This is a genomic window from Bacillus sp. MUM 116 (genome assembly GCF_001866655.1).
In the GTDB taxonomy this organism is placed as follows: domain Bacteria; phylum Bacillota; class Bacilli; order Bacillales; family Cytobacillaceae; genus Neobacillus.
Genome location: NZ_MLYR01000033.1, coordinates 1 through 48945, shown reverse-complemented (window position 1 = coordinate 48945; position 48945 = coordinate 1). Strand labels below are relative to the sequence as shown.

Genomic DNA, 48945 nt, shown 5'->3' with positions numbered 1-48945 from the left:
TCGAGGTCACAAGCCAATCCGTCCAAAAGGTTAAAAAACAGCCTTTCGGCCGGCTCGTCTTGTGCTTGGCTACAAAAAGCTAACGCTTTTTATTCGCATTAAGGGCGGCTAATCTATGACTTCGCTCAGCTCAGCCATAGAAGTCGCCCTATATCGGGGCTGACCAAGGCGCTTGCGCTTTTCTTATTCCTCTGTAACAGGACCAATATTATCTTTCTTATTTATATAGAGTTTATACGCTAAAAATCCTGCAATTAGTAGATATCCCCAAACGAAAGGCATAGCAGTTGATTGTGCAATTCCGATAGTATTTGTATGAATTGCACCAACAAAAGTTAAAACGGCCCCTATCACTGCAGCAACTATGCCCCCAATAGGTGTATTACGGATAGTAAATATAGCTATACAACCCCAAAGAACACTCGTAATAGGAGCACCATTACCTAGGGCAACCAAGCCATCGTAGAAAACTCCGGCATTGTGCAAGGCATGTGAAGATACTTGATTGGCAGCAGTCCCCACCGTCATACCTGTAGCTGAAATTGCATTATTAACAGCAGTAAGTGCCCAAGTAGCAACCCATGGGAAGAAACATACAAAGATTACTGGAACTTCAAATTTCGGACTGTTTTTGACAGCTTGATGCCCTGTAACAATCGCAATAAACACAAGCATCGGAACAATAGCCGCAATTGGGATCACAGCTAGCAATAGACCCATAAGACTTAAAATCGATAGTAAGAATATGGCAACAGAGCTAGCGATAGAATAGCCTATACCTGCACCAACTTCTTTCCAACCAGCATGACCTACATATACAGTTACTGGGAATGGGTTTCCACAAAGGCCGCCTATTGCAGAACAAATACCGTTTGTAAGCATAACATCTCTAGTTTTGTATTCATCCCCACAAACAGCAGCAGCTTCAACGTTTTCCAGATTAAAAATGTAGTTTGATAACCCCAGTGGTACAGCAGTTAATAAATATGGCAAAGCAGCGTCAATATGGTCGAAAAGGCCATTTAAATGCAACATAGGAGGATTAAAGCCAAATGATTTTAGAGCTTCAGTAACCGCAGCAGGACTTTGATATCCAAATATCCAAGCAATTGCAGTTCCAATTACGATCAATAATAAACCCGTAGGTATTTTCTTCAATATTGGATGTTTACTTAACCAGTTCATGAAAATGATTATAATTGCAACAAATGCCACTACAGGCATTTCAAAAGATTGCAGCATTGGGTTCATACCCAAGAATACAAATGCCAAACCTGCCAAGGCTGCTAACAATACAGTTCTTGGAACAAACTTTCTAAGGGTTTCACCTAGGAATGCACCTACTATTAGCATGATAGCCTCAAAGAAGCACCAAAGCACACCGACTGTTGTTGTGAAAGCAGCATCCTTTGTTTGATGATATAGAGGAAGCATAATAACAAATACGATAAGAAAAATACCAGGTGAACTAGAACCGGATGGTAGTGCGGTAATATCTTTTCTACCTGTTTTCTTAGCTAATTTATATGCAAAATAAGCAAAAACAAGGCCAGATAGAAGTACAGCAAGTCCAAAGCCAGGAACAATTTGTTTAAAAACAAACTCTTTTGGCATACCAACTACAGTAATTAATAATGAGATCATAACCAAAAAGTCTGTCAAAACATTAACGAACAAACCGAAGGAAGCAGCAAAGTCTCCTTTTTTCCATAAAGCTATATTTCCCATGTAAAATTCTCCTTAAAGCTGTATTATTTTTTATTACAGCTAAAATGTAATAAGCATTAATATTTGGAATTTAAACAGCATGGTTGTATTATAGCCATCCATTATTTCATGTTGACAATATGAGTACCTGCATTTCCAACAATTGCATCTTTTAGACTTTCAGGATCGGTGATGATAACCCTAGACCCATTTTTTTCTAAGAAGCTTAAGCTCGCTTCCACTTTTGGAAGCATGCTACCTTGAGGGAAGTGACCCTCAGCAGTATATTGTTTCAATTCCTCAACCGTAATGTTTTCTAACGCTTGTTGATTAGGTTTGCCAAAATTGATGCACACTCTTGAAACACCAGTTGTAATAATTAATGTTTCAGCTTGAACTTGTTCTGCTAAAAGGCTTGTTGCAAAATCTTTATCAATTACCGCATCAATGCCTTCATAGATATTGCTATCTGTTTTCACGACAGGGATTCCGCCGCCGCCGACAGCGATCACAACAAAACCAGCTTCAATCAACTTTTTAATTGCATCTTTTTCGACAATATCGATAGGTCTTGGAGATGGAACTACTCTTCTGTAACCACGGCCAGAATCTTCAATGAAAATCCAATCGGGATGTTCCTTCTTCATTTCCTCCGCTTGCTCCAAGGTAAAGAATGAACCTACTGGCTTAGTTGGGTTTTTAAAGTTAGGGTCATTTTTGCTTACTTCAACCTGAGTAATCACGGTGGCAACTTTCTTGTTGATGCCTCTTCTTGCAAATTCATTTGTCAAAGCTTGTTGAATTTGATAGCCGATGCCGCCTTGTGTGTCTGCACCGCAATTTACAAGTGGTACTACTGGCATGCCCTTCACTTCATGTGCAATTTCAGATCTTCTTAGACCAAAACCTACTTGAGGGCCATTACCGTGTGTTACAACAACTTGGAAGCCTTCCTCTGCCATATCAGCAATATTCACGGCAGTTTCACGTACAGCTTCATATTGTTCTTGTACAGAACCGGTTCCATCTTCTCTAACTAGGGAGTTTCCACCTATAGCAACTATAACTAGTTTTTCCATTAATTTTTCTCCTGTCCTTCTGTTAATTCTGTTGTTTTTTCAATAATTCGAGCGATTGTTCTTTATGCAAATGATATAATGGATTTTCCGGGTCATTTGCAATCGCATTTTCGATTGCTACAATCGCTTCCTGATGTTTACCTAGAGAACGAAGGCTATTTGCCTTATGGAACGAAAAATCATATCGATTCGGTTGCATGGAAAGCAGAATATCCATTTCCTTAACAGCTTCTTCGTGTCTTCCTAATTCTCTTAAGTAATTTGATTTATGATAGCGATAGAACGTCTCGTTAGGCGCTAATTTACTTGCCTTATCATATTCCAAAAGCGCTTCCTCTGGCTTGTTCATTAATCGCAAACAATTGGCAGTATAAAAGTAGAAATCTAGGTCGTTAGGATTCATCTCCAACGCTATCTTATACTGCACGAGTGCCTCCTCGAACCTTTTTAATTCCTGCAGGCAATATCCTTTATAATAGTAGAAATCAAGATTCTCAGATTCAGTTTCAAGAGCTTTATTAAGCTCTGTAATCGCTTCCTCAAACTTATTTTCCTTATAAAGCTTTTTCACTTCTTGAATGACTTGGTTTTTTTCGCTATACTCTTTTGTTAAGATTTTGACTACCTTTTCTTGCTTTAGTTCTGTAGCATGCTGAAAGGACGATTTTCCATCACGATCCGGCAAATGAACATCAGCAAAAGCTTCAACAAGGTTTTCTATAATATTGGAGTACAGACGGCCGCCATTTCCCAAAATGACTGATTCTAAGAGTGCGGACCACCCCAGATTATTCACATGGTTAACCGGCACACCCGCATCTAAGCAAATTTGAACTGTTTTCAAATAACCCTTTTCGCTGGAAGGTAATAACGCGGTGCCGCCAAAACGATTGACACTTTTTAGATCTGCACCATATTTCAACATCACACTTAAAATTTCGTGAAACCCATTTGCTCCTGAACAAATAAATGGGGTAAGTTGGGTAATATCTCTAGTGTTTACGTCGCTCTCAGCTTCCAATAACAGTTTTACCGCTTCAAGTTGGTTTTTTTGTGTTGCTGCCATTAAGGCTGTCCGGCCATTTTCATCTTTAAAATCGACGCTTGCGCCTTCTTTTAAGAGCTTTTGTACACCCTCTATATCTCCCTGCTCACTTGCGAAGATTAGCTCCATATTTAAGGATTTGCTTTCCATCTATATTCTCTCCTATCCTCATGCCCTACTGTGATATTCGGATTGAAATCATAAGTAGGGGAGAGTCTAAAAACCAATATGAACTGCATATTCAGTTTTTTTCAATCTCCCCTAAACAATTATTTATTAAGGCTCTTTTCGTAAACTTTGTTGCTTATGGACCTTAATAAGGGTCAAATACTTAAGTTTCTAGGCAATTTTCGCAAATGTTCTTACGAAAAGATGCCACGAAGAATCTAGTTATACGGGTTGAAGAACTTATACGAAAAACAACAATCTATGCGAAATTAGCCTTTATTAATGAATGTTTTCACTTAAAGCTAACATCGCTTTTTCAAAAGCTTCAACAGGAGGATGGGTAATTCCGGCACCAATCATTCCGATTCCTGCATCTTTGTGGGCAATGGCCGTATTAATGATCGGCATAATTCCAGTTTGAACAACTTTACGAACATCAATTCCAGATGGAACTCCCATGAAATCAAGTAACGGAACCGTTACGTTAGGGTTTTCAGTTGTCGTGATTTCTTTCATTTTTGTTGTGTAGCCGATTGCTTCTTCAACTGTTCCACCTACTAATGCTACAATCGCGGGAGCAGCCGCCATCGCGAATCCACCGATACCATATGTTTCAGTGATCGCACTGTCACCAATATCAAGACCTGAATCTTCTGGCTTGTAACCAGCAAACATTGGGCCAATAACTTTTTGAGCTGGACCTGTAAACCATGTGTTTTCTGGCATACCGCTAACGCGAATACCGAATTCCACACCATTACGGGCCATTGTTGTAACAATCGTACTGTTTTCAATGCCATGTGCCGCATCAAGTGCACATTTAGCCATTGCCATCCAAGTAGGACCTGAAAAATAGTCACTGCTTGCAACGAATTCAAATACTTCTTTCTTCTGCTCGGTCGTATAATCAGTTTGAACGAGGTATGGAGTCAACGCTTGAATTAAAAGGGTCGTACCTGCAACATTTCGGTTGTGACACTCATCACCCATATGAAGCGCTTGTGCAAGCATTAAACGCAAGTCAATGCCATTGGGATTAAGTTTCATCGCATCCCTTAACATTGGACCGAATACATCGCGCATCCAGATTAAGCGGTCAATAACACTCTGGTCATTAGCTCCCATACGAAGGATTTTTGATAATTGCTCACTCAAGTTTGTATAAGCAATGTTGCCATATGTTTTGTTCTCAACAATATGCATAAACATGGAGGCAGATGTAACCCCAGCCATGGAACCAACACAATTATGTTCGTGACATGGTGAGAAAGTAATTTCACCGGATGCAGCAAGCTCAGCAGCTTCTTCAACATTCTTTGCTAATCCTTCAAATACGATTGCTCCTGTTACAGCCCCTTTCATTGGGCCGTTCATTTTATCCCAAGTGATTGGAGGGCCGGCATGAAGGATCGTCGTTTTGGTCATGCCAGGAACACAATTAATTGCTTGATCATAGCCAATTAATACTGGCTGTGAATTAATAATTCGTTCTACCGCCAGCTTATTCGCTTCCTCGATTTTTTCCATAATTGCTGGATTTTCAAGCTGATCAAGTGCTGCAATTAGTTCAGGATTCCCCCGGCCTGGCGGTGTCCATTCTAAATGGATGACTTCAGCACCTTGCTGCGTTAAATCATCCTTGAAAGATTCAATTCCTACGTTGATTACATGTGGTTTCCCTTTAAAAAGTTCATTAATTTTACTCATGGCTATTCTCCCTTCACAACAAATTCTCTAGCCAATAGCCCTGCATTTTGACTGCTGCTAGCATGTGTTACTCCTGCAGCTAATAACTTGTTAATTTGATCATCTATATCCTGAGGATCAAGTTCTGTTCCAAGAACATATCCGATAATTTCTAAATGTCTGCCTTCTTGTTCAGCCAGTTGTTTGGCTTCAATCATAGCTGGAAGAAATGCTCCAACTGGATCTTCGTGTGCACCATAGCCCAAAACAAAGTCCATCACAATAACACCAACAGAAGGATCTTTTGCTTCTTGCATAAATCTTTCTAGGCGTGTAGAAGGATCAATCATAGGGTGCGGCTTGCCTTGTGTATATTCATCGTCACCAAAGTCGATGAATGTATGATCCTGACTCGTATATCTATCTTTTAAACGGTACTCTGGATTTCTTGCAATGTTGCTGTAGACATTATCGAATTTCTCCATTGCAGCGTGCATCGCTTCATCGCAAAGTGTTCCACCGCTGAATAGACCGCGAATATATTTTTGCTCTGGTGTTAATTTAGTGCGAACTTCTTCGATAAGCGGAATGTTTAACGCGCGCTTATTTAGTTTGCTTTCGTCAGCACCAGCAAGTAAAACGGCTTTAAGTGCTGCTTCTTTTGACATTTTTGCAAAATGGCCGCCAGCTGCAGTAATTTTCTCTTCATCGCCGCCAATAAACCAAACAACAACAGGTTTTTTACATGTTTTAATTTTCGCTAGAACTTTTTCTTCCACACTTGGAGCAGGTGGCTTAGAAACAAGAACGATTACTTTTGTCGCTTCATCGTCTTCAAGTGCTTGAATACCATCAAGCATCATGATTCCGCCTACTTCTTCTTTCAGGTCTCTTCCACCTGTTCCAACCAATTGAGTAATACCGCCGCCAAATTCGTGGATACGGACACTTACTTCCTGGCTTCCTGTACCAGACGCTGCAACAATACCGATATTTCCTTTTCTAACTGCATTCGCGAAGCAAAGGGCTGTATTTCCGATAATCGCTGTACCACAGTCAGGCCCCATCATTAATAAGCCTTTTTCATGAGCTAATTTCTTTAATGAAATTTCGTCTTCGATGCCTACATTGTCACTAAACATCATAACGTGGAGATCATTTTCAAGAGCTTTTCTTGCTTCTCTTGCGGCATATGCTCCATTTACAGCGATAATGGCTAGATTCGCTTCAGGAACACTTTGTGCAGCAGAAGAAATAGTTGCATATTTGACTTCACTTTTTCCTTTAGAAGTATTCTTTTTTGTAAATAACTCTTCAATTTCAGGGAAAGCGCTTTCACATAGATCATCATTTGCAGCTTTTACTACAATAATGAGGTCGCTTGTTTTTGCTTCCTCAATTTCAGGTGTCATTAAACCTACATTCCTCATTACCTCTTTATTCATTTCAGTACCCATTGCGATAATGGCTTGTTCCACACCTTCAATTTGATTCGCTTTAGTTGACAGCGACATTAAAGATACTGAATCAAAATACGTGTTTGGCTTGATTAACGCTTGTACAGTCATACTTTACCTCCTGCAATTAGATTAACTTCAAGTCCGCAGATTAACCCTAAGGCTATATCTGTTCCGGACGAAGAACCGATATTTAATACATTTTTTAAAGAGAGAATAAGCTCATTTTCTTTACCATTTATTAAGGATTGGACTAAAGCAATTATAGACTCTCTTACCTGACCTCTAGACGCCTTTTTCAGCGCCATAAAGCTGATATCATTTGTTAAGCTTTTTGCCTTTTTAACTACTTCTTCACAAAAAAAATTATCGGGTTTGAAAGGACTGTTCCTCATATTTAAAATAGTAAATAACCCGACTAGGAAATCATCCCCTGAGGGGGTTAATCCGGGTCCAAGACCTATTAATGAAACCGCATGCTGTAATGCATTGGGCATTTGATTCTTTAACAGTTCACTAAAAAGCAGATTTGTTCTTTTTTCAAGCAGATTAGACATTTCTTTTTCAAAAGGGGTCTGGGATAATGCTTTCTTAATTCCTCCGCTTTTACCATGAATGTCAATATAACTCTTCATCTTATTTAAATTGATTTTCAAGCTATTCAAATCTTCAGGGTATGTTGGCAAAATACTCTCCCAATTTTCGACCCTTTCTAACGTAATAGCCATTTTATCTGCAATGTATAGAATGTGATGGTTACTGTAGACAATGTCGTTTACTTCTAAATTCAGCTTTTCAAAAGAGTTCTCTTCTATTACGATCGTATTGGGTCCATTATCCATCTGACTGCTAGCAATGGTATATAGTTCACCATTTTCTCGGCAAAAAAAATTAAACGTTCTGTTAAATGTACTATGGATAAATCCACTTAATTTTGAAGTATTAACTCTTTGGATAAAATCAACATCACCAGATTTTGCAAATATCACTAGAGTCACCTCTGATCTGGAATGTACATAAATCAAATACTTTTGTATAGAGCATGCTTGTGATTAATGCCTAAATGCCCCCTTTATTTTAAGAAATGGTTTAAGGCTTTAATTCCGCCTAACTTCCCTGCTTATTTTATGGATACACAGGGTTTAATATATTTCGTAAGATTGCTAAAATTAAAGTAGGTGTAGAAGAATCTTCAACCTTACATTACTTATTTTAGATAGAACGAATAAAATCGTCATTGTATACCTGAACCAAAAAGACTTAAACACATTTAGGCAATATGCACAATGTTTTTTGACGAAGGAGTGAAAAAATTGCTTACAATAAATGACCTATTCGAAATAAAAGCGCTGGATGGTTTAAAAATAGTGGCGGGAGAAAAAGGAGTTAATAATGTAATTTCCCTCGTAAATATTATGGAGAATCCAGATGCATTCGACTGGCTTTCTCCAAATGAATTACTCTTATCTACGGGATATATTTTCAAGGATAATGAAGCATTACAAAACCGAATCATTAAAGAGCTTGCAGAAATAAACTGTTCAGGACTAGTTATAAAAATGAAGCGGTATTTTGACACTTTACCGCAAAATATGATTGATCAAGCAAATAAATATGGACTGCCTCTTATAGAATTGCCTATTGAATATACTTTATCAAATGTAATTTCAATTATTAATGAAAAAGCATCTGGAAGATACGATTTATTAAATAGAAAAACATTAGATATGCATAATATCTTATTTAGAATTGCGCTTGAGGGCGGAGGAATTGAAAGGATTTCTTCTATGATTTCTGAAACAGTAAACAATCCAATTCTCATTTTAGATCAGGATTGGAAGCTACTTCATTACACAGAACACGTAGAAAACAGAGTGCCTTTAGCTTACTGTTTTAACCTAGTTAAAAATAGAACGGCATTCCGGAAGGAATTTACTGATTCTATTCCAATTAATATTAGTGAAATCAACAAACCAATAAAACGGATTTATTCTTTAGAGGACTTAGAAATAAAATGTCGTATTCTCCCCGTGGCGGTTGCAAACAGTATATATGGGTATATTGTCGTTTGGGAAACGGTCAGTGATTTATTAGAATTTGATTATATTGTTCTTGAACAAGCTTCCACGATTATGGCACTTGAAAGGATTCGAGCAAAGGAAATCGAAGATGTTAAATTAAAAATACGCCAGGAATTTTTCGATGATTTATTAACTGGAAAAATTACATCCAGCGATACCATTCATACCCTTTGTGAATTTCACGGACTAAATTCAAATTATAGGTATTACTGCATTGTGATAAATATTGACTCTCCTGAACTTGAGCAATATAAAGACATGGTAACGAGAAAATATAAATTGGAAAATACGACTAGAAAATGTGTGAATATAGTTTATGAGCAAGCAAGTGAAACACAAGGAGAAATTACCTGCTTCCATAGAAATAATCGAATGATCATTTTAATTGGACAAAATGAAAAAAGAACCCCAATTACAATTAATGAAGCAAAAGCATTTGCCAATCTGGTCTACAAATCTCTGGAAGATCAAATTAATAATACAACCTTTTTAGTAGGTATAGGCAGACAATACAAAACAATTGAGTCCCTTCACAAGAGTTTTTCTGAAGCCAATGAATCCATTCGATTAATGCAAAAATTCGGTGATAAAGGTGGAATTTCTCATTTTGAGGATCATACCGTTTATCACTTCTTAGACTCTAATATAAAGGACATGGAGTTAGAAGACTTTTTCATAAAACGGCTTGGTAAGATTTTTGAACATGATAAACTACACGGGACAGGCTATCTCATTACATTAGAGAATTATTTTATGAATAATCTTAATATAAGTGAAACTGCAAAAACGATGTTTTTACATCGAAACACGCTTATTTATAGAATCGAGAAGATTAAGGAGATATTAAACACCGATTTGAAAAACTCAGAGGAATTATTACAAATACAATTGGCTTTAAAGATTTTTAGACTTTTAAATAAAAATCTTTAAGAAGAAATGAAATTGTTTAGAGCCCCTCAAAAATTATTTTGAGAGGCTCCTAAACAAAAGGTTTATGAACGTTATGATGCAATTTGTTCAGTCTTATTTTTAGAAACACTATAATTCTTTGTGGCCACACTTACAACGATCATAACGATTACATTTATCGTAAGTGCTATGAACCCGACATTTATATCCTTCACCCACTGATTAAGTAAAGGAAACAGATTTCCAATAGTGGTTTTTGAAAGGGTAATGTATGCTACCGTAGCTTCCCCCATAATGATTCCTGCGAATGCCCCTTGCTTCGTCACGAAATTATTCTTCATTAAGCTAAATATCATAGCTGGAAACAACTGTGTAACCATACTGGACCCCATTAATAATAAAGCGACAATCGTACCGCTTTTAAACGTAAAAAATAATGAAACAAGAGCAACGACAGGTACTAAATACTTAGCTAAACTTACAATTTGTTTATCAGTAGCTGAAGGCACAAATACACCATAGACATTTTTGGACAGCAAAGTAGCCGCAGACATTAATAGCATCGAACCTGGTACTAAGGCTGTGAGCACTCCTGCAGCACCAATTACTCCCATTACCCATGGATCGAAAGCTAGTTTAGAGAGACGTAATAAAGATAAATCAACCTCATCCCCCTTCAAGCCGGGAATTTGAAGAATAGCAGCAAAGCCGGCAAAGAACACAAAGAGTAAGATAAGTTGATATAATGGCATAATGATTGTATTTTTACGGAACGTTTTTTCACTTTTTCCTGAATAAATTGCGCTAAATGCATGCGGATACATATAAAAACCAAGAGAAGTTAATAAAACCGTAGAGATAAACCATGATATGCTTAATCCCTGGCTAGGCAAAGTTAAAAAACCTGGCTTTGCTGTTTCGATCGCTTCAAACATGTGCTGATACCCGCCATAATAATGGAACGGTAAATAGATACCTAAAAATACGGTAACTCCTAGGATTAGAATATCTTTAACAACCGCCGTCCAGGCAGAACCATGGATTCCTGAGATCATCACATAAATGGTAAGAACAATAACCGCAATCCAAATCGCTACCGTGGGTGAAATCGCTCCGTAAGATGCCTCTGATACAATACTCCCCAAACCTTTCAATTGAAGAACCAGATAGGGGATGACAGCAGCAACACCCACAATTGACACAAGGACACCTAAGTATGGACTATTATACTTACTAACGAAGAAGTCCGATTGTGACATTAGCTTCTTTTCTTTTGCATATCGCCAAATAGCGGGAACATACCAATATGACATAATCAATGCCAATGTACCATATATTAAAATATATAAAGTAGGGCCGCCTCTGCCATATGCCCAACCGCTTCCACCTAAAAAGGTAAAAGTGGAATACGTTTCACCTGCCATTAACAAAAAGATAAAAACGGTTCCAAAGCCACGACCTCCAACTGTCCACTGTTCTAGGTCCATATCTTTACCTTTACGCGCTCGAATACCAATGGTAAGGGCAAAAACTATAGAAGCAATTATAATAAGTAATGCTGCATTCATGATTCATTTCCCCTCCTATTTCTAGGGTCTAGTTTAAATATAACCGCCAAAATCCCCGATGTAATAACCACCCATAAAACAATCCAAAAAAGAAAAAAAGGTAATCCCAAAATATAAGGGTTAACTTTATTTACAAAAGGAATTCCTCCAAGCAGGCCAATGAACGGAATGATCGCCAATATATTGATGATTTTCAAAATACATCCTCCTTTAATTCTCTTAAAAGTATCTTTTACTAGCATTGATAGCACTAAAAAAACAAAGACCGCTTGTTTTTTTAATTATAAAAAATATCAGAATAATTTAATTTAAAAATATTTACGAATATTTAAATTATCTTTACTATGTTCTTTATAATGGAACCTCCTGATTATTAAAACCAGTAGCAATAATGGTTACTATAATCTCATCTTTTAAATTCTCATCAATGACAGAACCGAAAATCATATTTAACTCGCTGCTTGCAGAAGAAGTAACAATATTGGCTGCCTCTTGTACTTCATATAGACTTAAATTAGTGCCCCCTGTGACTTTCATTAGCACACCTTGAACTCCATCAATAGAAGTACCAAGTAACGGGCTGGAAATAGCTTTCTTTGCAGCTTCAGCTGCGCGGTCTTTACCTGTTGCGCTGCCAATTCCTATAAAGGCAGTTCCTTTATTGGACATGATCGTTTGTACATCAGCAAAATCAATGTTGATTAAACCGGGTACAGCTATTAAATCAGAAATACCTTGGATACTTTGACGAAGAATATTATCCGCTTCTCGAAACGCTTTAACTATGGGTGTATTTTTATGTATAATCTTCAATAAGCTATCGTTTGGAATAACAATTAATGTGTCCACTGCTTTCTTCAATAAGGCGATTCCGCTAGCCGCTTGTTTTGCACGTTTACGGCCCTCAAATGAAAATGGAAGTGTTACAATTCCAATGGTCAGTATGCCAAGATCACGAGCAATTTGAGCTATAGCAGGGGCAGCACCCGTTCCTGTACCGCCGCCCATTCCGGCTGTAACAAATACCATGTCTGTGCCTTTTAATACTTCTTGGATCTGCCCCCTGCTTTCTTTAACTGCTTTTTTACCTACTTCTGGATTTGCCCCTGTTCCTAATCCTTTTGTCAATGTTACACCGATTTGTATCTTGATCTCTGCTTTTAATAATTTAAGAACTTGTGCATCTGTATTAACAGCAATAAATTCTACACCCTGAACTCCATGTTCAATCATACGGTTAACAGCGTTATTTCCTCCGCCTCCAACACCGATTACTTTCATGTTGACTAATGAATTTACTCTTGTAACAAACCCCATCTTACTGTTCCTCCAAGCTCCTCGAAATTACCTTTTTTAAACTATTCATTCTACTATCTAAAGCATTTATTTCATTTAGACCAGCTAACGAAAAAGGCATTGTCGTTAGCAGTCCCGTAAAGGAAGTTGCTAAAGACAATGCCTTTCATTGAATCTTACCACTCTTCGCTAAAAAAGCCGGAAGGATTCGACACCCAAAAAAGGGGATCCCTACTTCTGATTCCAAGAAAATTCCATCATTAAATCAATAAACATTATTAGAATTAAATACATTTAGTAATATGCTAACATAAGAATAACAATAGGAAAAATATAAAAAAACTAAGTTTTACTTAAGTTTTTCATATAAGTAAACGCGGAACGTTTTGACAATAGGCATAAGATAACTGGGAATTTTCGGAACTTTTCACGAATCCAACTATATGGATCCGAAAACGAAATTCCCTTTATATATTACAGCATGGCGTCTAGCTCTCCTTGCGATTGCCTCAGCAGAACAGCTCGCCTCAACGAATACAGCATCAGCTTGATCTCCTGCTCTAGGCCATACACGTGTTCCATTTGAATTAAGCGGTGTTTTATCGGTAATAAACGAAAGTGCCTTTGCCAATGATAGCTCGTCTATCCAAGAGAATCGTTCTGCCATCAAACTAGCCTTATAAAGCACGTCACCTGTACCAAAAGGGTCCCAATGATCGGTAATATTATCATTGATAAGTGAGACTTTTACTCCTTTTTGATGAAGTAAAGGAATCGGAGGTGCAGAAACATCAATAGGCATGGAAGAAGCAATGGAAATTCCGGCATTCGCCAATAATTCAGCCGTTTCTTCTGCCACCTCTAAAGAAACATCACCAAGTGCATAAGCATGTCCAATCGATACTCTTCCCTGCCAGCCAGCTTTTTCGGTAAGGTTTGCCAATCGTTTCATCGTAAAGATCCCCAGATGGCCGGGATCGTGTAAATGCAAATCTATACTAGCGTCAGCTTCCACTGCCAACTCAAACATCGTTTCAAGGGATTCCTCAATATTTTCATCCACTGTTGCAGGATCAACACCTCCAACATGCGTTGCCCCTCTAAGTAAAGCTTCTCTTACTAGATCAACCGATTCACTGCGTAATAGGCCATGTTGCGGAAACGCAACAAGCTCATATGAGAGTTTTCCATTATAGGATTCTAAAGTTTCCAGAACAGCCTCTAGATTCTTTATCCCGCTAATTGGGTCAACATTGCATTGAGCACGGATATGGGTTGTCCCGTTTTGCAAAAGGAGATCCAGAATTTTTTCAGCTCTCTCCTTCGTGACAGGTAGTAAGCGAGGAATCAGTTCCTTCTCTTCTTCCAAACGTCCAAAAACATCGACAAATGGGGTACATGCCCTCCATGGGCCGCCAAAATATGTTTTATCCAAATGGATGTGCATATCTTTAAAAGAAGGGAGCATTAGAAACCCTTTTGCATCTTTCTTTGGTAAATCGTCGGCTGGTAAATTATTCGCTGAAGCAATTTCCTTTATTATGCCGTTCTCAATGCGAATATGACATACTTCTGTAATCGTTTCCACAATAGCGTTATCTTTGTAGCGAAAGCCACTTTCAAGTAGAACATTCGTTAACCAATAGGATGTAATCATAATCTCTTCACCCTTGTTCAATATATTTATTTGAGTCATGATTCAATTCTGGAGGAAGTTTTTTAAAGAAATTAGTATTTAATGCAAGATAAGTGAAACCAATTGCTAACCAAATTAATCCTGCAGTTTTTGCATATGCATCCAATTTATATATGAAAAACAAAATTGCGAAAGCACCAATGGCCGGAGCTACTAGATAACGAAGAACGTTTACCCCTTTTCGCCTTTTCTGTTTCACAAAATAATGAAAAATAACCGATAAATTGACGAGAAAACAGCCAAACAAAGCACCGAAGTTTACAAGAGAAATCGCTGTTGTTAAATCAAAGAACAAAGCACTTAAGCTGACGACTCCAATTAATAAAATATTATTTGTTGGCGTTGCCGTTTTTGGATTGATATATCCAAAAAATTTCTTTGGCAGCACTCTTTCTTGGCCCATTTTATACAACATGCGTGAGCAAGAAGTCTGTCCTGCCAATGGACCGGCGATTGCTCCTATCACAGTAAAAAACGGATAGATAACTGCCAGTATGCCTAGCCCTATTTTTTTAAATAGTTCAAGCGATCCAACATTTACATCAGCAAATTCACTCCAGGCAGTTGGCCAAGCGAGCATCATTAAATAAGAGACAGCAACGAACAATATCCCGACACCACCACAAATAATTAAGGCAGCTCTTGCGATATTCACTTTCGGATTAATCGCTTCTTCAGCAACGGTCGTTACGGCATCAAAACCGAAATAGGATAATACTAGAACGGAAGAGCCTACAAAAATTACATTCCAGCCTACATCTGGTTTGGCGATTTCGCTTAAGTTCACAAACGCATTCAAGTCAAAAAACGTTCCTGCTCCGCCTCCGCCAGAAATATATTTAATTAAGAAAAACACGACAATAAGTACAATGGAAAGCTGAATAAGAACAATTGTATTGTTAACCCATGCCGTTACATTAATACCGATATAACTTACTGTTGTCACTAAAAGGGTAAATCCAATTATCCATACCCATTTTGGTATAGAAGGAAAAAGTGCGGCCATATAATTTGAGGCGAAGATATAGGACAGCATTGGAACGAGAAGATAATCCATCATAACAGTCCAGCCTGTCAAAAATCCTATATAAGGATTCATTGCTTTTTGGACATAGGTATAGGCAGAACCGGATATTGGAAAGGCAGATGCCATACGGCCGTAGCTGTATGCAGTAAATAGCATTGCCAATGCAGTGATCGCGTGAGTTAAAGAAAACATTCCATGTGTTAAATTGGAAACAACGCCATACATATCAAATATCGTTGTAGGGATCAAAAAAGCTAATCCGAAAAAAACAAGTGAAGGAAGTCCAAGTACTCTTTTAAATTCATGTTCGGATTGTACCTTATTAGTACCTATAGTAGCTTCTGGTTTCATTTACACTGGCCCCCATTTAATCAAATTGTTAAATAACTGTATACTAACTATTTTGAAGCTGTTTTAACATATTTTGATAGTGTTGTTGAACATCTTCAATATGTTCTCGCATCAGCTTAGAAGATCTTTCTGCTTCTCCATTTTTAATGGCATTTAATATTTGTTGATGATAATAAAGTGCATTTTGGACATCATCATATACAGCCATTTCGATTCGAACTCTCTTAAAAAAATCAGAAATAGAATTGTACGCTTGAATCATCACTTCATTATTGATCGAGCGAGCCAATGTTCCATGAAATACAAGGTCAGGTACCACAATAGATGATTCCATTTTGATACATACTTCCAGGTCGATAAGTGATTTTTCTAGAATTTGTATGTCATGGGACTGAATTCTTTTCGCAGCTAAATAAGCGATTTCCACTTCAATAGCTTTACGAAATTCCAACAGCTCAAGTGAATTGTTAACATCCATGGACATCATTAACGACTTGGAAATCTCCCTATCTTCCACAAACGGATTCGTTTTTACAAAAGCACCTTTCCCTATTTTCTTTGTAATAACCCCCTTCTCAGAAAGCGTTTGCAATGCTTCCCTTACTGAAGTTCTACTTACTTCTAACCATTTGGCTAACTCTCGTTCAGAAGGAAGCGGATCTCCTGGCTTCAGGTTTTTATTTTGAATTAAATCACACAAAAATTTTTGTACCGTTTCACTTACAATTGCCATAGCGAATCTCTCCTTAATGATGAGTGGTAATCAGACCGGTTAGACCAGTTAATGCAAAAAAATAAACCCTTTCTTCTCCTCCTTTATTTTCATAACATTTATTTATGCAAAAACTATACCAAATTAAAAATACTGTTTTATTGGTTAATTTTTAGAAAATTGACAAAAATAATATGCGTTTTTGAATAAAAAATTTACAAATGCATAATTTTTGGAGACATTGGTGGAACATATCGGTGGACGGCGAAGTATGCAATTTCACAGAAAATGGGGTTTCGCTATTTTTATAAAAACTCTACACTATAAAGAAAAGCCGCATTTTCCATTGAAAATGCGGCTTTTCTATAAATACTATTTTTAATGACAGGATATGTTTATTCCCTTTGTTACTGATATAGTAAATAAGGAAATATTTCTATAAGGCTTGATCATCTAATCTTTTATTTTCTATTGGGACTACTCTATTCTTACTTCCAACCCATTTAACGGATACGAAGCTGCTAACAAGTAACACAAATGCTCCAAATAGATAGGGCAGGTTAATTTGAATATCGAATAACACACCTGCTAGCGCAGGCCCAAAAATTTCTCCCAGACTCATATAGGCATTGTTCAATCCCGCTACAAATCCTTGTTCATCTCCCGCTTCCTTTGACAGTAGTGTGTTAATCGTCGGTCGTAATATATTATTAAATGTGAAAAACAACATTGTTATTGCCATTACATAAAAAAAATTCCCCGAAAATAGCAAGAATACTAGTGATACTGCCGATAGAACGAGCATAGCAGTAATAATTGGCTTTTCTCCGAACCTTTGTGTAAGCCGGTTGGTTAGCATTACTTGGTTGAATGTGGCTAGCAAGGAACAAACCATGATCAAAATGGAAATATCTCTAGTTGTAAATCCATAGCTCTGAGTTACGTACAGCGGATATATCGCCTCAAAATGAGTAAGTCCAAACGTAAGAGAAAAAATCATTAACAATAGAATAAAATAACGAGAGTGAACCGACTGTGCCAGTTGACGAAAAATATTTTCTCTCTTTGGTTTCGTTTCTTGTCTTATGAGACGAACCTCCGCAGATTGAGATTCCGACAAAAATAATACACAACAGATGATCGCCAAAAGACCAATACATGCAGACGCGAAGAAAGGTGCCCTTGTTCCAAACTCTGCAAGTATTCCGCCCAAACCAGGGCCAATAATAAAACCAGATGACATGGAAGCCCCTAAAAACGACATAGCTCTAGTCCTCTGTTCTATAGTCGTAATATCAACTACATAAGCCATAATGGAAGGAACCAAGGCAGCTGCCCCCATTCCGCCAATAAATCGGGCAACAATTAAAAGCGAAAAATAACTTGCAGTCGCAGCCAATACGTTAGAAATAGCGAACAAACACAACCCAACGACAATCATCGGCTTACGACCGTATTTGTCTGAGAAATCTCCAGCAATTGGTGAAAATAAAAACTGTGACAAACCGAAGGCAGACACTAAATACCCCGCTGCTTTTCCGCCGGCTCCAAATTCTTTTAGAAGTTCAGGGAGAATCGGAATAACAAGACCAATGCCAAGCATCGCAAGAAACATAAAAGTCAGTAAAAGTAGAAATGCAGATTTTTTTGGCACGGATTTTTCTCCTCTTTTTCTCGAAAAAAATAATATTCGATTCTTCTTGAAATACTTATTTTGAATCAAGAGAACCCGAAACGATTTTTCCTTTGAACATCGTAGCTACTCGTTTCGATCTTCTTGCAACGGCTTCAGCTGAACAAGATGCTTCAACAAAAACAATACTTGCTTCGTCCCCAATTTGAGGCCAAACTTGATTTCCTTCAGAATTAAGCGGAGTTTTACCATCGGTAATAAACTGGAGTGCTTGTCCTAAAGAGCGTTCATCAGACCAGTTTGAAATTTCCGCCAAACGATTAACTCGTTCTAAAACATCCCCATTTCCAAATGGTGACCAAACATCAAAAATATTATCACATCCGACTGCAACCGATACTCCTTTCCTGTGTAATATGCCAACAGGCGGAAACTTTATATCAAGAGGCACACTCGTAATAATGGTGATTCCTGCATCAGCCAATAGTTCTGCCATTTCTTCTGCTTCAGATGGAGGAATATCCCCAAGGGCAAATGCGTGACTAATCGCAACCTTACCTTGAAGACCTGCTTCTTTCGTTAACTGTGCCAGTCTCTTTATTGTAAAGAGACCTAATTGATCCGTGTCATGTAAATGCAAGTCGATTCCCGCATTTCCTTCAACAGCAAGTTCAACCATCTCTTGTAAAGAAGCCTCAATATCCCCATCTACGGTAGCAGGGTCTACACCACCTACAAAGCTCACTCCTTGCCTGAGAGATTCTCTTACTAAGTTTTTTGCCCTCGTACGCAATAAACCGTGTTGCGGAAAAGCTACAATTTCATAAGATAACTTTCCTTCAAATGTTTGCAAAGCTTTTTGAACTTCTTCTAAATTCTTTAGACCAACCTCAGGATACAGATCCACATGTGTGCGTACATGTGTAACTCCGGATTTTAAATAAATATCAAGCAACTTTTCTGCGCGTTCTTGCGTTGTAGTTTCTAAGTTTGGAACAACTTCTTTCTCGATTTCGAGTCGTTCAAAAATACTGTTAACAGGTGTTACAGAACGCCATCGGTCACCCAGCATTGTTTTATCTAAATGGCAATGTTTTTCTATAAAAGATGGAAGAACCAACAATTGTTTCACATCTTTTTTTGGTAAATCGTCTGCAATGGTTTCATCAGAAGATACGATCTTCGCAATTTTTCCATCCTCGATCAATAGATGGCAACATTTCGTATTTGTACCTGTTATAACGCCATTATCAACTTGGTAACCACTCTCTAATCGTGCATTTGTTAGCCAGTATATTTTATCTGTCACTTTCTTTTCCTCCTTATATTTTGATTTGTATTTACTTTCTTTCATGACGGAATGTGCGTTAAATCTTTGGAGAGTTATGCCCCCGCTTTTTTTAGAATATTTTCAATTTCTCGAAATCCTCGTTTTTGAGCATGTTCCAGAGGCGTGATCCCTTCAGAATCACCAATATTTACATCGGCACCGTTATCGACTAATAGTTGTACGATTTTTTGATGCTTTTCTCCTCCGTTACCTAGAATGACCGCTTCCAATAATGCTGTCCAATGCAGCTTATTGATGTGGTTGACATCAATATCCGAGTTATTAAGAAGTTCTTTCACAACATCAACGTGCCCTCGCTCTGAAGCTGGTATAAGAGCCGTACCCCCATATCGGTTTGTAAGTTTCGTGTCAGCTCCGGCATTAATTGCGAGTTTTACGATTTCAAGCAAGCCTTCTGCTCCGGAATACAAGAGGACATTATTTAAGTTATTATCTCGAATATTTATGTCGGCTCCCTTTTGGATAAGAACCTTTACCGTTTCTATTTTATTGGAATAAGTCGCTGCCATTACAGCTGTTCTTCCGAGTCCATCTTTTGCATTGATGTTTGCACCATTTTTAAGTAGCTTTAGAATGTTCTCAGTGTCCCCATTCTCTGCTGCTAATATCAATTGTTGATTCATCAGTTTCATTTTCCTTTCTTCTACTAAACTTTGTGAGGGGTTTGAAACTCCCTGACACGCGGTAAGTAAAATAACAAATAAAATCATAAAGAGACGATACTTTAGCAAAGATCCATTTCCCTCCTATATTAATAGGCTATCACAGGGATTACTATATGAAAAATATAAAAAAAATAAGATTTACTTAAGTTTTTCATATAATTAAAACAACAGAAATGAATCCATTTTAACATCGAATCAGAACGGACCATTCTTTATTTTATTTCCGTTTCATTGATGTGAGCATCCAGAAACGGTTTATAGTTCGGTTCCTTCAGCTTTCCTTTTTTATACAAGTAGATACCGATGATGAAGTATAACACGAGCAGCGGTGATCCGATATAGAATGAAAATCTAGTATCAGGGCTGAACGCTGTGTAAATTGCAATTGCAACTAAAACAATTAAGCAGATGATCGTCGGAATCGGGTAAATCCCCATTTTGAACTTTAATTTTTGTACATCTCCACCATGTGCCACCAGCCATTTTCTGAACTTATAGTGGGAGAGGAAACTACCGAACCACAGAAGCATCCCATTAAAACCTGCAATAGAAATAAGCCAAACGAATACTTTATCTGGTGAAACGAAATTAGTAATCAAGGAAACTTGGCCAAGGAATAAAACAAGAAGAACGGCATTCACCGGGATACCTCGTTTATTTACTTTTCCCAATGCTTTCGGTGCTTTACCTTCTTTTGACAACGCCACTAGTGTTCTGCTGAGTGAATAGATCACAGAATTGGCACAAGAAGCCAATGAAGTCAAAATAACGATATTCATGATCACTGCCGCTCCCGGGATTCCAGCCATTTCCAAAAGGCCAGCATAGCCATTGCTTAAAACGCTTACATTATTGTAAGGAACAACCAATCCGATGATGGTTACGGAACCAACGTAAAAAATTAAGATCCTCATGAAAATCGAATTAATTGCTTTAGGCACATTCTTCTGAGGGTTTTCTGTTTCTCCTGCTGCTGTAACAACCGTTTCAACACCCAGATAAGACCATATTACTCCTGTCATCATCAATATTACCGCTGTGAAGCCGTTAGGAAACATCGATTTAGAATTCCAGTTGGATAACCCGATAAACCCTTGGTGACCAATCACTCCAAAGATCATTAGAACACCAACGATCAAGAAAAGGATAATCGCAGCAACCTTGATACCGGCAAACCAATATTCAGCTTCTCCGTATGATTTTACATCGATTAAGTTCAGGCCTAGAATCAATAATGAAATGATGATACAAAATACGATAGGAGGAATACTAGGGAAGAATTGATTTAAAATCATAGCCCCACCCACGATTTCTGCCCCAAGACCAAGGGTTGCGTTAATGATTAAATTCCAACCTACCATAAAGCCGAAAACCGGATGAACAAAAAGACCCGAATACGTCGTATAAGCACCGGGAATCGGCATGAAAGTTGACATTTCGCCAAGACCTTTCATTAAAAAAAACACTAAAATTCCAATAACTAAATACGCTATAGGAGCTCCAAGTGCACCTGCTTTTGAAACTACATTTCCAGAAGCAAGGAACAGACCTGTTCCAATTGCTCCGCCGATGGAAAGCATGGTAATATGTCGGCTTTTCAGCCCACGTTTCAACTCATTAGTGTGATTTTCCAAAATTTAATATCCCCCTTATGTTCTCATCTTTATAGGGTGTTTGATGTCTCATTGTTGTCCTATAGCTAAAATGTCCATCTAACAAACCCTGAAATAATAATTAGAATTTTCCGTCATTCGTTACCAAAGCGTCCACTATAAAGTAAGCCACACCTGTTTTTAAATCCCTTGAATATCCAGTTATTCCTTTTCTTATCTGATACAAATATGCTAACATGGGTACGACCTTATTAATAATATAAAAAAAATAAGATTTTCTTAAGTTTTTCATATAATAGAAGGAGTGTTTTAACGATGGACATAAGACAGCTGAGATATTTTATAGCCATTGTTGAGGAAAGAAAAATTTCTGCTGCTGCTGAAAGACTTCATATATCTCAACCCCCTTTAAGTCAACATTTAAAATCAATGGAAGAGGAACTAGGCTCAAAATTAGTAGAGAGAAGTGGAAAATTTTTCGAATTAACCGAAGCGGGGAAAGCCTTATATAAATACGCTTTGCAAGTGACACAGTTAATGGAAGAAGCCAAAATGGAAGTGAAGGAAGTAGGAAATGGAATAAAAGGAAGACTATCGATAGGAATCAATACATTTTCAGTTGTTGAGTTACCTGAAATACTCCATCAATTTCAAAAACTATACCCTAAGGTTACTTATAAAATTCAACAAAATGAATCCTCCCATCTTTGTAAATTAGTTAGAGACCGCGTAGTAGAGCTGGCAATCATTCGAATGCCGCTTGATCTGGATGATTTTTCAGTTCTTCACCTTCAAACAGAACCGTTTTATTTTATAACTTCAAAAAAACAGAAACCATTAGTTCATGGGGTCTCATTTGGTGCGCTTCAAAACTACCCGATCATCTTACCGAGTACGGAAGGATTAGGTGTGCATTATTTAATTTTAGAGGCATTTTCTCGGTACAAAATACAACCTAATATTGTTGGTGAATGTTCTGACAGTACTTTATTGATGGATTTAGTCTCATCTGGTTTTGGCGCATCCATTATTCCAGAAACGATCCTTAGACGGCATAAAGGATATCCAATACACTCGTACCAAATTCCAAGTTCTAAGTTGTCCGCCCCTGTCGGCATAATATGGCTGAAAAATCATTATCTATCAAAGGCAGCTCAAAACTTTGTAGATTTATTAAAAAAAGAAAGAATTTAGTAAGTTTACATGAAACAAATACTGATCTTTACAATGCCCGAATATTGGACAGTTATTAAAAGTCCCGTATTCGGGTTACTTTTGTGTTCCATCACAAAGAAAAATGATTTACACGTAGATCCTTTACCTACCCTCATCTCCTTCGTTTCTGTATTCTTTATCACCGTATGTAAAATCCTTGTCGTATCATTCAACCTCTTGAAAAATAAAATTTTTAATGAAAATTTTATTACCATCTTTCTATTTGTCAAAAGGCAGCAATTTTTATTTTATTTTTTAAATTTTCATAAAATTATAAAATGTTGTTGACACTAAACAGAAATATTCTTATAGTTTCCTTATGGAATATTTAAGGACATTTTCCTTTTTTTCGAAAGGAGCAAAGAAGAAAATTTCTACAAACTGAATTGGGCATGTTTAAAGAAACTATCTTGGGGGTGTTAAACGGGCTTGGTCATCAAAAGGTATATATTAACTAATCTATAAATAAAGGAGAAGTTATAATATGGATCATGAAACTAATTTTGGTCATGGAAAAAACAATTCCGCACACGAGTTTAAAAGAGTTCTTGGACTCCCGTCTCTTGTTTTTTGCGGGTTAGCATTTTTAGTTCCTACAGCTATTTTTGATCTGTATGGCGTTGTATCTAATATCACACACGGGATGTACTCACTTACCCATGCCTTAACTGCAATTGCTATTATGTTTACTGCCTATAGTTACAGCCGCATGGCTTCTGCTTTTCCTGTTGCTGGTTCTGCTTATACCTATGCTCAACGTGCAATGAATTCTCATATAGGATTTTTAACTGGCTGGACTGTAATGATGGATTATCTGCTCGTCCCATTGTTATCTTATTTCTTTGCAGCAAATTACCTGTGGACACTCTTCCCAAACATACCGAAAATTGTATGGATCATTTTACTAACCATTTTAGTGACTACGATTAGTTATATTGGTATCAAATTATCCGCACGGGTATATAACACGATTGTTATTATCCAGCTTTCTATTATAGCGATTGTTGTGTTTTTTATATGTAAATATATTATAGATGATGGAGGAGCAGGAACATTTTTTAATTTTCAAGCTTTTTTAAACTTAGATGAAATATCTAAGCCAGGTGCTGGTTGGAATGCAATCTTTACGGGTGCATCTATTCTGGTATTATCATATTTTGGTTTTGATGCCGTAACCACTCTTGCTGAGGAAGCAAAAAAACCCAAAGTCAATGTAGGAAGGGCAGTTCTAATTATTTGTGGCGGTATTGGAATTATGTTTATTGCTGTTTCCTATTTAATGATACTAGCTTGGCCAACTGGATGGAGTGAATTCACAAACGTTGATACGGGATCGGTTGAATTCTTCAAAAAGATAGGGTTAAGTACCCTTGCGGTGATATACCCTTTTTTTACAATTATTGGTGCAATAGCTGGTCCTTTGGCTGGACAAACCGCAGGCTCTCGTATGCTGTATAAAATGGGGAATGAAGGAGTGATCCCAAAGAAATTTTTTGGATACATTAACCCAAAAACATCAACTCCTACGAATAATATTCTTTTTATTGCAGCGATCAGCTTAAGTGCATTTTTTCTTGATTTGACATCACTTATTTCACTTGTAAACTTTGGTGCATTGTTTGGATGCTTACTTGTAAATTTATCGGTTATATTTTATTTCTTTGTTAAACAGAAAAAGCGTAGAGGTATAAACTTACTCAGAAACTTATTATTTCCTATAATAGGTCTATGTGGTATATTGTTCTTTTTGTTTAATTTAAGTATAGCTGCAAAAACTGCTGGACTTATTTGGTTGGGAATTGGCTTCATTTATCTTGCTTTAAACACAAACTTCTTCAAAAAACTCCCTCCCGAATTACATCATGATTCCAATAATTACTTTGAAAAAGGTTAAAAAGATCTATAATCTCTTCTCAGAAATTCAAGCATTCTATTAAATTCAACAGTCTTAATAACTAAGCTGCCTCTTACTAAAAAATGAATAAAAAAAACGGAATTTGAATGATTTTAACCAAATTCCGTTTTTTGAAAAAGATCTTTAACAATCACTGCGCTAAAGTGACTTCCTTTTTTGTTTTTTTCCAAAGTTGTTCTAGCAGAATTACTATCATTGTACCGACAAGCAGACCATTACTAAAGATATATTGCAGAATGGAAGGAAGACCTTGAAATATACTTGTAGGAAGAAACATTAATCCGATACTGATTAACAATGTAATTCCTAATATGGTCAACCTTCGTTGGTCTAGTTCTTCTCTTAGAATAGACTGAAAGGCAATCCCTATCATTTCTACAAATGACGCCAGAGATGCAGCACTGGCAATAGGGCCTGGAAGCAAGGCTAAAAAATTAACGATCGTTGGAAAAAGGGCTATACCTGATAAAGCTATACTTGCAATAAGGAAAGGCCCTAATCTTTTTTGCCCCGTTAATCGGATAAAGCCAGCAGAAACTGGTAATGGAACAATTCCAATTGTGGAAAAAACAGCAGCTAGAAAATGAGAAATTCCACCAGCCCAGCTGCCACGATTTATCGTTTTTATCTCGCTTTTCTGAGATTTAGGAACTGCCTGTTTGACAGCCGTAACAGCCGCAACCGTATTTGAAACTAAAATAAACGTAAACAAAATGGCAGTTACAACCATTCCGGGATTTAAGCGTGGAGTACCCCAAGCAAAAATTTCAGGAAGTCTAACCAAAGAATCTGAACGGATAAAAGTACTAGAGGTTTTACCGAATAAAAAGTATAGAAACCATCCCAATAAAATTCCAATTAATAAGGCGTAACTTTTAATCCACCCTTTCCCTTTAATAGACAGCATAATTATCAGAAAAAATACACCGAATGAAATGGCTGTTGTTCCATAATCTGGTCGGGATGGCTCTCCATGTAATGCCATCATACCTCCTAAAAAAACACCGCTAAGTTGAAGTGCTAAGAGAAAAATAAAGGAACCTGTAACTAAAGGAGTGAACAAAAAGAGCAGCCGATTCACTAAACCGGTTATACCAAGAATGAAGAGCAAAAGGCCTGCAACGATTAACCCGCCTTCTAAGAATTGTAAGGTTTCAGATGTATTGTGGCCCTGATGTATAGCAACCCCCGCTAAAATCACAAACACACTAACCCATGAACCTGCCGGGCCATCAGCAATTGGGTATCGATGTCCCAACCATCCTTGTATAAAAGAACTAACCCCCATCACGAAAAACGTTCGCTGCATTAATTCAGAAATTTCCTCAATTGACAAATGAAATACGTTCCCAATTATAATAGGGAATGCAACAGAAGTTGCTAGTAGGAAAATGAACCATTGAAAAGTATTTAAACCACCGTAAAAAAGTTGTTTCTTCATATTAATTCACCTTAATTTGTTTTTTACCCCTGAGGGAAGATATAGTAGAAAAATATTATCGGAGCAAAACTTAAAATCTAACTGCTCTTTTTTTCTCTTCAACCTTTATGTTAACACCCGAAGTTATATATGGATAATATAAAAAAAATCAATTTTATTTAAGTTTTTCATATATTAAAGAAGTCATAGTATGATTTCTAGAGGTTTCCTCGCACAAACCTTTTTTTGCAATAAATACAAAAACGAACGTATAAAAAGAACGTTCGTTTCCATTGCGTTTATTCCATTTTATCAGTCGTGATTGTGTGTTATTCCCACTCAATCGTCGCAGGTGGTTTACTTGTCACATCGTACACGATGCGGTTCACATGCTTCACTTCATTTACGATGCGCACAGAGATTTTCTCTAATACCTCCCAAGGAATACGCGCCCAATCAGCAGTCATGCCGTCAACGGAAGTTACTGCACGGATTCCCACTGTATAATCATATGTGCGTTCATCCCCCATTACACCAACACTCCGTATATCAGGAAGTGCCGTGAAGTACTGCCAGATTTCACGATCAAGTCGGGCATTCTGGATTTCTTCACGTAAAATCGCATCAGATTCTCTCACGATTTCAAGCTTTTCTTCCGTCACTTCACCCAGCACACGTATTCCAAGACCAGGACCTGGAAACGGCTGACGCCATACAATTTCATCTGGAATGCCAAGCTTGGAACCCAATGCACGCACTTCATCTTTAAATAACGTATTAAGAGGTTCAATCAATTTAAATTGCATATCCTCAGGCAGCCCGCCTACGTTATGGTGAGATTTGATTGTTTGCGCAGTCAACGTTCCGCTCTCAATAATATCTGTATACAAAGTTCCTTGCGCCAAAAAGTCGATTCCTTCTAATTTTTCCGCTTCATCATCAAATACGTAGATGAACTCGTTACCAATAATTTTCCGTTTTTGCTCCGGATCACATACACCTGCAAGTTTATTTAAGAACCGCTCTTTCGCATCCACTTTAATAACATTCATTTGGAAACCTTCGCTGAATGTTTTCATGACGCTCTCCGCTTCGCCTTTACGAAGAAGACCGTGGTCAACGAAGATACAAGTCAGCTGATCACCGATTGCTTTATGAATCAATACCGCTACAACAGAAGAATCCACACCGCCGCTAAGCGCACAAATCACTTTTTTATCTCCTACTGTTTCGCGGATTTTTTCCAATTCCACTTCAATAAAGTTTTCCATGTTCCAACCTTCTGTACATTTACACACATCGAACACGAAATTTTTCAATAAGTCGTTGCCGTATTCAGAGTGAAGCACTTCCGGGTGGAATTGTACCCCATAAAATTTACGCTCTTCGTTGCTCATTGCCGCAATCGGGCACGAATCGCTCGTTGCATCTGTGACAAAGTTTAACGGCAAGCTGGTTACTAAGTCACCATGGCTCATCCATACCACTTGTTCTTCCGGAAGGCCGTTGTATAGCTGGGACTCGTTTTCTACTTTCAAAACCGCTTTGCCGTACTCGCGGTGCTCTGCCCGTTCTACCTTACCGCTGAAATGGTGGGCCATAAGCTGCATGCCATAACAAATACCGAATACGGGTAATCCTAAATCAAAAATTGCCGGGTCGCAATGGAATGCTTTATCTTCATATATGCTGTTCGGGCCGCCAGAAAAAATAATTCCTTTGGGATTCATCTTCTTAATTTCTTCCGCCGTAATCGTATGTGGATGCAATTCGCTGTATACGCCGAACTCGCGGATACGGCGGGCAATAAGCTGGTTATATTGGCTTCCGAAGTCTAAAACAATAATAAAATCGTGTTTCTTCAAATTAATCACTCCTGCATTAAGTCTTTTTGCACGTCAGCTTCATATCCCTTTTTCTTCTATTTAATCCAAGAGAAGAAAGAATTTCTTCTTGCTTTCCCGAACATAATCTTCTTCTGTCATAAGATCATAACTAAGTACATGTAAAAACCCATGCACTGCTAAAAAGTAAAGCTCACGACTAAAGGAATAACCATACTGTTAAGCCTATTGCGTTCACCTTTTCTTCTTTATAGGTTTATTTTCTCTGATCCTCTGTGCTATAACTAAATATAGCTGCTGGACTAGTTTGTGAAAGAGGATATAACTAAGTATAGCGACTAGTACGGATAAGCAGAATAAGTTGGCGAAACACTTTATGACCTTCAGCTTTCACGATGAAAGGATTTTAATTATGATTGATAATATAGATCTTAAGATACTGGCGTTACTAAAAGAAAACTCAAGAATGCAATGGAAGGATATTGGTCAAGAAATACATATGACAGGGCAGGCTGTAGGAAACCGTATTCGCAGGTTAGAGGATTTAGGCATCATTGAACAGTATACGATTTCAACAAATAAGGCAAAGCTCGGACAGCCTGTAACTGCATTTATTACTGTTTTTGTAAAGTCAGAGAATCACACAGCATTTCATTCGTTTTTCAATACGGAAGAGGCAATTTCTGAAGCACATCGGATTAGCGGAGAAGGATGCTATCTGTTGACTGCTCACTTCGCCTCGAATAAGGAAATGGAATTACTTCTTGAACGCCTCTTAAAACATGGTAACTATCGTGTCAATTTATCGATTGGAAAATTAAAATCCTAAAACCGCTTATTCAATTTGGAAAATATTTGCATATGTTTTTATTACAAAAAAAGAGACTAAATCGTCTCTTTTTTGATTCCTCGAACAAGAACTATGAGGCTTATTGTAATAATGGTAAATGCTGCAAACGCAAGCAATGGGATAGTAATAAACCCAAGCCAGTTAAGATAATCTTTTGAACACGGCACACCGGATGTACACATTTCAAACTGCTGAAGATATGGGATTTTTTGCAAAACAGTATGATATCCAGAAATAAGCATCCCAATAATTGATAATGGTAAAACATATCGATAGATTGTTAAATCGTTTCGATACCCGGCAATCCCAAGAATAATCACTAATGGATACATAAAAATTCTTTGATACCAGCACAGTGTACAAGGAATGAAATGACGCACTTCACTGAAGTACAAGCTTCCAAGTGTGGCGATAATGGCAGCAGCCCAAGCAACAAGTATGGATTTGTTCATTTACCTATTTCCCCTTTGCTGCTTTATTAACCATATCCTTCAAATCATCAAGTGTTTTTCCTTGGAACATCTTCCCGTCCACAAGTATGGTTGGAGTTCCTGTAACTCCAAGTTTTGTTACATAATCCATATCTTTATTAAAGGCTGCATCCGCCTTTTTTGCATCAAAATAGGCAACAACCTTGTTGACGTCCTTTTCATTTGTGACTTCTTTAAGTGTATTCACCAAGAAGTTCTTATCATAAACATCCATTTTTTCATATTTAGAATCTTCCGGCTGCTTTTTATAAAGAAGCTCATGGAATTTCCAAAACGTATCGTTTCCAAGTTCATGATATACCGCTTCAGCAAATTTAGCAGCCCGCGTTGAGTCTACATTAATAAAAGCATCGTTAAAGAAATATAGTTTTGCTTTTCCGGTATCGACTAGCTCTTTTTGAATAACAGGAATCACACTATCAGCAAAATTCTTACAGTTTGGGCATTTGTAATCGCCAAATTCAATGATAGATACCGGTGCTGAACTTTTTCCCAGAAACGGCTGGCCGGAATAATCAATCGCCACCTTCGAGTTGGATGCTGGTTTTTCCACTTTTTTGTTGTGGTTTCCCAGAAAAATAAAACCAAGAATACAAACAGCGATTAAGCCAATAATCCAGAACGTAAACTTAGATGAACTCCCCTGCTGCTTCGTATTATTTTTGTTATTTGCCATAGATTTAAACTCCTCTAATCTTCTCTTTGATAAATTTAATTTTACTAAACTTGTCTACTTATGTGAAACAGAAAGGGCTATCCTTCACAAATTGTTAATAAAACAGAAAAAATGCCATTGGAAAATGGCACTCATTAAAATTCCATACAAAGATAGCTCAGCGTTCCTAATTCATAGTCGCGGTAGATGGCTTTTGCCTGATCTAAACCGTTTCCACTGCCCATCGCAATGAAAAATGGGACAAAGTGTTCCGGTCTTGGCACAGCATACTTCGCATTTGGGGCCAAATTTTGATATTGGAAAAGACTTTGTAAATCCTGATGTTGAATTTTATTTAAAAGCCAGTCATCAAAGGCAACAGCCCATTGTTCCGGTTCATTTGCGTCCCAGTTAACCATACGTAAATTATGAACCGTTACACCACTGCCAATGACAAGAACATCTTCTTGTCCAAGCCCTTTTAACGCCTCGCCAATCTTATATTGCGTTTCCGGAGGTAAAAATGGATGAACAGAAACCTGAACAACCGGAATATCGGCATTTGGATACATTTTGGATAACATCGTCCAAGAGCCGTGATCTAACCCTCTCTTTGGATCCAGATTTGCAGGAATTCCCGCTTTTGCAAATCTATCTTTTAATTGTTGTGCCAACATAGTGGAACCTTTTGCGGGATACTTAATTTCATATAACTCTGGTGGGAATCCATTGAAATCATAGATCGTTTCATATGATTCATCTAAAGATGAAATCGTTAACGTTGCCGCTTCCCAATGAGCAGTAAAAATCACTATCGCTTTTGGATGATATTGCTGTCCTAAGTTCTCTAAAAATCGAGTATATTGATTATCTTCAATCGCTAACATTGGTGAACCATGTGCTAAAAATAAAGATGGCAGCATTTTTTACACCCCTTTACTTACTTTATGTAACTAACTATAATATCGTAATGTTATTGCGTCAAGTAATACATTGATACTATACAATTTTAATCGGTATAATGAATATTATAGAGGTGAAAGAACATGAATCAATCATCATTATGCCCTAAATTTGAGCAGGCTATGAAATTACTCAGCCAGCGTTGGACTGGTTTTATTATCTATCAACTTCTATCCGGCCCGCAGCGTTTTTGCAACATTGAATCCTCCTTGCCCATCAGTGGACGGCTTCTATCAGAAAGACTAAAAGATTTGGAACATGAGGGAATTGTAAAAAGAGAGGTATATCCGGAAACACCGGTCAGAATTGAGTATTCTTTAACGGAAAAAGGGATAGCAATGGAGCCGATTATAAGGGAAATTGAAAAGTGGTCGGGGGAATGGGTTGAAATTTTTAAATAAAAAATTGAAGCAAGCGAGTGACGGATAAGCTACCGGAATGAGGGAAAACTAATTCGTTCGGTCGTCACTATGCAAGAAGCGGTTAATTTCAGTTAACCGCCCCTTCCTCCAAAATTCTATTTATACAGAAACATTCTCACTAATTTTTACAGCCTCACCTTTAAGTGCTGACTCATAAAGCCCATTAATAATTTGTTGTAAATAGACACCTTGTTTCGGGGTACTTAATGGAGTCTTATCTTCCAAACATGCATCTACAAATCTTCGAAGTTCAAGTTCATGATAATTTGTCTTTGGTAGATAAGCAGGAGTGATGTCTAGTAACGCCTCGTGTTTTTCTTGATAAATTTTAAGTGGGAAAACATCTGCTCCGCCCTTGTCCCCCATTAACGTCACATTCATTTCATCTGCTTTTTCAACGTTGGCAGCAAATGCTGTTTCTAATATAATCGAAGCACCGTTTTTAAAGGTAATCATGCCGCGTGCCATATCTTCGACAGAGAAGTTTTCCCAATCCCATGATCCCATGAGGCCAACCCCTTTTCGGTTCCCTAGCTTTTGGTAGGTCACCCCAAACACAGTATCGGGTTCCGGATAGCCCATCAAATATAAAGCAGTATCCAACATATGTACACCGATATCAATTAAAGGCCCGCCACCTTGCAGCTCTTTGTTTGTAAATACACCCCAGCCCGGAATTCCCCTACGGCGCATTGCCGTTACCCGTGCGGCATAAATATCACCAAGCTCACCATCGTCAATAAACCGCTTTAACAATTCTACCTCCGGAGCATGTCGGAAATGGAACCCATAGGATAAAATTTTTCCTGCCTTCTCGCCCATAATGGCCATTTCCTCTGCCTCTTTTACAGTCATCGCCGGCGGCTTTTCACATAAAACATGACACCCCGCATGTAAAGCAGCAATAGTGGCAGGATAATGGAACTTATTTGGTGTGCAAATACTTACCGCATCCAATTCAACTTTTTGAAACATTTCTTCATAGCTTGTAAACGTATGTGGAATATTGAATTCATTTGCTACCTGTTCGGCTTTTTCCTTAACCACATCAGAAATAGCAGCTAACTCAACCTTTTCTCCACATTTTAAATAATTTGGAATATGAACATCCTTTGCGATACCGCCTGCACCAATAATTCCAACTCTTAGCGTTTTCCCCATCCAAATCTCTCCTCCTTTGGTCTATGTTTTTTTGTGTTGACGTGATTATTTCAGATGTTTCTACTCTTCATTCTTGTAAAATTGGGATTAATCACCAACTCTTAATACGATTGTATCGTACTCTGCTCTTTCAAGTAAATTTGAAATTAATCAGCTTAAATGCAGGTGGAGGCTCTCCAGACTACCCGTTTTTTAGGATTTTGTTGGCTATAAGACTCCCTATTAAATAAATTTAAAATTCTTATGATAAAATAATAGGAAAAAATTAGCTAGGGGCGAAAAAGATGAACAATGAATTTAAGGGTTATATCGGAACCTATACCAAAGGAGATAGTAAAGGAATTTATTCTTTTACTCTTGATACAGCGAATGAAAAAATTACGAATATAAAAGCAGCTGCTGAACTGGATAACCCTACCTACCTCAACATTAGTATAGATAATCGATATCTTTATGCTGTTATCAAAAAAGGGGAAGAAGGCGGAGTGGCTTCTTTTTCAGTTGATTGCGAATCTGGCGGGCTTACTCCCATGAATACGCAATTAGCTCCGGGATCTTCCCCTTGCCATGTGAGCATGGATAGTAAAAATCAATTTTTATTTAGTGCAAATTATCATAAAGGAACCGTTGAATCTTATATGCTTGACGCTGAAACTGGTTTAATCCAACCCCCTGTTTCCGTTATTCAGCATGTAGGTTCAGGTCCGGATTCGAGACAGGAAAAGGCTCATACACATTTCGCCGGGGTGACTCCTGATGAGAAATATATTGCAGTCGTTGAATTAGGAACGGATTCACTTCTTACATATGAAATCAACCAGGATGGGAAATTAAAAGAGGTAAACCGTCTATCTACCCCTCCGGGAAGCGGCCCTAGGCATATTACCTTCCATCCAAACGGAAAATTCGCATATGTGATGACGGAGTTTAGTTCAGAGGTTATTTTCCTCACCTATCATTCAGAAGATGGCCATTTTACACCGAACCAATTTATTTCCACAATTCCGGAAGATTTCACGGAGAATAATCAAGGCAGTGGTATCCATATTTCCGCTGACGGCAGATTTGTCTATGCCGGGAATCGCGGGCACAACAGCATTGCTGTGTTTAGGGTAGACGAAGCTACAGGTGAGTTAAGTTTCGTTGAGCGTGTTTCCTCGGAAGGAGATTGGCCAAGGGATTTTTCAATCGATCCGACTGGTAAGTATTTGGTTGGTTCTAACCAGGAATCAGGCAATCTTGTCCTTTATAGACGGGATGTCGAAACCGGGACGCTTACATTAATAGAAAAAAATATCGTGGTCCCTTATCCTGTTTGTGTAAAGTTTTTACATTATTAAATTGAGTATGTACCCAATAGTTATCCTCTGACAATTAGGCCTACTTGGTAATTCTAAGTAGGCCTCTTATTTAAATTAAACAGGAAACAAAAAAGACCATAATTTGGCCTTAGGAAACTTTTAAAAACTCCTTAATTTCTTCGATGGAGATTCCCAAATTTCGAGCTTGAAGAATAAGGTCGATCCATTCATCATCTAGTTCTTTCTCATTAATCAATGGGGTTTCCATTTTTCTTTCTTTCCTCCTAAAATAAATGTATTTTAGGCAACTCAGCCGTCATAGTTAGCACTTTAGACCTGTAGCTTTGCGTCCCACCCTTTCGAGAGGTTTGCCGTTTTCTATTTACAAATTATTATCTATGAAAATATTACCATAAAAGTTCACTATACCGAATATATTTAATTCCAAAAATTTCGACAAGATTTTTTAATACGTTAATAAGATAAAAAAACTACTTACAAACTTTTCGAATCCATTAATCTTCACTCATTCTTTTATTTTTCCACCAAGTAGACATAATAAATTAAAACAGTCTTTATTTACTAGAGGTGGTTTAGGTGGATTTTTTACATGGACAGGATTCATTAACAACAATCGAATGGAGTTTAAGAGCAATCATTACTTTCTTTTTTATGCTTTTTTCAGCAAAAATTATGGGAAGCCGTGCTATATCCCAGTTAAGATTATTAGATTTTATCATTGCCTTAATGCTGGGGAATATCATTGCCCATCCATTATCAGACCATAGTATTGGAATGAAAGGTTCCATCCTCTCCACAATCATAATCGTTGTCTTATATATGTTATGCGTCTACCTAACCCTAAAATGGCCCCGCTTTCGAAAATTAATGGATTCTGATCCCTTCCCGCTAATAAAGGATGGTGAAATTCTATACAAAGGATTATTGAAAGCTAGAATTTCAATTGAATATTTATTAGCAGAATTACGAAAGGAAAAAGTAGAAGACGTTAAAAAGGTAGCATTGGCGTTATGGGAAGCGGACGGTAAAATGTCTATTTTTCTCGATCCCCAATATGAACCACTGACACCTTCGAATTATCAAATGAAAACAGAACCGTTTGATTTACCAAAAACAATTATAACAGAGGGAAAAATCCACTATCACATCCTGCGTCAATTAAACAAAGAGGAAAATTGGTTAAAAGACAAGTTAAAGGCACAATACCAATCTGAAGTTGTTAATATTCTATTGGGAACAATAGATCATCAGGAAAATTTAAAGATATTTTTATACAAATAAGAACAGCTGTCTTAAGAAATAAAGACAGCTGTTTGTATGTAATGACTAGTTACAATACCATCTTTTCCAAATTTCCGCTGAACTTAAACACCCATCCTCATTGCCCCATTTTCCCTTTTTATCTTTGCATTGGTCATCATCCTTGCCATCATGTTTTTCTTCGTTACAGAGCCACTTTAAAAAACAATCCCACCAATCATCACTCGCTTGATTATTTGGTACATTATTTTTTGATGTATTTTGAACCGTTCCTAAAGAATCCTTGTTAAAGAAAGAAAAAAGGTCAGAAATAAATTGGTTGATTCCAGTGTATGAACTTGATTGACTTGTATTTGAAGAAGCTAATGCAGAAGTAGGAATGATCAGTGACCCAATGAATATTCCCATAAAAATTAGTTCTTTTATCCGTTTCAAATACTTTATCCCCCCTTACAACAATTAATTTTATTAAGAACAAAAACATCCCTTATTAAGAATTTTAGTCCTATTTTCTTAATTTGTAAATTTATTTTTCAATTTTACCAGGATAAATTTCCTACTCATTATGGCATGAAGATAAACAAGCAGAGTTCATCTATTTTTAATGGTTGAGAAGCCACGGTAATTGGATTATAATGTTCTTTAAAAAGAACACTTATCGTTAATATACCGCACTCTTAAAGGGGTTATATATGACAGAATTACAATCAAAAAAGAAGGTACTTACGCGAAGAACCTTTCTAAAAAAATCAGGAAAAATGTATTTGGGCTTGCTGGCAGCTGGAATCATGATGGGAACCTACTCATTTAAAATAGAACGGTTTTGGTACCAGGTAAAAGAAGTAAAGCTAAAAATTAAAAACCTTCCTAAAGCATTTGAAGGCTGGCGGATTGTTCAATTTAGTGATGTTCATTTAGGCTTTCATTACGGGATAGACGATTTTCAACATGTGATTAAATTGATAAATGGTTTAAAGCCAGACATTATATTCTTTACGGGAGACTTGGTACAGATTGGGAATTATAAACCAGAACCGGCTATCCCCCTGCTCCAATCGTTAAATGGGCTTCGTGGGGGAAAATGGGCCGTAATCGGGAATCATGATTTTTATACGAAAAACCAGGTGATTAACGTACTAAAAAATTCTCAATTTCATGTATTGGATAATAACCAGGACTTTATTGAGGTCGATCAGCAGCGCCTTTATATTGCCGGAATCGATGATCAAATGTATGGGAATCCAAACATCGGAAAAGCAGTAGAAGGACGAACGCAGCAAGATTGTGTGCTCCTGCTTGCCCATGAACCCGATATTGCGGATGAAAGTATTAAGCACCCAATTAGTGCGCAATTCTCGGGACATTCCCATGGCGGCCAAATACGATTTCCTTTTTATGGCCCCATTATTAAACAGGTTCTCGCCAGTAAATATTCGGATGGGTTATATAAAATTGGAGAAAATAAAATGCCATTGTACGTAAACCGGGGGATTGGTACGACGAAGCTTGCGGTAAGGTTTCATTGCAGGCCGGAAATTACAGTGTTCCATTTAACGACTTAGAGGATAACTTTTAAAGTCATCCTCTTTTAATTTGAAAATAATGCCTTAATCATACCGGCTATTCTCTTTTTATATAAAAAGAGATACATTTTCAGTCCTTCCCTGTCAGACAGTTGGTCGGGAATTTCGTACTTGGATGGCACTAACCAATGAATAAACTCAACAAAACTATGTTTAGCTGAATCGAAGCTAAACAATTGGTAATCCAGAAAATCAAGATATTTTTTAAACCCCTTGGCATTGCGATACTTCCATAGTGGAAAATCTCTTTTATAAATGAACGGTTTCATTTCATTTAATAAAGGAAACTGCAAATAAAGGATCGATAAGGTTCGAATCATTCTTTTATGTGTTTGATGAACTGCTGCAAGTTTCAATATTTCCTCAAAATCCAGTTCTACATGATAGAGATAAAGGACTTGAATGATATCCATGAAATATTTCATGGAGTCCAGATTATGCCTCCAGCCATGAAGGCAGATCATGTAAAAAGTATGATTAGGAGTTAGTTCTTTAATATGCTTATATCTCTCAACCGTTCTTGCATCCTTCCATAGGTCATCAATGTCAAATTTTGATGTACTCTGTTTGACAAGACTCCAATGCAATTCCACTACTAATGGCATCTCAGAGTTCGGCAGTTTCTTGCTATAGCTGCAATGAAAGTGGCCGGGAATCGGTGCTTCCTCTACTGTAAACCCAAGTAAATGAATAACCTCAATCGCTTTTTCAAGATCCTCTATCCGAATTAATAAATCAATATCAGATGTGGCCCTCGCCCCAACATGACCGAAAACCATTTCGGCTAAATGGATTCCTTTTAAAGGAATAACATCTATACCCTGTTTCTCAAACTGCCCTGTGATTTCATTTTGTTGACTTTTGATAAACAGATTTTGATAAAATGCCTTTTCATAGTTTTCTTTTAAAAAAAGCTGGAAGAAATCCGGTGTTTGCTCCAATTTCCCTTGTTTTTTTAGCAAAAAGTATAGTTGAGAGGCAATCCCATCCTCTTCAATATCGTTCATTGCATGATGATAATAGAATTTGTCTTGAGGTAATGGTCCCTGCCCATAGATCGCTTTTATTAATTCAATCATTACAGAACCACCTCATTTTTATGATTTTGCCACAATGGCCAACGGTTTTAGTTTAGTAAACGAAGTTTCATTTAAGTTACGATATAGCCCATGCTCCCTAATTAATTCATTATGTGTCCCTTGTTGAACGATTTGGCCATTATCGATCACTAGAATAAGGTCTGAATTTTGGATGGTAGATAGTCGGTGGGCAATGACAATGGTGGTCCTTCCTTCCATTAACTGATCAAGCGCTTCTTTCACATAGTATTCGGTTTCTCCATCCAAAGCCGATGTCGCTTCATCCAATAAAAGTATAGGAGCATCCTTTAAAATCGCCCGGGCAATAGCCATCCGTTGTTTCTGGCCGCCGGATAATTTCATTCCATTTTCACCGATTTCCGTATCATATCCTTTTGGCAGTGAAAGGATGAAGTCATGAATCTCAGCATGGAGGGCAGCCTCGACCATTTCTTTTTCCGTAATATTCGGCCGGGCGATTAAGAGATTTTCACGAACGGTTCCAGCAAAAAGAAAGGTTTCCTGTGGGACATGGGCAATTGAGCTTCGTAACTCCGAAGCAGTTAACTCCTGAATGGATTTACCGGCAATCCGAATCTCCCCTGCTTGTGGCAGATAAAACCCTTGTATAAGGTTAAACAGCGTGCTCTTCCCCGCACCGCTCGGGCCCACAAGTGCGACAACTTTTCCCGCGGGAATCGTCAAATCAAAATGTTCAAAAACATTTTGATTTTCCACATAACCAAACGTCACATCACGAAACTCGATTGAGTCTACAATATTGAGTGGCTGTGAAAAAGCTGGCAGTTCGTTAACAGCAGCGGGCTTATCGAGGACATCCAGTACTCGCTCCAAAGCGGCAACCGAACGTTGGAAACCGGCCCACACATTTGCCATTCCCGTAATTGGATAAAACAAATGAGTAACCAAATTCAAAAACGTCAACAAAGCACCAACTGTTAATTCTCCTTTTGAAACAAACAAGGCACCGATTGAAAGATTTAGAACAAAAGTGATAGAACCAATAATCTGCTCGCCGGTATTATACCAGCTTTGAAATTTAGTGTTTTCTAATTCTAAATTCAGCAATTCCCGATTTTGTTTGACGAATTTATGATAGCGGAGCCTTTCCAATGTAAAAGAACGGATAATCGTAAAACCATGAAAGGTTTCGTTTAAATGATGATTAATATTTCCAATTAACTGGTGAATTGATCTGCCATTTTTCCGTAGTAATAATCCAAATACCAAACCGGATAATGCGGCGATGGGGGCAATAATCAGACTCACTAAACAAAGAGTCAAATTGATTTGCACTAAATAAATGAAGACCACAATATAGATAATCGGCAAACGAATAAGGCTTATAAGGCTACTGCCAATTACACCATCGACCCCATGGATATCATTAGAAAAGTGGGACATTAATTCACCGGAACGGTAGTTGGAAGCATCTCCTGCAGGCAATCTGAGAACATGATGAAAAAAATGATTTTTTAAATCCATTTTTACAGCGTTGGTCGCAAATAAATTGCAGTAAGTATAAGATACGCTTGAGGCAATGCTTGCAAGAATCAGGAATGCACCATATGGAACTAACGATAAAACCTGATGATATCCGCCATGAATTGCCGCATCCGTCAGGTCCCCATAATACTTTGCAAAGGCTATTGTTAAGTAAATATCTACCCCTAATAACAGGAGTATCAATACATAAGCCTTCCAACGTTTCAATATATAGGGCATGACAAAGGTTAACGCTCTGCGAATGTCCTTCATGGTAAAATATTGTTTTATAAGTGATTCAATCTGTTCCCTCATATTTGGCCACTCCAAAATTCAATTAATATTGCAATTTCCATTTCCGATTTAAGTATTTTTGAAGAATACCAGATAAACAGGGAAAGGTGAGAATTAACTTCCCCCAGAGTTTTGATATAAAATGATTCGGAGACAGCTTGAAATGTTGTTTTTGCACACTTACCAGTTTACCGAGCACTCTTTCTTCCCCAATAGGTAAATCAAATCCTAGATTTGTATCTCCTTTTAGTAAAATCCGTTGTTGATGATTTATCCATTTAGTCCCAATGAACCGATGAGCAATTAACCGGCAATCCTGGGAATGGAACAATAGAATATCACCCTTTTTTAGCGATGATGTATCGCAAGGAACAAACCTGCAAAGATTACCTTGGCGGATAAATGGATACATGCTATACCCGAATGCCGGAAGTTCCAGCCACCCGTCTTTATTGATTGTACTTTTTAAAAGGATAAAAGTATGTTCATCAATTAACATTTTCGATCAGCCCACACTCATCAAGATGAGATAAGAATTCTTCCATGTCTTTTTTTAATTGTTCCTTGTCTTCGGTCGATTTAAATTTTTCTGATACCGCTAATGCAAGGGATTCTGCTGTCTGTTCTTTATTTAATAAGGACCAGCATAAACCGCCCACTTCGTTTAATTTGGTAATGGTTAATTGGTCCGTATTTAAGAGGATCCATTCACCATCGAGCTCCGTTGTTTCAACATTTTCCTTTTGAATATATGGTGTCATCATGATATTAGCTCCCAAAATGTATTATTTTTTTGAAAATGAAGCTCATAAACTGGCACTTGTTTCACTAGCATCGTCATTAATCTCATAATCGTTTTCATTTCTTCTTTGCTTTGTGGCCAGAAAAATACTTTATCCATTAACTGAAGAATCGCGTCTGACTTGTCTAATCTCACCCGGATATTTTGGATTGCCTGGTTAAGGAGCTGAATACTAGCTAATTCTGCATTGCCTTCAAACTTTTCTGCCTCCAGTTCACTTCGGAATGGGGAGTTAAATACTTGGACTCCCTCTGATGTAATTTTAACTAGTGTTGCTTCATCTGAAAGGAGTTCCCTCGGATAGGAAAGTCTCGCAGCTGTTGATTTGCCTGCTCCTGAGTGACCTGAAAAAATATGTGCCTTCCCTTTATCTATTGCACAGGAGGAATGGATTAACAGCCCCCATTGATGATGGACGATGAATGCGCTATATAGATTGGTTAAAGCATGTTTTAGGGCAAGTTCATCGTGGGCAGAAATGGTGGCAACTTTGTATTCAGAATCAACTTCTATTAAGTAATCAGCTCTTTGGTAAAGAATCTTTTGTTTCATCTTGGTTATCTCAACTTTATAGTCTTTAAAAGGTACGCCGTATTCGTCCTTAATATTAATGTTGAGATGGGTTTGCTGATCTTCATTATTTAAAAATACCGGAAAGCTTTTTTCGAAAAATTTATTGAGCTTTTGAGAGTGGCAAAGGATACGGATATAGTGGTCGCCAATTTTGGTTGTTAATTGTTTCATATGGATCTCCTTAATGGGAAACTTTAAATTATTTACATAGGAAGTCATTGAGTAGACCCCATTGACTTCCATACTTTTTTACTTTTAGTTAACCTTAGGGTTACATTGGCCTACACCGATATTGCCATTCCCCTTACCATTTCCGTTACCATTGCCCTTCCCGTTTCCATTTCCAGGGGTTCCTGCACCACAAGGGGTTGGATTTGGATTTTTGTCATTTGGGAAATGTATTCCCCCATTACCATTTGAATCTGGGTTATTCCCTTTTCCAGGATTCCAACAATGCCTAGTTTCAAACTGAATAGGTTGATGGCTTAGGACCATTGGTTTTGAATAAACTTTTTCTGCTATCACTTTTTCACCTCCTTATCGAAATATGTTCATTATAAAGAACAAAAAATCAAAAAAATAAAAGCTTTACCAATTCAAATATATTTTAATATTGTTATAATTCACTAATTATATATTTACTTAATAAGTATAATCCAAATATCGTTCCTTTTAAAGAACAACCATTCGACAAAATTCATCAAAATTCATTTTGATAATCATTTAATAAAATTCTGCTTTTATAATCCTATGATTTAAATAAAAAAAGCTATTTAGTAGAGTATTTTGTCTACGCATAATAAAAAATTTGGAATAAATATATTGGTAAAGCCACTATTTAATTAGCATTCCAATATTAACATTTACCCAACTCCTACTAAGTAAATTAATTTTACATTTTTCAAAACCAATTATAACTATTTCTAATCAAAAAATAATATTCAACTGCTTTCTCCTATAGATCCTATAAGGAATTATAAAATAACGTGGCTTTTTAAAATTTTAAAATAATTGGAGGCATGGATTTATGACTACTCTTCCCAGTGGAAGTTATGTCTTAGATTTAACCCAATGGGGTGTTTCGAACACCGTTACTGATTACGGTGATAAAACATTAGCAACAAATAACTCAAATGGAATCAACAATGCAATTGTATGGGCTGCACAACAGGGATATACAGAGTTTGTATTTCAAAAAGGAACCTATCTAATTGATGAAACAATTCCAATTCAGCCGCAAAGTTTCATGACCCTTAATTTAAATGGAGCTACCCTAAGAATTCGAAACAATGGGTTAGCTAATTACTCTGTTATTAGTTACAAACAAAATCAAATGTTTTCCCGCGTAACAAACGGGATTATTCAAGGCGACCGATATAATCATAACTACACAACACCTGGACAAGCTAGCACACATGAATGGGGAATGGGTGTCTTAGTTCCCAATATCGTAAATACTGCAAAAGGTGAAGGAACTAACACCCGCTTTATTACAATTGATAATATTGAATTTTTAGATTTGACAGGAGATGGAGTATCTTTATTTGCAACAGGCGGAGCAATTTATACTACTACCACTCCAACTAAAACTTATGCTATCACATTTGAATCAGGTTCAATCAATACTGCTAATGGTAACTTAATAGCGGATTCAACAAAAATCCGTTCTAATATTTTCATAGATTTAACTAACCCTCAAATTATTAAATGGAAAACTTTTGGTATATACGGGGATATTAGTTATCAAACTGTTGGCTCAGAGATTGATGGCACATTGCCATTTGATATTATTTTTTATAATACTAACGGCACATTTAACTCATCCTTAACAAACGTTGATTTTTATGATGAGATCCCACTGCCCGATGGAGCTATTAGTGCAAAAATAGTACTGCATCAATCAAATATTCCTTCAGCATCAGGTAACGGGCTAACTTTAAGAAGTATGGAAATACCAAAATTCACCTTCATAGAAAAGTGCCATATCCACCATACCCGCAGACTAGGAGTTACATTACAGGGGGCAAAATTTGTTTGGGTTAAAAATAATGATATTCATCATATAAGCGGTACTGGGCCTTCTGCCGCATTAGATGTTGAAGATAACTATGCGTTAAATCAAAATCTTTGGATTGAAGATAATTTTCTACATGACAGCCCGTTGCAATTAATCTTCGTTAAAGGGAAAAACTTCCATGTGAGGAATAATAAAATTGAGAGAGGTATTGGCATTACAGGTTATGCTGGTGCAAGGAAATTATTTATAGAAGGAAATTATTTTAAAGATACAAGTGTCAATATTAATGGTGAATGTGTGATAAGTGATAATCATCTTCATAGAACTAATGTAAATATAAATAATGGAACAACTGAACCAGCATTAGTCGATAATAATACTTTTTTAAATAGTTCATTAAACGTAAACAGACCTAAAGCATATTGTGTTTCAGTTTCCAATTGTAAATTTACAATTGACACGGATTATAATAATGCTATAACAGGTGCAGGATTCTCAGCGGGAACATATCCGCAAACCATGACGGGTTGTATATTTGAAGGTTCATTAGGTTCTTCAAGTGTAATATTTAACGGTGATGTAACTGCTACCGAAGGATGGTCCTATAATAATATCCTGTTCCTAAACACCAAGAAGTCAATGAATAACAACGGCGGAATAAAAATACCAAGAGGCACTTATACGAATTGCAGGTTTAATAATACAGGAAATCTAGCCGCAAATAAATATGTAGAATTTATAGGGTGTACTTTTACTTGGGATGGATATAGCTTATTTAGTTTTTCAAATAATGAATTAGCGAGGTTTATAAATTGTACCTTCAATGGAGGGTCTAGTACAGCTTTCTATTTTTCAGCACAAACACAAGGAAGGGTAGAACTACTAAATAACTTATTCGATTATTCAAATGCCATTTCTACTTCTTCTGGTATGATTGATGGATATTGGTTGAATGTAACAGGAGGGACTTTAATCGTGGATGGAAATAGATTTAAATCTAATTTGGCCATGAAGGCAATTAACTGCCCTAGTCCGACTCCTGATCAATTTAAAATCATTTTTGTTAACAATACCTTAGAGGATAATGTTACTTTTTCGGTTGATAAAACCCAGATGCCTTCATTCCAAAATAATACAATTAATAGAGTTATTGATCCATACAATTGGTCAACCTCTATTCCAACAACCGGTTATTTCAAATTAGGAAAACAAATTTTAAATAGTAATATGGCAACCGACGGATTTATGGGCTGGGTTTGCACAGTAGAGGGTTTTTCTGATATCTATCCGGCTTGGCAAGCTTCAAAGACATATCTTATTGCAGATAAAATTTCCGTAAATGGATATATTTATTATGCTACTATTTGGGGCGCAAAATCCTCCACAGTAATGCCTGTGTTTCCAACTACCCCACTATATTCTACAGTTAAAGACATTGCCGGAATACCTATCTGGACAGCAAACTCTATATATAGTATTGGAGACAAAGTCTTACCAACAAATAATGCAAGCAGTTATTATGAGTGTACATCGGCCGGAGCCAGCGGCAATACCGAACCAACGTGGGGGACTTCCTCTACTGTAACTGATGGTACTATAGTTTGGACAAAGAGGGACTTCCAAGTTTGGAAACTAGTTGGAGGAACGGCTGTTTTTAAAAAATTTGGACCACTGAACTAAGTGAAAAGCCTTTTTAAGCGCCTGCTTTTGCAGGTGTTTTCTTTTATATTTATAAATATGAGATTTTTTTATTAAAAATATCTTGTAGGTAACATGCTCTTTATAAAACGTAGCGGGAAAAGGTATTTAATTCACCATTTTCCCACCAAATAAGACACATTTTTATCCAATCGCCCTTTTTGTATTACTCAAATTCAAGTTATTTTTATCAATTCTTAGTATGAGAGGTTTATAAATGAAATTAACGATATGAGAAGAAATAAGACATAGACTAATTAACCAACAGAAAATAAGTATTGGATATTTAACGGCAAAAACAAGACTAGGGAAAATCGTCATATAAAAAAACATGTGAGTTAACCAAATATTTGTTGAATGTGTTCCAAAGTAATCTAGAATTTTTTGAAGGAATTTACTTTTATCAATAAGGTTGAATAAACAAATAAAGGTAATTCCCGTTATTGGAGCAATAATCATAGACTCATAAAATCCATGTATGACAGCCAAAAGGAGAATACCTAATAAACAAAAAACATTTTTCATCGAAATTCTATTAAATTTTTTAGAAATCTTCGTATAGATTTTCTCTTTTGCAAAAACTGCACCAACAATAAAAGGCAATTGAGAGGTACCTAATAGAACAATGGCATTTACAGTCATGTTCAGTGTAGAATTATCACCTAAATCAATAACATGTTTAATTCGTTGAATATAAGTGATCAAGTATACGAAACCGGAAAAAGAAATCAAAACATAGGAATTGCATTTTCTTACAATCTTAAAAAGTGCTGGTGCTAATAAAACTAGAAGAATATATGTCTGCAAAAACCACCATGCTCCGTTATAGGAATTCGATAAAACAAAGAAATTCAGAATAAACTTAATAGGATCGCCAGGCAATGTTTCAGACTTCCCAGCAAGTCCCCCAATCCCCACAAAAAGAAACAATATAATCCAAAAATTAATTAGTAATTTAAAAATACGCATTCCGTTCTTTTTGATGGTTTGACCTTTGGAATTTTTAATACTCAAAAATAATCCATATCCACTGGCGAAACAATAAATGGGCACACATGCATCCCCAAATAAACCAATATAATAAATTAACGGGACCCCATTGATTAGTGGATATGTATCATATAGTCCATGGACATCTTTCCTACAAAAAAGATGAAGGAGCAGCATAAACATGATCGCCACTCCTTTAGTCATTTTCATATCTTGTTTTGTGAATTCCATTTTTATGTCCCCTTTTTTTTCCAAATCTATAAATTAAACCAATTCCTTATATTCCGCATAAAACCCTTTTAACATTGCCAACTATAACAGTACTTTCAAGGTATAAATCCAATAATGGTATATTTAATAAAAGATAAAAGTAAGTTTTACGCGTAGGCTTAAACTAATATGCTCCTATCCTGAACAAAAAGATTTATATTTTTACGGATGCGCGTTTTGTAACTTTATTTTTTTCTAATGTCAAAGTTGGACTTGTTAAAAGTTTTCCAAGTTTGATAGAAGGCTTTTCAATAAAGTAATACATTAGACTTGCTGCTATAAATGAGAATACAAAAGAACTAACTAAAATTAGGCCTATGGGCAATTTTTCATATAAAATATTAACAGATGAAAGTAAGACAGGAACGTGAATCAAATATAAACTGTAGGAAATTTCGCCAATGAAATGGATCGGTTTAAATAACATAATTGATTTTATTATGTTAGAATTCACACTGAAGATTATAAAGATTGAACACCCTAATCCAATAACCCAATCATCGATAAATTGAAAATGTAAGAAAAATACATTATGGAAAAACCACCAGGAAAATGTATATGCCAAAATTGCTATAGCCAAAATCAATAACTTGAATCCTAATGATATCCTCATATACATAGAATTAAAGAACTTTCGGTGTTTAGATAATAACGCTCCTATCATAAAAAAAGAGATGTAGTGTAAAGTTAACAGGTATGAGGTATCAAATTTCACCAAATCATATTTGAAAAATTTTATACTAGAATACCAAGTTAATAAGCAAAAAACAGATATAATCACCCCGAATGAAATGACTTTTTTCCAATCGAATTTTAAAACAAAATACATCAAAAAAGGAAAGAATATTGATATTCTCATTTCATGTACAAGGGACCATATTACAAAGTTATATGATGCGCTTTGAAAATCCCCCAAAGGTAAAAGGTGATTTAAAATCTGCCATATAGTGATAGGTGGGGCTATACCATTAAACCATCCAGTTAGTTCAGGTGCTTTTATACGAGGTATTAATATCAAAAGCAATACAGCTATTATCACTGATGTTAGATAAGGTATATAAAGTCTACAAATTCTTTTAATTAGGTAATTTTTATATTCTTGATTTTTATTATTATAATAAGGTAGTGATAAAACAAATCCACTTAAAATAAAGAAAAATAGGACTGCTTCGTGCCCCGCCCAAAATATGTGAAATGGAGAATTAGATAGATAAATTACAAAATATAGAGGTACAACACCTAAAAAGTGAGATAATACAACTGATGTTGCAGCTAGTCCCCTCATCGAGTCTAATTCCTTCATACGTTCATTCTGATTCATTATTATAAATCCCCTCCGCATTTATGTTAGCAACCCCAAAAAAGGTTCGACTTTTCCTAACCTCACCCATTAGGGATTTATCAAAATAAAAAGTTAAAATTAAACTAAGGAGAAAAAACTTAAAGTAATTATTAGCTAATTATTATTACCGGATGGAAGAAAAAAATTTGATTCTGGAAATCCCTTAACTAGTTATACATTTAGTGCATTTGAATTTTCCTCCATTTGTTCAAAGATAACACAAAGTCATAGAATTGCAGAACACTGAACAAACTGGCAGGAATACTTGTAGCTATCAATGAAGCAAAGATCCATTACTATCTGGAACTGGACAAATTTCAAAAAAATAATCCCGGCAGCATAGTTGATGAGATTGAAGGTAATTATGATCTTATAAGCTATTGGATTACAATGCCTCCACTTGTTAAAACTCTTGTCGAACAGGATCAAAAGTAACAGGATTGAACAAAAGGAATTCTTCGTTTTATAATTAGTAAATTTGCATTTAATCAAAGCAAAAATAAAAAAAGCATACCATTCCATCCTTAGTCCCCATTGTACTCTTTCAAAAAAGAAATCGTTCGAATCAAAAGAAATGCATTTGTATATCGATTTTCACTTTAAAATTATCAAATTTCTAAACCGTTTTGTATGTAGATGCATTATTTCCTATACAACTGTTGATTTTGGACATTTTATTCTGTCAAGGCAAAATTATTGTGACCCCAATCAACTCACGATAGATAGTCTATTTTTGATGAAAGAAATCGCCCCAATTAGGCCGTCAAGGTTGTAGCAATAATCGGCCTTCACTAATTTGCACAAAACAAATAAAAAAATCAAAAATTTATTCAAAGTCAACTTGGGCAGGAGACTTCCAGCCTTTCTAATTATGTCAGGTTTTATTTGCCGATTTCACATTGACGATAGTTGAGTTAATATGTAGCTTTTGAACGAGAACTAAATTTCTTTAATTTTATATTTCTTCCAATATATTTAATAAAAACATATGAATAGTATGAAAAAATAAAGATACAAAGCGGGAATAAAATATTCCAGAAAATTGTTTCCCTTAAAAAGTTCATATCAAAATGGGTTAAAATTGTATTACTAATATTAATTAAAAACACATGTAAAACATAAATACCTAAAGATTTCTCTCCAATCTTGGAAATCAAGGATCCTTGTCCTAAACAAATTAATGTTAAAAAAATTGTGGATAAATAATAATTATTTCCACCACTCACTAC

General features: G+C 36.7%; 42 protein-coding genes, 1 pseudogene and 1 riboswitch. Of the genes and pseudogenes, 9 read left to right on the top strand and 34 right to left on the bottom strand.

Annotated elements, in window-relative coordinates; genetic code table 11:
* Positions 1–183: 183 nt before the first annotated feature.
* From BIV60_RS09550 to BIV60_RS09525, 6 genes are all read right to left on the bottom strand, one after another.
* Positions 184–1728 (bottom strand): xanthine permease, encoded by a 1545-nt coding sequence (locus tag BIV60_RS09550; protein WP_071355502.1) that lies wholly within the window; start codon positions 1726–1728, stop codon positions 184–186.
* Between the two features lie 101 nt (positions 1729–1829).
* A complete protein-coding gene (gene arcC, locus BIV60_RS09545; RefSeq protein WP_071355501.1) occupies positions 1830–2786 on the bottom strand; it encodes a carbamate kinase in 957 nt (318 codons plus the stop codon).
* Positions 2787–2808: 22 nt separating this feature from the next.
* Positions 2809–3981, bottom strand: a complete 1173-nt coding sequence (locus BIV60_RS09540) for an ankyrin repeat domain-containing protein (RefSeq protein WP_071355500.1) — start codon at positions 3979–3981, stop codon at positions 2809–2811.
* Positions 3982–4278: 297 nt separating this feature from the next.
* Positions 4279–5706, bottom strand: coding sequence for a YlbE family protein (locus tag BIV60_RS09535; protein WP_071355499.1), 1428 nt, complete (start codon positions 5704–5706; stop codon positions 4279–4281).
* Between the two features lie 2 nt (positions 5707–5708).
* Positions 5709–7253, bottom strand: coding sequence for an acyl-CoA synthetase FdrA (fdrA, locus tag BIV60_RS09530; RefSeq protein WP_071355498.1), 1545 nt, complete (start codon positions 7251–7253; stop codon positions 5709–5711).
* On the bottom strand, positions 7250–8131 hold the full coding sequence (locus BIV60_RS09525) for an oxamate carbamoyltransferase subunit AllH family protein (protein ID WP_083402182.1): 882 nt from the start codon (positions 8129–8131) through the stop codon (positions 7250–7252). Before BIV60_RS09525 ends, fdrA begins: the two co-directional genes overlap by 4 nt.
* Before the next feature lie 324 nt (positions 8132–8455).
* Between BIV60_RS09525 and BIV60_RS09520 the strand changes: the two genes are divergently transcribed.
* Positions 8456–10153, top strand: coding sequence for a PucR family transcriptional regulator (locus BIV60_RS09520; protein WP_071355497.1), 1698 nt, complete (start codon positions 8456–8458; stop codon positions 10151–10153).
* 71 nt (positions 10154–10224) lie between these two features.
* Here BIV60_RS09520 and BIV60_RS09515 read toward each other — a convergent pair whose 3' ends face one another.
* The 10 genes and pseudogenes from BIV60_RS09515 to BIV60_RS09470 all read right to left on the bottom strand — a co-directional run bounded on the left by BIV60_RS09515 (position 10225) and on the right by BIV60_RS09470 (position 22065).
* Entirely contained in the window at positions 10225–11700 is a 1476-nt protein-coding gene (locus BIV60_RS09515) for a sodium:solute symporter family protein (RefSeq protein ID WP_071355496.1), read from the bottom strand.
* On the bottom strand, positions 11697–11897 hold the full coding sequence (locus BIV60_RS09510) for a DUF3311 domain-containing protein (RefSeq protein ID WP_071355495.1): 201 nt from the start codon (positions 11895–11897) through the stop codon (positions 11697–11699). The genes BIV60_RS09515 and BIV60_RS09510 overlap by 4 nt, the downstream gene beginning before the upstream one ends.
* Before the next feature lie 166 nt (positions 11898–12063).
* Positions 12064–13017: pseudogene (gene ftsZ, locus BIV60_RS09505) on the bottom strand (cell division protein FtsZ); the annotation flags it as partial.
* Positions 13018–13435: 418 nt separating this feature from the next.
* Positions 13436–14653, bottom strand: a complete 1218-nt coding sequence (locus BIV60_RS09500; RefSeq protein ID WP_071355493.1) for an amidohydrolase — start codon at positions 14651–14653, stop codon at positions 13436–13438.
* Positions 14654–14660: 7 nt separating this feature from the next.
* Positions 14661–16070, bottom strand: coding sequence for an APC family permease (locus BIV60_RS09495; protein ID WP_071355492.1), 1410 nt, complete (start codon positions 16068–16070; stop codon positions 14661–14663).
* Between the two features lie 43 nt (positions 16071–16113).
* Positions 16114–16803: a FadR/GntR family transcriptional regulator gene (locus BIV60_RS09490; protein ID WP_071355491.1), complete on the bottom strand. Its 690-nt coding sequence runs from the start codon at positions 16801–16803 to the stop codon at positions 16114–16116.
* Between the two features lie 415 nt (positions 16804–17218).
* A complete protein-coding gene (locus BIV60_RS09485) occupies positions 17219–18397 on the bottom strand; it encodes an MFS transporter (RefSeq protein ID WP_071355507.1) in 1179 nt (392 codons plus the stop codon).
* A 94-nt stretch (positions 18398–18491) separates the two neighbouring features.
* A complete protein-coding gene (locus BIV60_RS09480) occupies positions 18492–19724 on the bottom strand; it encodes an amidohydrolase (RefSeq protein ID WP_371261520.1) in 1233 nt (410 codons plus the stop codon).
* Between the two features lie 74 nt (positions 19725–19798).
* Complete coding sequence (locus tag BIV60_RS09475) at positions 19799–20389, bottom strand: ankyrin repeat domain-containing protein (protein ID WP_071355506.1); 591 nt, start codon at positions 20387–20389, stop codon at positions 19799–19801.
* Between the two features lie 254 nt (positions 20390–20643).
* Entirely contained in the window at positions 20644–22065 is a 1422-nt protein-coding gene (locus BIV60_RS09470) for an amino acid permease (RefSeq protein ID WP_071355489.1), read from the bottom strand.
* Positions 22066–22359: 294 nt separating this feature from the next.
* Here BIV60_RS09470 and BIV60_RS09465 point away from each other — a divergent pair, with 294 nt between their 5' ends.
* Positions 22360–23238: a LysR family transcriptional regulator gene (locus BIV60_RS09465; RefSeq protein WP_071355488.1), complete on the top strand. Its 879-nt coding sequence runs from the start codon at positions 22360–22362 to the stop codon at positions 23236–23238.
* A 505-nt stretch (positions 23239–23743) separates the two neighbouring features.
* Complete coding sequence (locus BIV60_RS09460; RefSeq protein ID WP_071355487.1) at positions 23744–25153, top strand: APC family permease; 1410 nt, start codon at positions 23744–23746, stop codon at positions 25151–25153.
* 151 nt (positions 25154–25304) lie between these two features.
* Here BIV60_RS09460 and BIV60_RS09455 read toward each other — a convergent pair whose 3' ends face one another.
* The 3 genes from BIV60_RS09455 to BIV60_RS30895 all read right to left on the bottom strand — a co-directional run bounded on the left by BIV60_RS09455 (position 25305) and on the right by BIV60_RS30895 (position 28615).
* Entirely contained in the window at positions 25305–26615 is a 1311-nt protein-coding gene (locus tag BIV60_RS09455) for a purine/pyrimidine permease (protein ID WP_071355486.1), read from the bottom strand.
* A gap of 308 nt (positions 26616–26923) precedes the next feature.
* Positions 26924–28468, bottom strand: a complete 1545-nt coding sequence (guaA, locus tag BIV60_RS09450) for a glutamine-hydrolyzing GMP synthase (protein WP_071355485.1) — start codon at positions 28466–28468, stop codon at positions 26924–26926.
* Positions 28469–28519: 51 nt separating this feature from the next.
* Positions 28520–28615, bottom strand: a complete 96-nt coding sequence (locus BIV60_RS30895) for a hypothetical protein (protein WP_371261519.1) — start codon at positions 28613–28615, stop codon at positions 28520–28522.
* A gap of 235 nt (positions 28616–28850) precedes the next feature.
* On the opposite strand from BIV60_RS30895, the gene BIV60_RS09445 reads away from it, so the two are divergent.
* Positions 28851–29267, top strand: coding sequence for an Lrp/AsnC family transcriptional regulator (locus tag BIV60_RS09445; RefSeq protein ID WP_071355505.1), 417 nt, complete (start codon positions 28851–28853; stop codon positions 29265–29267).
* Positions 29268–29323: 56 nt separating this feature from the next.
* Here the strand turns inward: BIV60_RS09445 and BIV60_RS09440 are convergent, their stop codons facing one another.
* The 3 genes from BIV60_RS09440 to BIV60_RS09430 all read right to left on the bottom strand — a co-directional run bounded on the left by BIV60_RS09440 (position 29324) and on the right by BIV60_RS09430 (position 31357).
* Positions 29324–29740, bottom strand: coding sequence for a disulfide oxidoreductase (locus BIV60_RS09440; protein ID WP_071355484.1), 417 nt, complete (start codon positions 29738–29740; stop codon positions 29324–29326).
* Positions 29741–29744: 4 nt separating this feature from the next.
* The gene (locus BIV60_RS09435) at positions 29745–30455 is read right to left on the bottom strand and encodes a DsbA family protein (RefSeq protein WP_071355483.1); all 711 of its coding nucleotides are present in this window, start codon (positions 30453–30455) and stop codon (positions 29745–29747) included.
* Positions 30456–30589: 134 nt separating this feature from the next.
* Positions 30590–31357, bottom strand: a complete 768-nt coding sequence (locus BIV60_RS09430; RefSeq protein ID WP_071355482.1) for a DODA-type extradiol aromatic ring-opening family dioxygenase — start codon at positions 31355–31357, stop codon at positions 30590–30592.
* Between the two features lie 123 nt (positions 31358–31480).
* Between BIV60_RS09430 and BIV60_RS09425 the strand changes: the two genes are divergently transcribed.
* Positions 31481–31798, top strand: a complete 318-nt coding sequence (locus tag BIV60_RS09425; protein WP_071355481.1) for a winged helix-turn-helix transcriptional regulator — start codon at positions 31481–31483, stop codon at positions 31796–31798.
* Positions 31799–31918: 120 nt separating this feature from the next.
* Here BIV60_RS09425 and BIV60_RS09420 read toward each other — a convergent pair whose 3' ends face one another.
* Positions 31919–32980 (bottom strand): Gfo/Idh/MocA family protein, encoded by a 1062-nt coding sequence (locus tag BIV60_RS09420; protein ID WP_071355480.1) that lies wholly within the window; start codon positions 32978–32980, stop codon positions 31919–31921.
* A gap of 284 nt (positions 32981–33264) precedes the next feature.
* On the opposite strand from BIV60_RS09420, the gene BIV60_RS09415 reads away from it, so the two are divergent.
* The gene (locus tag BIV60_RS09415) at positions 33265–34320 is read left to right on the top strand and encodes a lactonase family protein (protein WP_071355479.1); all 1056 of its coding nucleotides are present in this window, start codon (positions 33265–33267) and stop codon (positions 34318–34320) included.
* A 109-nt stretch (positions 34321–34429) separates the two neighbouring features.
* On the opposite strand, the gene BIV60_RS28265 is transcribed toward BIV60_RS09415, so the two are convergent.
* Complete coding sequence (locus tag BIV60_RS28265; protein WP_083402181.1) at positions 34430–34549, bottom strand: anti-repressor SinI family protein; 120 nt, start codon at positions 34547–34549, stop codon at positions 34430–34432.
* Between the two features lie 32 nt (positions 34550–34581).
* Positions 34582–34664: riboswitch (cyclic di-GMP riboswitch) on the bottom strand.
* A gap of 214 nt (positions 34665–34878) precedes the next feature.
* Between BIV60_RS28265 and BIV60_RS09410 the strand changes: the two genes are divergently transcribed.
* Positions 34879–35583 carry a DUF421 domain-containing protein gene (locus BIV60_RS09410; protein ID WP_071355478.1) on the top strand — a complete coding sequence of 235 codons (705 nt, stop codon included), beginning with the start codon at positions 34879–34881 and terminating at the stop codon, positions 35581–35583.
* A gap of 45 nt (positions 35584–35628) precedes the next feature.
* Here BIV60_RS09410 and BIV60_RS09405 read toward each other — a convergent pair whose 3' ends face one another.
* Positions 35629–35997: a hypothetical protein gene (locus tag BIV60_RS09405; RefSeq protein ID WP_071355477.1), complete on the bottom strand. Its 369-nt coding sequence runs from the start codon at positions 35995–35997 to the stop codon at positions 35629–35631.
* 257 nt (positions 35998–36254) lie between these two features.
* Here BIV60_RS09405 and BIV60_RS09400 point away from each other — a divergent pair, with 257 nt between their 5' ends.
* On the top strand, positions 36255–37124 hold the full coding sequence (locus tag BIV60_RS09400; RefSeq protein WP_071355476.1) for a metallophosphoesterase: 870 nt from the start codon (positions 36255–36257) through the stop codon (positions 37122–37124).
* Between the two features lie 26 nt (positions 37125–37150).
* On the opposite strand, the gene BIV60_RS09395 is transcribed toward BIV60_RS09400, so the two are convergent.
* The 6 genes from BIV60_RS09395 to BIV60_RS09370 form a co-directional block, all read right to left on the bottom strand.
* Positions 37151–38224 carry a nucleotidyltransferase domain-containing protein gene (locus BIV60_RS09395; protein WP_071355475.1) on the bottom strand — a complete coding sequence of 358 codons (1074 nt, stop codon included), beginning with the start codon at positions 38222–38224 and terminating at the stop codon, positions 37151–37153.
* A gap of 18 nt (positions 38225–38242) precedes the next feature.
* Positions 38243–40045 (bottom strand): ABC transporter ATP-binding protein, encoded by a 1803-nt coding sequence (locus tag BIV60_RS09390; RefSeq protein WP_071355474.1) that lies wholly within the window; start codon positions 40043–40045, stop codon positions 38243–38245.
* A gap of 22 nt (positions 40046–40067) precedes the next feature.
* Entirely contained in the window at positions 40068–40523 is a 456-nt protein-coding gene (locus BIV60_RS09385) for a S24/S26 family peptidase (RefSeq protein WP_071355473.1), read from the bottom strand.
* On the bottom strand, positions 40513–40788 hold the full coding sequence (locus tag BIV60_RS09380; protein ID WP_256218359.1) for a PqqD family protein: 276 nt from the start codon (positions 40786–40788) through the stop codon (positions 40513–40515). The genes BIV60_RS09385 and BIV60_RS09380 overlap by 11 nt, the downstream gene beginning before the upstream one ends.
* The gene (locus tag BIV60_RS09375) at positions 40785–41570 is read right to left on the bottom strand and encodes a ribosome small subunit-dependent GTPase A (RefSeq protein ID WP_071355503.1); all 786 of its coding nucleotides are present in this window, start codon (positions 41568–41570) and stop codon (positions 40785–40787) included. Before BIV60_RS09375 ends, BIV60_RS09380 begins: the two co-directional genes overlap by 4 nt.
* An 84-nt stretch (positions 41571–41654) precedes the next feature.
* Positions 41655–41924 carry a hypothetical protein gene (locus BIV60_RS09370; protein ID WP_071355472.1) on the bottom strand — a complete coding sequence of 90 codons (270 nt, stop codon included), beginning with the start codon at positions 41922–41924 and terminating at the stop codon, positions 41655–41657.
* 502 nt (positions 41925–42426) lie between these two features.
* Here BIV60_RS09370 and BIV60_RS09365 point away from each other — a divergent pair.
* Positions 42427–45096, top strand: a complete 2670-nt coding sequence (locus tag BIV60_RS09365) for a right-handed parallel beta-helix repeat-containing protein (RefSeq protein ID WP_071355471.1) — start codon at positions 42427–42429, stop codon at positions 45094–45096.
* Between the two features lie 162 nt (positions 45097–45258).
* On the opposite strand, the gene BIV60_RS09360 is transcribed toward BIV60_RS09365, so the two are convergent.
* From BIV60_RS09360 to BIV60_RS30035, 3 genes are all read right to left on the bottom strand, one after another.
* Entirely contained in the window at positions 45259–46335 is a 1077-nt protein-coding gene (locus BIV60_RS09360; RefSeq protein WP_071355470.1) for an acyltransferase family protein, read from the bottom strand.
* A gap of 193 nt (positions 46336–46528) precedes the next feature.
* On the bottom strand, positions 46529–47695 hold the full coding sequence (locus tag BIV60_RS09355) for an acyltransferase family protein (protein WP_071355469.1): 1167 nt from the start codon (positions 47693–47695) through the stop codon (positions 46529–46531).
* Between the two features lie 935 nt (positions 47696–48630).
* Positions 48631–48945, bottom strand: a 315-nt coding sequence (locus tag BIV60_RS30035) for a hypothetical protein (RefSeq protein ID WP_218145935.1), incomplete at its 5' end; no start/stop codon positions are given.

What these genes read in the sequence shown, in the direction of transcription:
- BIV60_RS09550 (WP_071355502.1), bottom strand. Translation starts at nt 1,728, where the DNA reads ATGGGAAATATAGCTTTATGGAAAAAAGGAGACTTTGCTGCTTCCTTC.
- arcC (WP_071355501.1), bottom strand. Translation starts at nt 2,786, where the DNA reads ATGGAAAAACTAGTTATAGTTGCTATAGGTGGAAACTCCCTAGTTAGA.
- BIV60_RS09540 (WP_071355500.1), bottom strand. Translation starts at nt 3,981, where the DNA reads ATGGAAAGCAAATCCTTAAATATGGAGCTAATCTTCGCAAGTGAGCAG.
- BIV60_RS09535 (WP_071355499.1), bottom strand. Translation starts at nt 5,706, where the DNA reads ATGAGTAAAATTAATGAACTTTTTAAAGGGAAACCACATGTAATCAAC.
- fdrA (WP_071355498.1), bottom strand. Translation starts at nt 7,253, where the DNA reads ATGACTGTACAAGCGTTAATCAAGCCAAACACGTATTTTGATTCAGTA.
- BIV60_RS09515 (WP_071355496.1), bottom strand. Translation starts at nt 11,700, where the DNA reads ATGAATGCAGCATTACTTATTATAATTGCTTCTATAGTTTTTGCCCTT.
- BIV60_RS09500 (WP_071355493.1), bottom strand. Translation starts at nt 14,653, where the DNA reads ATGATTACATCCTATTGGTTAACGAATGTTCTACTTGAAAGTGGCTTT.
- BIV60_RS09495 (WP_071355492.1), bottom strand. Translation starts at nt 16,070, where the DNA reads ATGAAACCAGAAGCTACTATAGGTACTAATAAGGTACAATCCGAACAT.
- BIV60_RS09490 (WP_071355491.1), bottom strand. Translation starts at nt 16,803, where the DNA reads ATGGCAATTGTAAGTGAAACGGTACAAAAATTTTTGTGTGATTTAATT.
- BIV60_RS09485 (WP_071355507.1), bottom strand. Translation starts at nt 18,397, where the DNA reads ATGTTTCTTGCGATGCTTGGCATTGGTCTTGTTATTCCGATTCTCCCT.
- BIV60_RS09475 (WP_071355506.1), bottom strand. Translation starts at nt 20,389, where the DNA reads ATGAATCAACAATTGATATTAGCAGCAGAGAATGGGGACACTGAGAAC.
- BIV60_RS09465 (WP_071355488.1), top strand. Translation starts at nt 22,360, where the DNA reads ATGGACATAAGACAGCTGAGATATTTTATAGCCATTGTTGAGGAAAGA.
- BIV60_RS09460 (WP_071355487.1), top strand. Translation starts at nt 23,744, where the DNA reads ATGGATCATGAAACTAATTTTGGTCATGGAAAAAACAATTCCGCACAC.
- BIV60_RS09455 (WP_071355486.1), bottom strand. Translation starts at nt 26,615, where the DNA reads ATGAAGAAACAACTTTTTTACGGTGGTTTAAATACTTTTCAATGGTTC.
- BIV60_RS09445 (WP_071355505.1), top strand. Translation starts at nt 28,851, where the DNA reads ATGATTGATAATATAGATCTTAAGATACTGGCGTTACTAAAAGAAAAC.
- BIV60_RS09440 (WP_071355484.1), bottom strand. Translation starts at nt 29,740, where the DNA reads ATGAACAAATCCATACTTGTTGCTTGGGCTGCTGCCATTATCGCCACA.
- BIV60_RS09435 (WP_071355483.1), bottom strand. Translation starts at nt 30,455, where the DNA reads ATGGCAAATAACAAAAATAATACGAAGCAGCAGGGGAGTTCATCTAAG.
- BIV60_RS09430 (WP_071355482.1), bottom strand. Translation starts at nt 31,357, where the DNA reads ATGCTGCCATCTTTATTTTTAGCACATGGTTCACCAATGTTAGCGATT.
- BIV60_RS09425 (WP_071355481.1), top strand. Translation starts at nt 31,481, where the DNA reads ATGAATCAATCATCATTATGCCCTAAATTTGAGCAGGCTATGAAATTA.
- BIV60_RS09420 (WP_071355480.1), bottom strand. Translation starts at nt 32,980, where the DNA reads ATGGGGAAAACGCTAAGAGTTGGAATTATTGGTGCAGGCGGTATCGCA.
- BIV60_RS09415 (WP_071355479.1), top strand. Translation starts at nt 33,265, where the DNA reads ATGAACAATGAATTTAAGGGTTATATCGGAACCTATACCAAAGGAGAT.
- BIV60_RS28265 (WP_083402181.1), bottom strand. Translation starts at nt 34,549, where the DNA reads ATGGAAACCCCATTGATTAATGAGAAAGAACTAGATGATGAATGGATC.
- BIV60_RS09400 (WP_071355476.1), top strand. Translation starts at nt 36,255, where the DNA reads ATGACAGAATTACAATCAAAAAAGAAGGTACTTACGCGAAGAACCTTT.
- BIV60_RS09395 (WP_071355475.1), bottom strand. Translation starts at nt 38,224, where the DNA reads ATGATTGAATTAATAAAAGCGATCTATGGGCAGGGACCATTACCTCAA.
- BIV60_RS09390 (WP_071355474.1), bottom strand. Translation starts at nt 40,045, where the DNA reads ATGAGGGAACAGATTGAATCACTTATAAAACAATATTTTACCATGAAG.
- BIV60_RS09385 (WP_071355473.1), bottom strand. Translation starts at nt 40,523, where the DNA reads ATGTTAATTGATGAACATACTTTTATCCTTTTAAAAAGTACAATCAAT.
- BIV60_RS09380 (WP_256218359.1), bottom strand. Translation starts at nt 40,788, where the DNA reads ATGATGACACCATATATTCAAAAGGAAAATGTTGAAACAACGGAGCTC.
- BIV60_RS09375 (WP_071355503.1), bottom strand. Translation starts at nt 41,570, where the DNA reads ATGAAACAATTAACAACCAAAATTGGCGACCACTATATCCGTATCCTT.
- BIV60_RS09365 (WP_071355471.1), top strand. Translation starts at nt 42,427, where the DNA reads ATGACTACTCTTCCCAGTGGAAGTTATGTCTTAGATTTAACCCAATGG.
- BIV60_RS09360 (WP_071355470.1), bottom strand. Translation starts at nt 46,335, where the DNA reads ATGGAATTCACAAAACAAGATATGAAAATGACTAAAGGAGTGGCGATC.
- BIV60_RS09355 (WP_071355469.1), bottom strand. Translation starts at nt 47,695, where the DNA reads ATGAATCAGAATGAACGTATGAAGGAATTAGACTCGATGAGGGGACTA.